This is a genomic window from Kitasatospora sp. NPDC101235, from assembly GCF_044767505.1.
GTDB lineage: Bacteria > Actinomycetota > Actinomycetes > Streptomycetales > Streptomycetaceae > Kitasatospora.
In genome coordinates, this window is the sequence record NZ_JBIWNZ010000008.1 from 53,882 (window position 1) to 108,269 (window position 54,388).

57 protein-coding genes and 1 pseudogene (2 of these 58 cut by a window edge) are annotated in these 54,388 nt (G+C 74.8%); 25 read left to right on the plus strand and 33 right to left on the minus strand.

The genetic code is table 11. The annotated features are described in order from the left end of the window. From ACIRRH_RS15730 to ACIRRH_RS15750, 5 genes are all read right to left on the minus strand, one after another. A protein-coding gene (locus ACIRRH_RS15730) for a polysaccharide deacetylase family protein (protein WP_403066960.1) crosses the window boundary here: on the minus strand, positions 1–244 show its start. Its footprint begins 575 nt before the window's first position; only the first 244 of its 819 coding nucleotides appear in the window; its start codon is at positions 242–244; its stop codon lies off the left edge, out of view. Between the two features lie 7 nt (positions 245–251). Continuing rightward, positions 252–1,097 carry an SDR family NAD(P)-dependent oxidoreductase gene (locus ACIRRH_RS15735; protein ID WP_403066962.1) on the minus strand — a complete coding sequence of 282 codons (846 nt, stop codon included), beginning with the start codon at positions 1,095–1,097 and terminating at the stop codon, positions 252–254. A 50-nt stretch (positions 1,098–1,147) separates the two neighbouring features. Further along, positions 1,148–2,062, minus strand: a complete 915-nt coding sequence (locus tag ACIRRH_RS15740; protein ID WP_403066964.1) for a hypothetical protein — start codon at positions 2,060–2,062, stop codon at positions 1,148–1,150. A 190-nt stretch (positions 2,063–2,252) separates the two neighbouring features. Next, positions 2,253–3,158 carry a class A beta-lactamase gene (gene bla, locus ACIRRH_RS15745; protein ID WP_403066966.1) on the minus strand — a complete coding sequence of 302 codons (906 nt, stop codon included), beginning with the start codon at positions 3,156–3,158 and terminating at the stop codon, positions 2,253–2,255. Positions 3,159–3,309: 151 nt separating this feature from the next. Then, entirely contained in the window at positions 3,310–4,122 is an 813-nt protein-coding gene (locus ACIRRH_RS15750; protein ID WP_403066968.1) for an SAM-dependent methyltransferase, read from the minus strand. A gap of 226 nt (positions 4,123–4,348) precedes the next feature. Between ACIRRH_RS15750 and ACIRRH_RS15755 the strand changes: the two genes are divergently transcribed. Continuing rightward, the gene (locus ACIRRH_RS15755) at positions 4,349–4,999 is read left to right on the plus strand and encodes an RNA polymerase sigma factor (protein WP_403066970.1); all 651 of its coding nucleotides are present in this window, start codon (positions 4,349–4,351) and stop codon (positions 4,997–4,999) included. Continuing rightward, positions 4,996–5,727 carry a hypothetical protein gene (locus ACIRRH_RS15760; RefSeq protein WP_403066972.1) on the plus strand — a complete coding sequence of 244 codons (732 nt, stop codon included), beginning with the start codon at positions 4,996–4,998 and terminating at the stop codon, positions 5,725–5,727. Before ACIRRH_RS15755 ends, ACIRRH_RS15760 begins: the two co-directional genes overlap by 4 nt. Before the next feature lie 107 nt (positions 5,728–5,834). Here ACIRRH_RS15760 and ACIRRH_RS15765 read toward each other — a convergent pair whose 3' ends face one another. The 4 genes from ACIRRH_RS15765 to ACIRRH_RS15780 form a co-directional block, all read right to left on the minus strand. Further along, positions 5,835–6,512, minus strand: coding sequence for a 4'-phosphopantetheinyl transferase family protein (locus ACIRRH_RS15765; RefSeq protein ID WP_403066974.1), 678 nt, complete (start codon positions 6,510–6,512; stop codon positions 5,835–5,837). Continuing rightward, positions 6,509–7,300 carry a hypothetical protein gene (locus ACIRRH_RS15770; RefSeq protein WP_403066976.1) on the minus strand — a complete coding sequence of 264 codons (792 nt, stop codon included), beginning with the start codon at positions 7,298–7,300 and terminating at the stop codon, positions 6,509–6,511. The genes ACIRRH_RS15765 and ACIRRH_RS15770 overlap by 4 nt, the downstream gene beginning before the upstream one ends. 4 nt (positions 7,301–7,304) lie before the next feature. Then, complete coding sequence (locus ACIRRH_RS15775; RefSeq protein ID WP_380700059.1) at positions 7,305–7,595, minus strand: phosphopantetheine-binding protein; 291 nt, start codon at positions 7,593–7,595, stop codon at positions 7,305–7,307. 126 nt (positions 7,596–7,721) lie between these two features. After that, positions 7,722–8,654 carry a 3-oxoacyl-[acyl-carrier-protein] synthase III C-terminal domain-containing protein gene (locus tag ACIRRH_RS15780; RefSeq protein WP_403066979.1) on the minus strand — a complete coding sequence of 311 codons (933 nt, stop codon included), beginning with the start codon at positions 8,652–8,654 and terminating at the stop codon, positions 7,722–7,724. A 350-nt stretch (positions 8,655–9,004) separates the two neighbouring features. On the opposite strand from ACIRRH_RS15780, the gene ACIRRH_RS15785 reads away from it, so the two are divergent. From ACIRRH_RS15785 to ACIRRH_RS15805, 5 genes are all read left to right on the plus strand, one after another. Beyond that, positions 9,005–9,460 (plus strand): hypothetical protein, encoded by a 456-nt coding sequence (locus ACIRRH_RS15785; RefSeq protein ID WP_403066981.1) that lies wholly within the window; start codon positions 9,005–9,007, stop codon positions 9,458–9,460. Continuing rightward, the gene (locus ACIRRH_RS15790) at positions 9,457–10,734 is read left to right on the plus strand and encodes a beta-ketoacyl-[acyl-carrier-protein] synthase family protein (protein WP_403066983.1); all 1,278 of its coding nucleotides are present in this window, start codon (positions 9,457–9,459) and stop codon (positions 10,732–10,734) included. Before ACIRRH_RS15785 ends, ACIRRH_RS15790 begins: the two co-directional genes overlap by 4 nt. A gap of 84 nt (positions 10,735–10,818) precedes the next feature. Beyond that, on the plus strand, positions 10,819–12,663 hold the full coding sequence (hppD, locus tag ACIRRH_RS15795; protein WP_403066984.1) for a 4-hydroxyphenylpyruvate dioxygenase: 1,845 nt from the start codon (positions 10,819–10,821) through the stop codon (positions 12,661–12,663). After that, on the plus strand, positions 12,569–13,288 hold the full coding sequence (locus ACIRRH_RS15800; protein ID WP_403066986.1) for a thiamine pyrophosphate-dependent enzyme: 720 nt from the start codon (positions 12,569–12,571) through the stop codon (positions 13,286–13,288). The genes hppD and ACIRRH_RS15800 overlap by 95 nt, the downstream gene beginning before the upstream one ends. After that, positions 13,285–14,253, plus strand: coding sequence for an alpha-ketoacid dehydrogenase subunit beta (locus ACIRRH_RS15805; RefSeq protein WP_403066988.1), 969 nt, complete (start codon positions 13,285–13,287; stop codon positions 14,251–14,253). Before ACIRRH_RS15800 ends, ACIRRH_RS15805 begins: the two co-directional genes overlap by 4 nt. A 38-nt stretch (positions 14,254–14,291) precedes the next feature. On the opposite strand, the gene ACIRRH_RS15810 is transcribed toward ACIRRH_RS15805, so the two are convergent. After that, positions 14,292–14,417: a hypothetical protein gene (locus tag ACIRRH_RS15810; protein WP_403066990.1), complete on the minus strand. Its 126-nt coding sequence runs from the start codon at positions 14,415–14,417 to the stop codon at positions 14,292–14,294. A 48-nt stretch (positions 14,418–14,465) separates the two neighbouring features. Then, on the minus strand, positions 14,466–15,641 hold the full coding sequence (locus ACIRRH_RS15815; protein ID WP_403066992.1) for an acyltransferase: 1,176 nt from the start codon (positions 15,639–15,641) through the stop codon (positions 14,466–14,468). A 158-nt stretch (positions 15,642–15,799) separates the two neighbouring features. On the opposite strand from ACIRRH_RS15815, the gene ACIRRH_RS15820 reads away from it, so the two are divergent. The 3 genes and pseudogenes from ACIRRH_RS15820 to ACIRRH_RS15830 all read left to right on the plus strand — a co-directional run bounded on the left by ACIRRH_RS15820 (position 15,800) and on the right by ACIRRH_RS15830 (position 17,120). Continuing rightward, positions 15,800–15,943, plus strand: a complete 144-nt coding sequence (locus tag ACIRRH_RS15820; RefSeq protein WP_403066994.1) for a hypothetical protein — start codon at positions 15,800–15,802, stop codon at positions 15,941–15,943. Then, positions 15,940–16,336: pseudogene (locus tag ACIRRH_RS15825) on the plus strand (ABC transporter permease); the annotation flags it as partial. The gene ACIRRH_RS15820 and the pseudogene ACIRRH_RS15825, both read left to right, overlap by 4 nt. Positions 16,337–16,745: 409 nt before the next feature. Then, positions 16,746–17,120 (plus strand): DUF1304 domain-containing protein, encoded by a 375-nt coding sequence (locus tag ACIRRH_RS15830; RefSeq protein WP_403066996.1) that lies wholly within the window; start codon positions 16,746–16,748, stop codon positions 17,118–17,120. Positions 17,121–17,183: 63 nt separating this feature from the next. Here ACIRRH_RS15830 and ACIRRH_RS15835 read toward each other — a convergent pair whose 3' ends face one another. After that, the gene (locus ACIRRH_RS15835) at positions 17,184–18,542 is read right to left on the minus strand and encodes a streptophobe family protein (RefSeq protein WP_403066998.1); all 1,359 of its coding nucleotides are present in this window, start codon (positions 18,540–18,542) and stop codon (positions 17,184–17,186) included. A gap of 481 nt (positions 18,543–19,023) precedes the next feature. Here ACIRRH_RS15835 and ACIRRH_RS15840 point away from each other — a divergent pair, with 481 nt between their 5' ends. After that, entirely contained in the window at positions 19,024–19,872 is an 849-nt protein-coding gene (locus ACIRRH_RS15840) for a DUF6777 domain-containing protein (protein ID WP_403067000.1), read from the plus strand. A gap of 60 nt (positions 19,873–19,932) precedes the next feature. Here ACIRRH_RS15840 and ACIRRH_RS15845 read toward each other — a convergent pair whose 3' ends face one another. Further along, positions 19,933–20,376, minus strand: a complete 444-nt coding sequence (locus tag ACIRRH_RS15845) for a winged helix-turn-helix transcriptional regulator (protein WP_403067002.1) — start codon at positions 20,374–20,376, stop codon at positions 19,933–19,935. A 135-nt stretch (positions 20,377–20,511) separates the two neighbouring features. Between ACIRRH_RS15845 and ACIRRH_RS15850 the strand changes: the two genes are divergently transcribed. Then, complete coding sequence (locus tag ACIRRH_RS15850) at positions 20,512–21,750, plus strand: MFS transporter (RefSeq protein ID WP_403067004.1); 1,239 nt, start codon at positions 20,512–20,514, stop codon at positions 21,748–21,750. A 52-nt stretch (positions 21,751–21,802) separates the two neighbouring features. Here the strand turns inward: ACIRRH_RS15850 and ACIRRH_RS15855 are convergent, their stop codons facing one another. Further along, entirely contained in the window at positions 21,803–22,237 is a 435-nt protein-coding gene (locus ACIRRH_RS15855; protein ID WP_403067006.1) for a DUF4259 domain-containing protein, read from the minus strand. Between the two features lie 120 nt (positions 22,238–22,357). Here ACIRRH_RS15855 and ACIRRH_RS15860 point away from each other — a divergent pair, with 120 nt between their 5' ends. Both ACIRRH_RS15860 and ACIRRH_RS15865 read left to right on the plus strand, forming a co-directional pair. Beyond that, entirely contained in the window at positions 22,358–23,167 is an 810-nt protein-coding gene (locus ACIRRH_RS15860; protein ID WP_403067008.1) for a nucleotidyltransferase domain-containing protein, read from the plus strand. Further along, positions 23,164–23,502, plus strand: a complete 339-nt coding sequence (locus tag ACIRRH_RS15865) for a hypothetical protein (protein WP_403067010.1) — start codon at positions 23,164–23,166, stop codon at positions 23,500–23,502. Before ACIRRH_RS15860 ends, ACIRRH_RS15865 begins: the two co-directional genes overlap by 4 nt. Before the next feature lie 37 nt (positions 23,503–23,539). Here the strand turns inward: ACIRRH_RS15865 and ACIRRH_RS15870 are convergent, their stop codons facing one another. Further along, positions 23,540–25,225, minus strand: coding sequence for an LCP family protein (locus ACIRRH_RS15870; protein WP_403067012.1), 1,686 nt, complete (start codon positions 25,223–25,225; stop codon positions 23,540–23,542). Continuing rightward, on the minus strand, positions 25,218–25,841 hold the full coding sequence (locus ACIRRH_RS15875) for a DUF6542 domain-containing protein (protein ID WP_403067014.1): 624 nt from the start codon (positions 25,839–25,841) through the stop codon (positions 25,218–25,220). Before ACIRRH_RS15875 ends, ACIRRH_RS15870 begins: the two co-directional genes overlap by 8 nt. A 256-nt stretch (positions 25,842–26,097) precedes the next feature. On the opposite strand from ACIRRH_RS15875, the gene ACIRRH_RS15880 reads away from it, so the two are divergent. Continuing rightward, positions 26,098–26,304: an antitoxin gene (locus ACIRRH_RS15880; protein ID WP_363387466.1), complete on the plus strand. Its 207-nt coding sequence runs from the start codon at positions 26,098–26,100 to the stop codon at positions 26,302–26,304. Between the two features lie 71 nt (positions 26,305–26,375). After that, positions 26,376–27,074 carry a transglycosylase SLT domain-containing protein gene (locus ACIRRH_RS15885; RefSeq protein ID WP_403067016.1) on the plus strand — a complete coding sequence of 233 codons (699 nt, stop codon included), beginning with the start codon at positions 26,376–26,378 and terminating at the stop codon, positions 27,072–27,074. Between the two features lie 12 nt (positions 27,075–27,086). Here ACIRRH_RS15885 and galE read toward each other — a convergent pair whose 3' ends face one another. From galE to ACIRRH_RS15905, 4 genes are all read right to left on the minus strand, one after another. Continuing rightward, positions 27,087–28,103 carry a UDP-glucose 4-epimerase GalE gene (gene galE / locus ACIRRH_RS15890; protein ID WP_403067018.1) on the minus strand — a complete coding sequence of 339 codons (1,017 nt, stop codon included), beginning with the start codon at positions 28,101–28,103 and terminating at the stop codon, positions 27,087–27,089. Positions 28,104–28,232: 129 nt separating this feature from the next. Then, positions 28,233–28,868: a hypothetical protein gene (locus ACIRRH_RS15895; RefSeq protein WP_403067020.1), complete on the minus strand. Its 636-nt coding sequence runs from the start codon at positions 28,866–28,868 to the stop codon at positions 28,233–28,235. 835 nt (positions 28,869–29,703) lie between these two features. Next, a complete protein-coding gene (locus tag ACIRRH_RS15900) occupies positions 29,704–30,165 on the minus strand; it encodes a hypothetical protein (RefSeq protein WP_403067022.1) in 462 nt (153 codons plus the stop codon). 86 nt (positions 30,166–30,251) lie between these two features. Then, on the minus strand, positions 30,252–30,983 hold the full coding sequence (locus ACIRRH_RS15905; protein ID WP_403067024.1) for a sigma 54 modulation/S30EA ribosomal C-terminal domain-containing protein: 732 nt from the start codon (positions 30,981–30,983) through the stop codon (positions 30,252–30,254). Between the two features lie 340 nt (positions 30,984–31,323). Between ACIRRH_RS15905 and ACIRRH_RS15910 the strand changes: the two genes are divergently transcribed. Further along, positions 31,324–33,825, plus strand: a complete 2,502-nt coding sequence (locus ACIRRH_RS15910) for a cytochrome P450 (RefSeq protein WP_403067026.1) — start codon at positions 31,324–31,326, stop codon at positions 33,823–33,825. Positions 33,826–33,844: 19 nt separating this feature from the next. Here ACIRRH_RS15910 and ACIRRH_RS15915 read toward each other — a convergent pair whose 3' ends face one another. The 5 genes from ACIRRH_RS15915 to ACIRRH_RS15935 form a co-directional block, all read right to left on the minus strand. Further along, complete coding sequence (locus tag ACIRRH_RS15915) at positions 33,845–33,991, minus strand: DUF6126 family protein (RefSeq protein ID WP_363387484.1); 147 nt, start codon at positions 33,989–33,991, stop codon at positions 33,845–33,847. A 43-nt stretch (positions 33,992–34,034) separates the two neighbouring features. Further along, a complete protein-coding gene (locus ACIRRH_RS15920) occupies positions 34,035–34,376 on the minus strand; it encodes an ArsR/SmtB family transcription factor (protein ID WP_403067029.1) in 342 nt (113 codons plus the stop codon). 250 nt (positions 34,377–34,626) lie between these two features. Then, on the minus strand, positions 34,627–35,094 hold the full coding sequence (locus ACIRRH_RS15925) for a hypothetical protein (protein ID WP_403067031.1): 468 nt from the start codon (positions 35,092–35,094) through the stop codon (positions 34,627–34,629). 296 nt (positions 35,095–35,390) lie between these two features. Continuing rightward, on the minus strand, positions 35,391–36,539 hold the full coding sequence (locus tag ACIRRH_RS15930; RefSeq protein WP_403067033.1) for a glycoside hydrolase family 3 N-terminal domain-containing protein: 1,149 nt from the start codon (positions 36,537–36,539) through the stop codon (positions 35,391–35,393). Between the two features lie 208 nt (positions 36,540–36,747). Beyond that, positions 36,748–38,235: a PLP-dependent aminotransferase family protein gene (locus tag ACIRRH_RS15935; protein ID WP_403067035.1), complete on the minus strand. Its 1,488-nt coding sequence runs from the start codon at positions 38,233–38,235 to the stop codon at positions 36,748–36,750. Between the two features lie 29 nt (positions 38,236–38,264). Here ACIRRH_RS15935 and ACIRRH_RS15940 point away from each other — a divergent pair, with 29 nt between their 5' ends. Beyond that, on the plus strand, positions 38,265–39,119 hold the full coding sequence (locus tag ACIRRH_RS15940) for a methyltransferase domain-containing protein (RefSeq protein ID WP_403067037.1): 855 nt from the start codon (positions 38,265–38,267) through the stop codon (positions 39,117–39,119). A 123-nt stretch (positions 39,120–39,242) separates the two neighbouring features. Here ACIRRH_RS15940 and ACIRRH_RS15945 read toward each other — a convergent pair whose 3' ends face one another. After that, a complete protein-coding gene (locus ACIRRH_RS15945; RefSeq protein ID WP_403067039.1) occupies positions 39,243–39,731 on the minus strand; it encodes a MarR family winged helix-turn-helix transcriptional regulator in 489 nt (162 codons plus the stop codon). Positions 39,732–39,841: 110 nt separating this feature from the next. Here ACIRRH_RS15945 and ACIRRH_RS15950 point away from each other — a divergent pair, with 110 nt between their 5' ends. The 3 genes from ACIRRH_RS15950 (at position 39,842) to ACIRRH_RS15960 (ending at position 43,164) form a co-directional block, all read left to right on the plus strand. Beyond that, positions 39,842–40,765, plus strand: coding sequence for an EamA family transporter (locus ACIRRH_RS15950; RefSeq protein WP_403067041.1), 924 nt, complete (start codon positions 39,842–39,844; stop codon positions 40,763–40,765). 41 nt (positions 40,766–40,806) lie between these two features. Next, a complete protein-coding gene (locus ACIRRH_RS15955) occupies positions 40,807–41,448 on the plus strand; it encodes an NAD(P)-dependent oxidoreductase (RefSeq protein ID WP_403067043.1) in 642 nt (213 codons plus the stop codon). 111 nt (positions 41,449–41,559) lie between these two features. After that, a complete protein-coding gene (locus tag ACIRRH_RS15960; RefSeq protein ID WP_403067045.1) occupies positions 41,560–43,164 on the plus strand; it encodes an alpha/beta hydrolase in 1,605 nt (534 codons plus the stop codon). Positions 43,165–43,176: 12 nt separating this feature from the next. On the opposite strand, the gene ACIRRH_RS15965 is transcribed toward ACIRRH_RS15960, so the two are convergent. Continuing rightward, the gene (locus ACIRRH_RS15965; RefSeq protein ID WP_403067047.1) at positions 43,177–43,485 is read right to left on the minus strand and encodes a hypothetical protein; all 309 of its coding nucleotides are present in this window, start codon (positions 43,483–43,485) and stop codon (positions 43,177–43,179) included. Between the two features lie 18 nt (positions 43,486–43,503). Then, positions 43,504–43,887 (minus strand): hypothetical protein, encoded by a 384-nt coding sequence (locus ACIRRH_RS15970; RefSeq protein ID WP_403067049.1) that lies wholly within the window; start codon positions 43,885–43,887, stop codon positions 43,504–43,506. Positions 43,888–44,403: 516 nt separating this feature from the next. On the opposite strand from ACIRRH_RS15970, the gene ACIRRH_RS15975 reads away from it, so the two are divergent. Then, on the plus strand, positions 44,404–45,825 hold the full coding sequence (locus ACIRRH_RS15975) for a lytic transglycosylase domain-containing protein (protein WP_403067051.1): 1,422 nt from the start codon (positions 44,404–44,406) through the stop codon (positions 45,823–45,825). Between the two features lie 69 nt (positions 45,826–45,894). Here the strand turns inward: ACIRRH_RS15975 and ACIRRH_RS15980 are convergent, their stop codons facing one another. Beyond that, positions 45,895–46,404: a GbsR/MarR family transcriptional regulator gene (locus ACIRRH_RS15980; protein ID WP_403067053.1), complete on the minus strand. Its 510-nt coding sequence runs from the start codon at positions 46,402–46,404 to the stop codon at positions 45,895–45,897. 94 nt (positions 46,405–46,498) lie between these two features. Here ACIRRH_RS15980 and ACIRRH_RS15985 point away from each other — a divergent pair, with 94 nt between their 5' ends. Both ACIRRH_RS15985 and ACIRRH_RS15990 read left to right on the plus strand, forming a co-directional pair. Further along, positions 46,499–47,425: an ABC transporter ATP-binding protein gene (locus tag ACIRRH_RS15985; protein ID WP_403067055.1), complete on the plus strand. Its 927-nt coding sequence runs from the start codon at positions 46,499–46,501 to the stop codon at positions 47,423–47,425. Next, on the plus strand, positions 47,422–49,080 hold the full coding sequence (locus ACIRRH_RS15990) for an ABC transporter permease (protein ID WP_403067057.1): 1,659 nt from the start codon (positions 47,422–47,424) through the stop codon (positions 49,078–49,080). Before ACIRRH_RS15985 ends, ACIRRH_RS15990 begins: the two co-directional genes overlap by 4 nt. A gap of 28 nt (positions 49,081–49,108) precedes the next feature. Here the strand turns inward: ACIRRH_RS15990 and ACIRRH_RS15995 are convergent, their stop codons facing one another. After that, complete coding sequence (locus ACIRRH_RS15995) at positions 49,109–49,696, minus strand: TerD family protein (protein WP_224284496.1); 588 nt, start codon at positions 49,694–49,696, stop codon at positions 49,109–49,111. Between the two features lie 329 nt (positions 49,697–50,025). On the opposite strand from ACIRRH_RS15995, the gene ACIRRH_RS16000 reads away from it, so the two are divergent. Then, a complete protein-coding gene (locus ACIRRH_RS16000; protein WP_403067059.1) occupies positions 50,026–52,260 on the plus strand; it encodes a hypothetical protein in 2,235 nt (744 codons plus the stop codon). Here the strand turns inward: ACIRRH_RS16000 and ACIRRH_RS16005 are convergent. The 3 genes in view from ACIRRH_RS16005 to ACIRRH_RS16015 are tightly spaced (at most 52 nt apart) and all read right to left on the minus strand, a layout consistent with a single transcriptional unit that may run on beyond the window. Further along, positions 52,247–53,389, minus strand: coding sequence for a hypothetical protein (locus ACIRRH_RS16005; protein WP_403067061.1), 1,143 nt, complete (start codon positions 53,387–53,389; stop codon positions 52,247–52,249). The two genes, ACIRRH_RS16000 and ACIRRH_RS16005, sit on opposite strands and share 14 nt — an antisense overlap. A 52-nt stretch (positions 53,390–53,441) precedes the next feature. Further along, on the minus strand, positions 53,442–54,089 hold the full coding sequence (locus tag ACIRRH_RS16010) for a hypothetical protein (RefSeq protein ID WP_403067063.1): 648 nt from the start codon (positions 54,087–54,089) through the stop codon (positions 53,442–53,444). Continuing rightward, positions 54,086–54,388, minus strand: the final stretch of a protein-coding gene (locus tag ACIRRH_RS16015; RefSeq protein ID WP_403067065.1) for a class I SAM-dependent methyltransferase. It continues 372 nt past the right edge of the window; only the last 303 of its 675 coding nucleotides appear in the window; its start codon lies off the right edge, out of view; the stop codon is at positions 54,086–54,088. The genes ACIRRH_RS16010 and ACIRRH_RS16015 overlap by 4 nt, the downstream gene beginning before the upstream one ends.

Consider the following 54,388-nt stretch of genomic DNA (forward strand, 5'->3'; position numbering starts at 1 on the left):
GCGGATCGGGGCCGTCGTCGAAGGTCAGGGCGACGTGGCCCGGCGCGGTGCCGTGGCCGGCGGTGCGGCGGGCCAGGGTGCGGCGCAGTGGCGGCAGGCGGACGGCAGCCGGGGCGAGGTGCAGGACCTCGACGCCGGCCGCGACGGCGAGGGCCGTGGCGGCGATCGTCCCCGGGCGCGGGACGGCGGTGCCCGGCCGACGCACGGCGGTGGGGCTCACCCGGTGTGCGGCCGCGGCGCTCAACCGGTGCTCACCCGAAGCGCGAGGCCATCCGGCGGAACACGCCCGGGGCCGCGCCGTGGATGCGGGCCGGGAAGCCGAGCCAGTGCGGAACGTAGAGCCGGTCGCGCTCGGTGGTGATGGTGGCGACCACGATGTCCGCGACCCGCTCCGCCGAGACCGGGCGCGGCCGCTCGCGCTGGTACGGGGTGCCGCGCCGGTCGAAGAACGGGGTGTCCACCGCTCCCGGGAGCACCAGGCGCACCCCCACCCCCGTGCCGCGCAGCTCGTACCAGAGGCTCTCCGCGAACATCGTCAGCCCGCCCTTGGTGGCGGAGTACCCCGCTTCGTCGCGCACGCCGACCTGTCCGGCCATCGAGCCGATCAGCACGATCCGGCCGTGGCGGCGCTCCAGCATGCCGGGCAGCAGCAGGCGGACCAGGCGCAGCGGGGCGGCGAGGTTGACCTCGATCATCCGGTCCAGGGTGTCGGAGGGCATCTGCGCGTACGCGCCGCGCCAGCCCAGGCCGGCGCTCGCGATCAGGGTGTCCACCCGGCCGGCCTCGGCCACGGCGGCCTCGGCGAGGCGGGCCGGACCGTCCGGCCTACTCAGGTCCTCGGGCAGGGCTCGGCCGCCGGTGCGGCCGGCGAGTTCGTCGAGGCGGGTGCGGTCGGTGCCGGAGAGCAGGGTGTGCCAGCCGGCGTCGGCCAGGCGGGTGGCGGTGGCGTGGCCGATCCCGGAGGAGGCGCCGGTGATCAGCGCGACGGGGCGCTCCGTAGGGCGCGTCGGCCCCGTGGGGGCCTTGGGGACCGCGCCCCCCTCCACGGGGTCCTTCGGGTCCGACCGCCGGGGTCGGGAGTCGGGCTCCTCCGCCATCGGGCACCTGCCGCTCTGTGGCCGTGTCGCCGTCCGTTTTGTCCGGCAAGTCACCTTCGCATGGCGGAGCCGTCCGGGCTACCGGGACGGACGGAGGGCTCCGCGCCGGCGTCCCGGCGCGGAGCGGACAGCTCGGCGGACTCGCCCTCCAGCTCGCCGAAGCGAGACAGTACGAAGGTGCCGCCCACCGCCACCGCGAAGCCCGTCAGCGCGCACCACTCGAACCCGGGGCGCGCGGCGTCCCCGAGCGCCACCACGCCGACCAGCGCCGGGCCGAAGGTCTCGGTCACCGTCCCGGCGGCGGTCGCGGCCGTCACCGTGCCGCGCTGCAGGGCCAGGGCGTAGGCGAGGTAGCCGCCGAGACCGCCGACGGCGAGGGCGTAGGCGGCCGGGTCGGTGAGGACGGGGACCAGGCCGGAGGCATCCAGGACCCGCACGGCCAGGCTGGTCACGCCGAAGCCGACCCCGGCCAGCAGCCCCAGGCCGGCCGCGGCCACCGTGCCCTGCCGACGCGCCAGGACCACGGTGGCGAGCACCATGACGGCAGTGGTGGCGAGCAGCGCCCAGTGGAAGGCGGGAGCGGCGTGGTCGCGGCCCTCCTGGCCGGAGCCGAGCGCCAGCATGGTCAGGCCGACGACCACGGCGAGGATGCCCGCGAGGTCGCCCCGGCGCAGCCGCGCGCCCAGCAGCCAGACGGCGGCCACGGCGGTGACGGCCAGGCTGGAGTTGGTGACGGCCTGGGCGAGGAAGAGCGGGAGGGTGCGCAGGGCGACGATGCTCAGCGCGAAGCCGGCGATGTCCAGCAGCGTGCCGAGGATGAACTGCCAGGACCGCACCAGCGCGGCCAGCAGGCCCGCCCGCACCCGGTCGGCGCGCGGGGCCGACCGTGCCCCGCGCGCCTGGAAGACCGCCCCGAAGCCGAAGCAGACGGTCGCGGCCGACGCGGTGGTGAGTCCCAGCAGCATGCCTCTCCCAGCCTCGCGGGGCAGCATCCATCCACCACCAGTCTGTGCCCGGCGGGACGGGGCCGCACGGGTGGGGCGAAGGGGGTGAGGGGCATCAGTGGGACGGCTCTGCGGGCCCGGCGTCCCGCACCGTCGGATGCGGGCCGCCGGGGAGCCGGGCCCGGGCAGCGGGAGCCCGGTACGACCGGTGCTAGCCGAGCGCGCCCGCGAGCAGCGTGGCCGTACGGGCGACCAGGGGTTCGTCCATCGGGGCCGCCTCCGCCGGCTTGGTGGTCAGCACGGCGAGGAGGACGGGGGCGCCGCCTCGGGTCCAGGCGATGCCCACGTCGTTGGTGGTGCCGTGGCGGCCGGTGCCGGTCTTGTCGGCGAGGGCCCAGTCCGCCGGGAGGCCCGCGCGGAAGCGCCGGACACTGGTGGTGTTGGCCCGCAGCCAGGCGGTGAGCTGGTCCCGCTTGGCCGGCGGCAGGGCGCTGCCGAGCGCGAGGCGGCCGTAGGTGCGGGCGATGGCCTGCGGGGTGGTGATGTCGGTGCGACGGTCCGGTTCGGCGCTGTTGAGTTCGGGCTCCCAGCGGTCCAGGCGGGTGACGCGGTCGCCGATCGAGCGGGCGAAGCGGGTGACGGCAGTCGGTCCGCCGAGTTCGCGGAGCAGCAGGTTGGCCGCGGTGTTGTCGCTGTACTCGATGGTGGCGGCGCAGAGCTCGGCGACGGTCATGCCGTTCGCCAGGTTCTCCTCCTTGCCCGTGATCGGCGCGCCGGGGCCACCACCGACGACGCCTCCGGCCCGCGTGATGTCCTCGGCGGTGTACCGGATCCGCTTGGCGAGGAACTCGCCGTCGCGGTCGAGGTCCCGCAGGACGGCGGCGACGGCGACGGTCTTGAAGACCGAGCAGATCGGGAACAGCTCGTCCGCGCGGTACCGGACGGTCCGGCCGGTGGTCAGGTTGCGGCCGTAGACGCCGAGGCGGGCGGAGTGCTCCTGTTCCAGGGCGGCGAGGGCCTGGTGGAGGCCGGCCCCGGCGGCCGGGTCGTTCGCCGTCGCCGCGAGGGCCGGGCCGCCGGTCGCGGCGGTGACGGCGACGGCTGCTCCGAGGCCCATGCCGAGGACGGCTCGGCGGCTGTGTCGGGCTTGCGAAGGCTGCGGGTGCATGCTCCCCCTCTGATCGGATGTCGCGGCGCGAGCCACTTTCTCGATCAGGACGCCACAGGTGTGCCGATGGTTCGTCAGCTGTGCGAATCGGCCCGGGAGTTCACGGCCGGATGGCCACCGCCGCGTACGCCGAGGCCTTCGAGGGGTCGACGGAGACCTCACCGGGCGCAGGCCGCCACTGCGGGGTGGGGACGACGCCCGGGTCGAGCAGGGTCCAGCCGGCGAAGAAGCGGGCGATCTCCGACCGGGTGCGGGCCTGGGCGGCGGTGCCGGCGGAGGAGTAGACGCGGACCAGGTTGGCGATGTCCTCGGGCGCGAACTCGGGGGTGCCATGGGTCATCACCAGGGCGCTGCCGGGGGCGAGGGCGGACTTGAGCTGCTCGACCAGCCCGTACGCGCCGCGGGCGTCGGGGACGAAGTGGAGCAGGGCGTTGAGGGAGAGCGCGACGGGCCGGGCGAGGTCGATGGTCCCGCGCAGGCCGGGGGCGGCGAGCAGCCGGGCCGGGTCGGTGACGTCGGCCTCGACGTAGGCGGTGCGGCCCTCGGGGGTGCCGGTGAGCAGGGCCTGGGCGTGTGCGAGCACGATCGGGTCGTTGTCGGCGTAGACCACCCGGGCGCCGGGCCGGATGGTCTGGGCTATCTCGTGCAGGTTGGGCGAGGTGGGGATGCCGGTGCCGATGTCGAGGAACTGGTCGAAGCCGGCCTCGGCGAGCACCCGGGTCGAGCGGTGCATGAAGGAGCGGTTGACCCGGGCGCCGGTGCGCAACCAGGGCGCCACGGCGAGGGCGTGCCCGGCGGCCTCGCGGTCGGCGGCGAAGTTGGTGAAGCCACCGAGGAAGTAGTCGTACATCCGGGCCGAGTGCGGCACGTTCAGCCGCAGGTCCACCCCGTCGTAGAGGCCCACCGCGCTCACCCTTCGCTCCGCTCCTGATCGATCGTTTGCTGCCCACGACGGGCGGGAGCCAATCGCGAGTCGAACGGCACCCGACGGTGCCCACCGACGACCGCAACCCATGAGATGACAATCTGTATTCGGATTGCAGCCTGGAGTGACCGGCCTGATGGAATGAGGATGGACGCAGACAGCCCGACCCTCGGGTGGCCCGGCGAGCAGCCGACGGCCACGGAAAGCAGGCTCGATGACGATCGACAGGGGTGCCCACGTGCGCGGGCACCGGGGCGGGGCGGCCGTGGCGTGCACCGGCGGGACGGGGCCGCAGTGGTCGGCCGGCCCGGAGTCCGGTCTCCGTTCCGAGTTCGGCCTCCGCCTGGACCTCACCTATGCCGCCTTCTGCGAGACGCATGAACCCGCCTGGCACGCCCTCGCGTTGACCCGGATAGGCAACCAGTCCGATGCGGCGCTGGTGGTCGGGGCGGTGAAGTCCGACCTGGCCCGCTGCTGGCCACAGGTACTGCGGTTCGAGGAACCGGCAGCGTACGCCTGGCGGTTGGCCAACCGGCACGTCTCCGACTGGGTGGCCGGCGAGGAAGCGGTCGAGGTGGAGGCGGTCACCTTCGCGGCGGTGATCGGCGCCTTCAAGCAGGTGGCGAAGGGGCTGCTGCACAGCGAGGCGGACGAGGTGCGGCTGTACGCGGCGATCCTCGAACTGCCGGAGCGCCAGCGGGACGTGGTGATCCTGCGGTACCTGCTCGGCCTGCACGTCAAGGTGATCGCGGCGTACCTGGGGCGGCCGGTGGCAACGGTTCACTCCAACCTCCGGCACGCCCGGGACCGGCTGGCCCGCCGGCTCGGGGTGGGCGAACTCCCGGACGGCGGAGCTGATCTGTGACGGCGAGACCGGACGAAGGCGCCTCGGCCGGAGCGGGTCCGGCCGACGGCGGGCGCACGGTGTTCCGCGTCCCGCGGCCCGAACGCGCCCATGCGGAGCGGATCGCCGCCGTACGCCAGGCCCGACTCACCGCCGCACCCGCCCACCTGCCGTCGGAGCACGAGCAGGCCGCCTTCGAACTCGGCCTGGTGGTGGCCCTGGTACTGGGGGCGCCGGACGCCTCGCGCGGGCTCGACCTGCTGGTGAACGCCCGCCGGATCGAGCCGGAGGGGGCCGAGGTGTTCGGCGCGCTGCTCTACGCCACCGGCAAGGAGGAGGGCGCCGAGTTCTGGTGGCGCTTCGCGGCCGGATCGGGCAGCGGGACGGCCGCGTACTGCCTGCACCTGCACCACCTGATGCTCGGCGAGACCGACGACGCCGACTACTGGCGGGCCTGGTCGGACCAGCTGGCGGCGGCCGAACGACCGCCCGGGCCAAGGGCATTGCGGATGAACCAACCGCTTCTGCCGGACGACGTGCGGCGGGACACCATCTCCCGGGTGCACCGGGGGCTGGCCCCGCAGCTGCCCCCGGCACTGGTCGCGGTGATCGACCGGCTGCCGGTGCAGGACGGCGACGAGGAGGAGGTGCCGAGCCCGTGGGGACTCACCTCGGGGGCGACCTCCGCCTGTTCCTGGGACGACCTTCCGTGGGGAGCGGTGGACGGTCACGACGACCCGTGGGGGTGATTGCCGCACGGGCTGCCGTGATCATCCCTTCAGGTGAGCACGGAGAGCCGGGCGAGGACGACCGGCTCGCGCCCGCTCCCGGACGGCCGCGAGATCGACGAAGGGCCTCAATTCACCTTCCACACACGCGAGTTGACATGCACCGGCGACTCCCCGAGGGCTGCGACGGCAGCCCGGAACGGCCCTGCGACGGGGACGTCGCAGAGCCGCAGCGGGCCGGTGCCGAGTCGGCCCGGGTCGGCCACCAGCACCGGCGAGGGGCCGGCCACGGGCACGCCGAAGGACTGCGCGAGCCGCCCGCCGTACGCCTTGACGCAGGCCTCGCGGCGGCACCACAGCATGGTGAACCGCGCCGCCCGCTCGGCCGGTTCGGCGGGCTCGGCGACGAACCGCGCCTCCTCGAACGGGAACCAGCGGGCGGCCATCCGCTCGGCCGTCCGGGGATCGTGGAGCCGCTCGACGTCGACACCGACCGCCCGCCCCTCGGCGAGGGCCAGCACCGCGAGCGCGTCCGAGGCCGACCAGCTGACCCGCAGCCCGCCGGCGTCCGCCGGCTCGGGCTTGCCGTACGGCCCGTACCGCCAGACCAGCTCGGCCGGGCACACGCCGAGCCGGGCGGCGACCAGCTGCCGGACGGCGCCGCGCACCACGGTGAAGCGCTCACGCAGCCCGGGATCCGCCCGCGCCGCCCGGGCACGTTCGTCCGGGTCGAGCAGCCGCCACAACTCGGCTGCCGAAGCGGCTGGTCGACGCGTATCGATCAGCCAGAGGTCGATCGCCGTCACGGCAGGGTCAGCGTGCTGAGCACGCCGAGCCGACGGTCGTACCCGGCCAACAGCGCGGGCCGACCGTCCGCCCGCCACTGCGGAAGGTGTTCCGCCAGCTCCGCCCAGAGCCCGGTGAACGGCTGGGCCGGCGGGGGCTCCTCCGTGCCCGGGTCGAAGCCGGGGCCGAGCAGCAGCGCCGCCTCGGGCCCGAGCTCCGCGGCCTCGGCCCGGACGGCTTCCTCCGGGGAGGCCGCGCCCCGGGTCTGCCGGACGGCCAGACCGGCGCCGGGAGCCTCCTCGCAGACCAGCACCACCACCGCGTGCCGCTCCGGCAGCGGCACCGGCCCGGGCGGGTCGTAGTGCAGCGCGGTCTGTTCGGCGAGCACCACCAGGGCCCGGCGGCAGGTGCCGGTGCGCTGGTGTGCGGCGGCCAGCCGCAGGGCGGTGAAGGCCGCCGCGCCACCCTGGTCGCAGACCGCGAAGGCGAGCGGGCTTCCCGGGACGGACCGGCTGAGCGCCAGCGAGGACGGCGCGCCGGGCCGGACGTCCGGGGTGTCGAAGGCCAGGATCAGCAGGTCCGCCGGCTCGTCCTCGGCGAGCGCCTCGCGCAGCAGCCCGGCGGCCAGCTCCTCGTAGGAGTGGCCGACGCCCTCGCCCAGCAGGTCCTCGCGCAGCGGCAGGCCGTAGGGGCGGACGAGGTCGGAGACGAAGGCCCGCAGGTCCGGGTCGAGCGAGGTCTCCGACCGGCCGTCGGAACGGCGGGCCAGTGCCCCGGTGATCCGCAGGCCGGTGGGGCCGGGGGCCACCCGGTCAGTCCTCGGGGATAACGTGCCCGGCGACGTAGTCGGCCAGCCTGGTGACCGACCGCAGGTCGTCCTCGGTGATCTGCTCGACGTCCACCTGGATGTCGAGGGACTCCTCCAGCTCCAGGATCAGCTCGATGGTGCCGGCCGAGGTGAGGCCGAGATCGTCGAAGAGGCAGGCGTCCTGCGGGATCTCGGGCAGTTCGCGCTTGAGGACGCGAGGCAGGAGCTCGCCGATGCCGTGCAGGATGCGCTCGCGCAGTTCGGGGTCGGTGGTCTGGACCACAGCTTCTGACATGGGTGTCCCGTCCCGTCGTACGTGGGATGTGTGCTCCGGGACTTGCGGGCGGCCCGGGGCTCTGGGGTGGTGTGGGGATCCGGCGTCGCTGTGCGGACCGCGGCTGCCGGTGGAACCGGCGGGCCGTCAGTACCGCATCGCCATCGCGGAGAAGGTGGCTCCGACACCGGCGGCGGCGATCAGGTAGTGGTCGCCGCGGCGGATCAGCCCCCGCGTGGTGGCGGTGTGGAGATTGATGAGGCTGTCCGAGGCGAAACTGTGCCCGACCGACCGCACGTTGTCCAGCACGACTTTCTCGACCGGGTAGCCGATCCGGCGCGCGATCATCCGCCAGGACGCCTGGTTGACGTTGTGCGGCAGGATCGCGACCAGGTCGGAGAGGTCCAGACCGGCCTGGTCCAGGGCGGCCTCGATCGCCTCCACCATCACGTTCGGGTACTCCCGCTGGTAGCGGGCGAGCAGGTCCGGGTCCTCGGCCAGCCGGCCGTCGAACTCCGGGCGCTGGCGCACCACGAAGGAGAGCATCCGGTGGCGCTCGCCACCGGCACTGACCAGGCAGGCGGCCGCACCCTCGGCGAAGATGCCGGTCTCGGGCACCACCTGGGCGTCCTTGGTGAAGGTCTTCTCGCCGGTCAGCACCAGTGCGAGCGCTGCCGGGTCGGGTTCGTCCGCGAGCAGCCGGCCGGCCAGGTCGATGGCCAGCAGGCCCACCGCGCAGGCGTGGTGGGTCACCGTGAAGGCGTTGGCGTGCGCCAGTCCACGGGCGTCGAGCAGGTCGTGCAACGGGTTGAGCGGGTGGGGCACCGCCACCGGCATGCTGCGGGCGTGGATCACGAAGCGGATGTCGCGTTCGCGTCCGCGCAGCTCCGGCAGGTTGTCCAGGGCGGCGTCGAGCAGGTCGGGCAGCGTCCCGGCCGGGTCCAGACGCAGCTGGTCCAGGCCGTGGAAGCGGCGGAAGAGACTGAGTTGACGTGGGGTCAGGCCGATGCGCTCGCCCACCGCCTCGATGGGCACGGCGCGTGGGGGGAGGTGAACGGCCACTGCCTCCAGTGCGGTCACGCGGGCTAGTATTCCGACGCCCGCCGGGTCGCACAAGTGATCTCGGGCCCTCCTCCGTCGCCGCCGTTCTCCGGAAGCCGTCAACTGCGCTCCGGTGCGGCCGCGTTCACCCCCGTGCCGTCGAGCAGGTGGGAGATCTCTCATGCCGAATCCTGAACCGACCTATCCCGCAGCCTCGTTGAACCCGGAACTGGTCGGCCTGCTGGTCGAGGTGGCCGGCGCGCCGCCCGGCTGGGCGCGGCACGTCACCCCGGACGCCCGACTGGACGGCGACCTGCTGCTGGACGAGGGCGAACTCGCCGACGCTCGGCCCCGGCGAGGTCGGCGAACTCGCCACCGCCTCACCCACGTTGGCGATCGGCTACTGGAACGACTCGGCCACCACCTTCCGCACCCGGCTGCGCGGCCGCTTCCTCACCGGGGACCTGATGTACCGGGACGAGGAGGGCTACTACTACCACGTGGACCGGGCCGTCGACTCGGTCGAACTCGGGGGCGGCAAGCGGCTGTTCACCGCGATGTCGGAGGAGCGGGTGCTGGCCGCCTGCCCGGACGTGCTGGACTGCACGGTGGTCGCGGTACGGGACGGCGACCGCGTGGTCACCGACGTACTGCTGCTCCTCGCCGCGGACGCCGACGGGGCCGCGGACCGCACCGAGGCGGTCGTCGCCGCCCTGGACGAGGCCGCCGCCGCGACCGTCCGCAAGGTGCTGGTGGTCTCCCCCGACGACATCCCGCTCGGCCCGACCGGCAAGGTCCGCAAGGTCCTGCTGCGGCAGACCCACCTCGCGGCGGTGGGCGCGTGAGCGAGCGTAGTGGGCACATCGGCCCGCGCCCCGGCGCCGTCGTCACCGGCATCGGCCTGGTCTCCCCGCTCGGCCGCAAGCCCGCCGAGGTGTTCGAGGCGCTCACCGCCGGCCGCTCCGGCCTGCGCGCCGTCCCCGAGGGCCATGCCGCGCACGGCTGGCTGCCCGCCGCCGGGATCGCCCCCGCCGTGGACGGCCGGGAGGTGCTGCCGCCCACCGAGACCCGCTGCGTGGACCGCTTCGTGCTGCTCGCCCTGGCGGCCGCGGACGACGCGCTCGCCGACGCCGGCCTGGCGGTCGGCCGGGACGCCGACCCGCACCGCACCGCCGTGGTGCTGGCGACCGGCGGCGGCGGACTGGAGACCTTCGAGCAGCAGTCGCACCGCCGGCTGGAGCGCGGCCGCCCCGGCGTCAGCCCGTACCTGCTGCCCGGCATGCTCTCCAACATGGCCGCCGCCCGGATCGCCATCAAGCACGGCATCCGGGGCTACAGCTCCGCCGTGGTGACGGCCTGCGCGGCCGGTGCCCAGGCGATCGCCGAGGGGCTGCGGCTGATCCGGGCCGGCGACGCCGACGTGGTGGTGTGCGGCGGCACCGAGTCCTCGCTGCACCCGACCATCGCCGCCGCCTTCACCAACGCCCGCGCCCTGGCCCAGGGCTGGGACGATCCCGAGCAGGCCAGCCGGCCCTTCGACAGCCGCCGCAACGGCTTCGTACTGGGCGAGGGCAGCGCCGTCCTGGTCCTGGAGCGGACCGAGCACGCCGAGGCGCGCGGCGCCGCCGGGTACGCCGACGTCCTCGGCTGGGGGGCCTCCACCGACGCCCACCACCCGACCACGCCCCGCCCCGACGGCACCGGAGCCGCCGACGCGATGCGCGCCGCACTCGCCAACGCGGGCCTGGCCCCCGGCGACATCGACTACGTGAACGCCCACGGCACCGGCACCAAGCTCGGTGACGTGGCCGAGACCGCCGCCCTGAACGCCGTCTTCGGCACACACCCGCCCGCGGTCAGCTCCACCAAGGGCGCCACCGGCCACCTCCTCGGCGCCGCGGGCGCGTTGGAGGTGGTGGTGACCGCCCTGGCGGTGGCGCGGGGGACGCTGCCGCCGACGCTCAACCTGACCGACCCCGACCCGGCCTGCGACCTGGACCACGTCCGGGGCGCCGCCCGGACCGCTCCGGTGCGCGCCGCGCTGAGCAACGCCTTCGCCTTCGGCGGCCACAACCTCAGCCTGATCCTCGGCCCGGCCTCCACCCGGGCCGCCCGATAGCGCCCGCTCGACAGCCGCCGCCCACCGCCGCGCGGCGGCAGCGCGCCGATCCTCGATCCGCCATCCCTCCGGGGGGAGATCCTGTTGTCCATCCAGACCATCACCCACGTCGAGTTCCACTGCGCGGACGCCGACAAGACCGCGGCCGGACTCCGCGCCGACCACGGCTTCACCCTCGACACCCCGGCCACCGCACCGGACGGCGTCCGCACCGTCGCGCTGCGCCAGGGCACCATCCGACTCCAGCTGACCTCCGCCGCCGACCCGGAGCACCCGGTGGCCGAGTACGTCGCCCGGCACGGGGACGGCGTCGCCGTCCTGGCGCTCGGCTGCGCCGACCCGGCGGCCGCACTGGAGCGGGCCGAACGGCACGGCGCCCGGGTGCTCGACCGGGCCGGCGCCCTGATCGAGGGCTTCGGCGACACCGCCCTGCGCCTGGTACCGCTGCCGTGTGGCGGGCCCACCCCGGAGCCCCGGCTGCTGGACGACCTCGACCACGTCGCGATCTGCCTGCCCGCCGGCACGCTCGCGGACGCCGTGCGGTTCTGCGAGGACGCGCTGGGCTTCCGCACGATCTTCGAGGAGTACATCGAGGTCGGCGAGCAGGCGATGGACTCCAAGGTGGTGCAGAGCGCTTCCGGCGGCGCCACCTTCACCCTGATCGAGCCCGACACCGCCCGCCGCCCCGGCCAGATCGACGAGTTCCTCGCCGCCCACGGCGGGGCCGGTGTCCAGCACCTCGCCTTCAGCACCCGCGACATCGCCGGCGCCGTCCGGGCCGCCCGGGAGCGCGGCGTGGAGTTCCTGACCACCCCGGACGCCTACTTCGACGCCCTGGCCGAGCGCCTCGGCGAGACGGCCATCCCGGTGGCGACCCTGCGCGAGCTGCACGTCCTGGTCGACCAGGACCACGGCGGCCAGCTGTTCCAGATCTTCGCCCGCTCGACGCACCCCCGGCGCACCTGTTTCCTCGAACTGATCGAGCGGCAGGGAGCGGGCACCTTCGGCACCGCGAACATCAAGGCCCTCTACGAGGCCGTCGAACGGCACAGCCCCACCGGCATCGACCGCTCCACCGCCGCCAGCCGGCCCGCCCCCGCACATCCGAAGAAGGCCCACCCGGTGCCCGCAGCCCCCGAGTTCCGGCTCACCGAGGCCGAGCGTGCCCTGCTGCCCACCCCGGAAGAGGTGGCGCACTACCGTGAACACGGCTGGTACCTCTCCCGCAAGCTCTTCAGCGACGAGGAACTGGACACCCTCCAGGCCGCCACCGAGCTGTACTACGCCGGCCACCGCGACCGCGAGCTGCCCGTCCGGCCGCCCCGGCTGGCCTCCTGGCGGCCCTCGGACGGGCCGGTCCAGCGGCACAACGACTACGTGCACCACGAGAGCGACGCGATCGGCGCGATCCTTCGCAAGCCTCTGATCGGCGCGGTCGCCGCGCTGCTCGCCGGAGCCGGGGAGGTCCGGATCTTCCAGTCGACGCTCATCCACAAGCCCCCGGTGCCCGAGGAGCCCAGCAACCAGGTGCCGTGGCACTTCGACAAGCACTACTGGCAGACCTGCACCTCGGACGAGATGCTCACCGCCTTCATCCCGTTCCACGACTGCCGCGAGGAGAACGGCACCATCACCATGGTCGACAGCAGCCACCGCTGGCGGGAACTGCCCTCCGGCGAGGACTCCACCCGGCACTTCGCCGACCGCGACCGCTCCGAGCTGGAGGACATCCTGGCCGCCAACGCCGCCCACAACGGACAGCAGGTGCACAAGGTCCCGATGCTGATCCCGCGCGGCCACGTACTTCTCGCTGGGCATCCTCGGCGCCAACGGCATGGTCGGCGCCGGCGCCCCGATCGCGGTCGGCGCCGCCTGGGCGGCCCAGGCCGCGTCGGCCACCTCAGCCGCCTCGGCCGTCTCGTCGCCTGAACGGACGGCGGCGGACGGCTCCGTCGCCGGGCGGGCGCCGGCCGGCCGCACCCCGGTCGCGGTGGCCTTCTTCGGCGACGGCGCGCTCAACCAGGGCGTCCTGCTGGAGTCGCTCAACCTCGCCGCGATGTGGCGCCTGCCGGTGCTGTTCGTCTGCGAGGACAACGGCTACGCCACCACCCTGCCCGCCGCCACCGCCGTCGCAGGCAGCGCCACCGGCCGGGCGGCCGCCTTCGGCATCCCCGCCGAGGAGGTGGACGGCATGGACACCGAGGCCGTCCGCACCGCCGCGCTGCGCGCCGTCGAGCGGGCCCGCAGCGGCGGCGGCCCCGGCTTCCTGGCCTGCCGCACCTACCGCTACGAGGGCCACCACACCATGGAGCGCCGGATGAAGCTGCGCTACCGCTCCGCCGAGGAGATCGGCGCCTGGCGCGAGCGCGACCCGCTCCCCCGGGCCGCCGCCCTGATCGACCCGGCGACGGTCGCCGGGCTGGACCGGTCGGTGGCCGAACAGCTCGCCGCCGCGCAGGAGTTCGCGCTCGCCTCGGAGCACCCGGACCCGGCGGGCGCGCTGGACCACCTGTACGCCGACGGGCTGCGGCCCCGGGCAGGAGTGACACCGTGACCAGGCTCTCGTACACCAGGGCGCTCAACCGGGCACTGGCCGACGAACTCGCCGCCGATCCGGCGGTCTGCGTCTTCGGCGAGGACATCGGCGCCGGTCTGGCCGGGCCGACGCTCGGCCTGCTGGACCGCTTCGGGCCGGGGCGGATCGTCGACACCCCGCTGTCCGAGCAGGCCTTCACCTCGATGGCGGTCGGCGCCGCACTGGCCGGCCGGCGTCCGGTGCTGGAGTTCCAGATCCCGTCCCTGCTGTTCCTGGTCTTCGAGCAACTCGTCAACCAGGCGCACAAGTTCTCGCTGATGACCGGCGGTCAGGCCGCCGTCCCGCTGACCTGCCTGGTGCCGGGCTCGGGCTCCCGGGACGGCTGGGCCGGGCAGCACTCCGACCACCCGTACAGCCTGTTCGCGCACGCCGGGGTGAAGACGGCGGTGCCCGCCACCCCGACCGACGCCTACGGGCTGCTGCGCTCGGCGATCCGCGACCCGGACCCGGTCGTGGTGTTCGCACCCGCCGCCGCGATGCCCGTGCGCGAGACCGTCACCTGGGACCTCGTCCCCGTCCCGCTCGGCCGGGCCCGGATCCACCGGCCGGGCACCGACGTCACCGTGGTCGCCCTCGGGCACCTGGTGCACGACGCCCTCGCGGTCGCCGAGGAGCTGGCGCCGGACCTCTCGGTGGAGGTCCTCGACCCGCGCACGGTGCACCCCTTCGACTGGCCGGCGCTCGCCGAGTCGCTGGAGCGCACCGGCCGGCTGGTCGTCCTGGACGATTCCAACCGCAGCTGCGGCTTCGGCGCCGAGGTGCTGGCCACCGCCGCCGAGGAGATGCGCCTGGTCGCCCCGCCCCGCCGGATCACCCGCCCGGACGGCGCCGTCCTGCCCTTCGCCCCGGCCCTCGACCGTGCCGTCCAGCCCGGCCGCGAGCAGCTACGGCACGCGCTGGACCTCGTGATGAAGCACCGCTGACCACCGTGGGCACCCGGCTCCGCCGTGCGCACGACGGCTCAGATCACCTTGGGCAGCACCTCGGCCGACCCGGGCGGCTGGTCCTCGGCCCGCTGGAACCGGTGCAGCGCCACCCGGCCCTCCGCGCCACGCACCCGGGCGGCGAGCCGGGCCGGCAGCACCACGGTGGCCAGCCGGCCCTCGCCACGGAACCCCTCGACCGTCCAACTGACCTAGGGGAGCGGATAGTTGGCTGCCGGACTGAAGAGCACCGGGCGATGCCCCTGGAAGCTCACCGCGTAGGCACCGAAACCGCTCCAGTTGGAGAAGCTGAACCGGCGCGCCCCCGGATCGAAGCCCAGCGGCACGCAGTCGCGCAGCCGTGAGCGGCCGAGGGTGGCCAGGAACCACAGGTTGGCGCGGAAGTTGAGGTGCGCGGTCGGGAACTCCTCGACTGCCGTGCGCAGCGCGCCCGCCAGCACCGCCGGACCGTCCTCGGGCCGGTGCGGCACATGGACCTCGCTCAGCAGGTTGCCCACCAGGGCGGGCGACAGGCCCAGCCAGCGGCGAGCGTTGACCGGCACGGTCAGCATCCGCTCGGCGTCGTCCCTGTCCAACTCCCGGAGGGTGCTGAGGAGGTGGGCGCAGAGCACGTCCCCGGAGGACAGCCGCCGTCCGGTCGCCGCACCGAACTCCTCGCGCATGCGGGTCAACTCGGCGTCGGTGAAGGCGATCTGGACGATCCGGTTGGCACGCGGCCCGGCCGCCACCTCGCGGGCCAGCAGCTCCGCCTCCTCCGCCGACGGCACCCGGAAGCCGGGCCGGCCGCAGTCCTCGGCGGGGAGCACCTCGGTCAGCAACTCGTCCTGGTCGTCCACGAGCTCGGCCTCCGGCAGCGGATCGCCCCCGACCGCAGCGGACCAGATCCGCAGCAGCAGCATGAAGCTGTGCAGGTCACCGATCGCATGGTGCCAGGAGCAGCCGAGCACCGTGCCGCCGTCGGCCGTCCCAGTCACCCGCACGGTGAGCAACGGGAGGCCGCCGGTGCGCGCGGCGGGGGCGTCCAACGGGGTGACCAGTTCGGAGCCGGGCGCCGTCACCCGGCCCATCGCCCCGGCGAGCGCGCCCTCCACTCCGTAGACGTCGAACGGCACTCCGGTGTCGTCGCAGACCGCCTCCAGGACGCCCTCGACGGTGCGCAGCCGTCCGGCGAAGACCGGCACCCGCTCCAGCGCGCGGGCCAGGCCGGCGGAGAGCCGGTCGTCGTCCAGCGGGTGCTCGAAGCAGAGCACGACCGAGACGGCGAGGTCGGCGAGCATGGTGTCCATCAGTCCGCACCGCAGCACCCGGCCGGTGGCGTGCCCGGCCCGGACGGTCCGGGATCGTCGCAACTGCGGCCAGACGCTCATGGGTTCCGTTCCGAAGCACTCGACGACCTCCGGCTCCGCGCGATCCACGGGCACGCCGAACGATAGTGGTGCACGGAGGCAGTGGTCCAGTCCAATCCCGCGCTCCGGAACGGCTCTTCGGCCGCCGCCGCGACCACGGCGGCGATAGAATGCGCAGCATGGGAGAGCGCCGCGGCGCACCCACCGCGCCGCCCCTCGTACTGGTCACCGACAGCGACTCGCCGCTGATCGACCCGGCCCGGACCTACCACCTCGGCCGTGACCCGACCGGCGAGGTCGTCCTGGATGACCCCCGGGTCTGATCATCGCGGTCGCGCTGCTCGCCTTCTCGGCGATGATGCTCGGCCTGGTGGTCTCGGCGCTGGTGGACAAGGAGGAGGCCACCATGCCGCTGCTGGCGCTCCTCTTCGGTGGTGCAGATCGTGTTCAGAGGCCTGATGCTCAAGCTGCACGGTGTCCCGGCGCTGGAGCAGTTCGCCTGGCTGGTCCCGTCCCGCTGGGGCCTGTCGGCGATGGCGCGCACCGTCGAGCTGCACGGCATCTTCCCGAACGCGATCACCGCCGACCCGATGTTCCGCCACCAGCGCTCCGGCTGGCTGATGGGCATGGCGCTGCTGCCCGGGCTCTCGCTGCTGTACGGCCTGGTGGTGCTGGCGCTGCTGCGGCGGCACGAGCCGAACATCATGCGGCGGTGACCTCCGCCCCGGGTCCGCTGCGCGGGGCCCGGCCGGGCCGCCGCCGGTAGAGTGGGAAGCGACCTGTGGTGCGAGACGTGCCGCGCGCGACGGGGATCCGCGCGGCGGAGGAAATGTAGCCGCCCATGGACGAGTTCGCGTTCCGCCCCACCCACGTCGCCCCACCGGACGGGATGTCCTCCTGGGCGACACCCGACCCGGCCCGCAAGAGGTCGCCGAACTGCGCGCGGCGGGCGCCGCCGAGCCGGAGCCGTGGCGCGCGGACGGGCCTCCCACCCGGGTCGTCCCGGCGCTCGCCCCGGCGATCGCCCCCCGACCTGCCAGCGGTGCCGGAGCCGTCCGCGTGCGCCGCACCGGTCGTCCGCCCGCCGCCCTCGCCCTCGCCCTCGCCAGGAGGGAGCCGTCCGCCATGAACGCCGTGAGCCAGGTCTTCGCCGTGGTCGCCGCGGGGATCCACCTGATCGTCTGGCCCCTGGAGAGCTTCCTCTACGGGCACCCGCGGGTGCGGCGCCTGCTGACCGGCGGCACGGCGGACGCCCCGGAGGTCCGGCTGTGGCGCGTCAACGTGGGCTTCTACAACCTGTTCCTGGCGCTCGGCCTGGTCACCGGCCTGGTCCTGCTGCACAGCGGGCACCCGGGGGCCGGACGGGCCGTGGTGCTCTACGTCGCCGCGTTCATGGTCGCGGGCGGGACCACCCTGTTCGTCTCGGAACCGAAGCTGTGGCGCGGCGCACTCGGTCAGGCCGTCCCGGCGGCCGTCATCCTTCTGGCCGAGGCCTTCTGACGTTCCGGCCACCGATTGTCCCGAGCCCGGCCGCGCCGGCCCATACCCCGCCCCGCCCGCGCCTCACCCCTCGTCGGCGCCCCGCGCCCCGCCAGCCGGCGCCTCGCCGCGGTGCCGCACGCGGGTGGCGAGCAGGGCGCCGAGCGCGCCGGTCAGCAGCCCCCAGCCGGCCGCGAGCGGCACCGCCGTCCAGAGCACCGGGCGCAGGGTGAGGCTGCCGCCGCCCAGCCCGGCCAGCGGGTTGTTGCCGCCGAGCACGGCACCCAGCAGGTCGGCCAGCCCGCCCTGGCCGAGGCCGACGCCGAGCACGGAGAGCCCGTAGTCGGCGTCCACCCGGGTCCACAGGCCCATCAGCAGCACGGTGACGGCGGTGGCGAGCGCGAACCGGACGGCGTGCTGCCAGAGCCGGACGGTGCGCGGCGAGCGGCGGGCCGCCAGGAAGGCGGCCGCGAGCAGCAGGACGGCAGCCAGCGGCAGCAGCCACCAGATGCGCGCGTCCTGCTCAGCGAGGGTGCCGAGGTCGATGGTCGCCTCCCCGCCCCCGGGGGTGCGCAGCACGGCACTGAGCGGTTCGGGGACGGGCAGGCCGAGCGCGCCGACCAGCCGTCCGTGCCACTCGGCGCCGAGCCCGACGCCGAAGGCCGGCCAGGCCAGGTTGGGCAGCGCGAGCAGCACCACGGCCAGGGTGTGCCGGGCGTTGCCGTGCACGATCGCGGTCAGCACCCCGGCCGCCGCACCGACCGCCAGGTACGCCAGCAGGACCAGCCAGAGCGCGAACGCGGCCGGGCGGACCGCGAGTTGGTAGCGCACCAGAGCGGGCGGCAGCGGGGCCCGCCGGGACACCGCGAAGGTGACCGCGAGTACCAGGAGAAACCAGGCCAGCCCGATGCCCACGGTGGTCGGGCCGTCCGCGTGGAAGCCGACCTCCGGGGTGAGCCCGAGCACGCCGCCGATCGTCTGCGCCAGGTCGCCGCCGAGCGGGACGACGAAGGTGTGCTGGGCGCCGAGGGTGAGCAGCACCAGGGCGAGCAGCCAGAGCAGCACTGTCCGGCCGATCCTTCCGAGCAGTTCACCGCCGCCCACGACCGCACGGAAGCCCAGCCGGCGCAGGAACACCTCCGCCATCACGACCGCGCCGGCCACCGAGACGCCCAGCGGCATGGCGCTGATCCCGGCCCCGACGGCCGCGAAGTCTCCCGCGCCGCCGTCCAGTCGGACGGTGCCGCCGACGGCGAGCGCGAGTGTCGCGGCCAGCACGGCGGGGAAGCCCCCGTCCGGGAGGTCGTCGGCGCCGGACAGCCAGAGGCCGAGCGCGGCCACCGCCGCCATCGCGACCAACCCGGCCAGCACGACGGCGAGCGCGTCCAGCCAGCCGCGGACGGCGCCGGGCGGGCCCGCGGCCCGGGTGGTGGGCTGCTGCATGCCGTCTCCTCGTCGCTCGCGGGGTGCTCGGGACCCGGCCGGGCCCGGGATCGCTCGGCACCCGGTCGGTTCCCGGCCGGCCCGTGGTGGTTTCCGGTGGGGTTTCCAGGGTGGCCGACGGCCGGTGGGCACGCTCGGCGACGCCCCGGGCACCTGCTGTTGCGGCGAACGGGGCGGCGGGAGAGAAAGGGAAGCAAGTGGCCGGAGCTTCCCGGGTCGGCCGTGGCCGGCCGGCCGCCTGCGAAACGGAGCCTCGATGACCGCCCAACCGCCTCCGTCCGGCCCGCCCACCGAGCCTCCGCACGGTCCGCCGTCCGGGCCACTCGCCGGTCCGTCGGCCGGCGGGGGTGCGAGCGGGCCGGGCGGACCATCCGGACCGGGCGGTACCGGCGGGCCCGGTGGGCCGTCTTCCGGCGGGCCCGGGCGCGGGGCCCGCCGGCCGTGGTGGCGCTCCGGGAAGGGGCTGGCCCTGGCGGCGGGCATGGTGGCGGTGGCCGTGGTGGCCGCCGTGCTGATCGCCGGCCACCAGGGCGGCCACAACCCGGGTGTGCCGGCCGTGAACGAGGTCGCCCTGCAGGCCCCGGCCGATCCGGGGCCGGACCCGTTCACCCCGTCGGTGGAGACCCGGGGGGTGAGCGCCCCCGCCCCCGTCACCCCGACGGCGCAGCAGCCGGGCGGCGCCTCATCCTGGAGCGGTTCGCCGGCCCTGTTCCACAGCGTCGAGGGCGACTCCGCCGGGCTGTACGCCGGGACGATGGGCAAGCCGAGCTGCGACACCGAGCGCCTGATCGGGATGGTCTCGACCGGGGACACCGGGCGCGCCTGGGCCTCCGCCGCCGGCATAGCGCAGGCCGAGATCCCCCGCTATCTGCGCTCGCTGACCTCCGCCTACCTGCGGGTGGACACCCGGGTGACCAACCACAGCCACAAGAGCGGCGCGGTGGTCGACTACCAGTCCGTACTCCAGGCGGGCACCGCCGTCCTGGTGGACGACCGGGGCGTGCCCCGGGTGCGCTGCTCCTGCGGCAACCCGCTGAAGCCGCCGTTGCTGGTGACCAAGGCCAAGTACACCGGGACGGCCTGGCCCGGCTTCCAGCCGACCGCACTGATCGTGGTGGCGCCGTCACCGCAGCCGGTGACCCAGATCACCCTGGTGGACATCGAGACCGGCGGGTGGTTCTCCCGGCCGATCGGGCGGGCCGAGATCACGGACCAGCACGTCGAACCGCCGACGGGGCCGCCGGCGCCCGGCATCCCGCCGCCGAGCCCCTGGCAGCCGTCCACGCCCTCCGGCTCGACGACGGGCTCGGAACCCGCCGCCCGGAGCTGACCCGACGCGCCCCGACCCGGTTGCCACCGGCCACCACCCGGCCGGTGGCAGCGGCACGCCTCAGGGCAGCAGCACCCTCGCGTCCTCGGGCCCGAGCACCCGGCCGTCCGCCGAGCGCACCTCGACCGTCGCGACGGGCGCGCCGGACTCGCGGTCCACCAGGCGCGCCCGGGGCTCGCCCTCCTCGAAGAACCACTGGTCGCCCCACTGCCGCAGCGCCGTGATCACCGGGAACAGCGCACGGCCCTTCTCGGTGAGCACGTACTCCTGGTACGGGCTGCCGTCGGCGGCCGGCGCGAGGTCGAACACCCCGTTGGCGACCAGGTTGGCCAGGCGGGCCGACAGGATGTTCTTGGCCAGGCCGAGGTTCTTCTGGAACTGCCCGAAGCGGCGCAGCCCGTCGAAGGCGTCACGGACGATCAGCAGCGTCCAGCCGTCACCGACGACGTCGAGCGGACGGGCGACCGGGCAGGCCGATTCCTCGTGCGTGATGCGTTTCGGCACTTCCTCCACCTCTCAGCGCTCACCGGTCGGCGCCCAGCGTACCGATCAGGACGCGGTTGCTTGTTGAAACCAGGATATGCCATGGTGCGGTGGTAGCACTTTGAAACCACCGTGCCCTTCGAGGGAGTCCCGCCCATGACCTCTCCCGCCCGCGCATCCGCCTCCACCGCGACCGCCACCGACACGGCCGGCGCCCCCACCGGGGCACCACCGCGCGGCCTGTCACCCGCCGCCGCCTGGTTGCTCTCCGTCGCCTGCGGCCTCGCCGTGGCCAACGTCTACTACTCGCAACCACTGCTCGACCTGATCGCCCGGGACCACGGCATCGACCCGGCGACCATCGGCCTGGTCGGCACCCTCACCCAGACGGGCTACGCCCTGGGCCTCCTGCTGCTCGTGCCGCTCGGCGACCACGTCAACCGCCGCACCCTGATCACCTCCCAGCTCGGCCTGTCCGTCCTCGCCCTCCTCGCCGTCGCACTCGCCCCCTCCGCTCCGCTGCTGCTCCTCGCGATGGCCGCCGTCGGCGTCCTCGCGGTCGTCGCCCAGGTGGTCGTCGCCTACTCCGCCCAACTCGCCGCCCCGGGCGACCAGGGCCGGGTGGTCGGCACCGTGACCAGTGGCATCGTGGTCGGCATCCTGCTCGCCCGCACCGTCGCCGGAACCATCGGCGACCTGGCCGGCTGGCGTGCCGTCTACGTCGCCTCCGCCGTCGCGACCGCCGCCATGGCCGTCGCCGTCGCGGCCGCCGTCCCGTCCGAACGGCACCGGGCGGCCGAACGGATCGGTTACCCCCGCCTGGTCGGCTCGGTCTTCGCGCTCTTCGCCCAGGAGCGCGTGCTCCGGGTCCGGGCCGTCCTCGCGCTGCTCAGCTTCACCTCCGTCACCGTGCTGCTCACCCCGATGGTGCTCCCGCTCGCCGCGCCTCCCTTCGACCTCAGCCACACCCAGATCGGGCTCTTCGGTCTCGCCGGTGCCGCCGGAGCCCTCGGCGCCGGGTACGCCGGCCGCCAGGCCGACCGCGGTCGGGCCGAACGCACCGCCGGGATCGGCCTGCTGGCCATGCTGGTCGGCTGGCTCCCGGCCGCACTGCTCCCGCACTCGGTCTGGTGGCTGGTGCTCGCCATGGTGGTGATCGACTACGGCCTGCAGTCCGTCCACGTCGCCAACCAGCACCTCCTCTACCAGGTCCGCCCCGAGGCGCAGAGCCGCCTGACCGCCGGCTACATGCTGCTCTACTCCGCCGGGTGCGGCGCGGGCGCGATCCTGTCCACCGTCGTCTACGACCACGGCGGCTGGACGGCCGTCTGCCTGCTCGGCGCCGCCACCAGCCTGACCGCACTCGGCTACTGGTGGACGGCGGCCCGCCGCTGACGGCCGCTCGACGCCAGGCCGTTCCGCCCCCGGCGGCTCGACCCCAGGCCGCTCAGCTCCCGGCCACCGGCGCGTCCGCCGGCGACGCCACGGCGAGAACCTCCCGCAGCGCCCGTATGCCCTCGCGCCAGGCCGGACCGCTCTCCGTCTCGTCCCACAGCTCCGCGAGCTCCGACTCCTGCGCCACCACCCGGTCCAGCGCCGCCACCGCGAGCGGGCGCAACTCGACGGCGAGCGGCGGCAGCGGCTCCTTCGGACCGTACGCGCTGGTCACCGCCGCCCCGCCCGGGCACTGCGCCGCCACCAGCGCGGCGGCGGCGACCGCCTCCACCGCCTCGTCGGAGTCCAGGAACTCCTCCGCACGGACGGCGCACCGCAGCGCGGAGCGGAGCAGTGCCTCCCGCTCGCCCGGCGCCGCGTCGTCCAGACCGCCGCTGAAGTCCGCCGCCGAGTCGCTGTCGAAGTGTCCGATGTCCCAGGTGCCCATGCCGATCCCCTCACGCCGGTCGTGTTCGTGTGCGACGGATGCTTGCACACGCGACTGACAATCCGCCGGGCCGACGGATATTCGCTGGTCAGCACGGTGACGGTAGGGCAGAGTGCGGCCATGACCACCACTCAGGGACTGGACCGCGACGGCTGCATCGCCCGGGAGGGCTCGCTCGACCGCGTGCCGCCGGCGTTCGCGCCGGTGGTCGCCGCCGCCCGCGAGCGGATCGCCACGGCCTTCGGCCCCGACCGGCTGCACAGCGCCTACCTCTACGGCAGCGTCCCGCGCGGCACCGCGACCCCGGGCGTCTCCGACCTCGACCTGCTGCTCGCCCTGCACCACGAGCCCACCGCCGCGGACCGGGCGGCGGCCGACGCCCTCGAAGCGGCGCTCGACACCGAGTTCGCCCAGGTGGACGGCGTCGGCGTGCTGCTCTTCGGCACCGGCACACTGCTCAGCGAGCTGGAGCGGCACGACCTGGGCTGGTTCGTCGCCTGCCTCTGCACCCCGCTGCTCGGCGAGGACCTCGCCGCCCGGCTCCCCCGCTACCGCCCCACCTCGCTGCTGGCCCGGGAGACCAACGGCGACCTCGCCCTGGCCCTGCCCAGGTGGCGCGCACGCGCGGCCGCCGCGGGTACGGACGCCGAACTGCGCGCCCTCGTCCGGGGCGTCGCCCGCCGCCTGGTCCGCACCGGCTTCACCCTGGTCATGCCCCGCTGGGGCGGCTGGACCAGCGACCTCGCCGCCTCCGCCGAGGCCTTCGCCGGCTACTACCCGCAGCGCGCCGACCAGATGCGCCTCGCCGCCGGCGTCGCCCGCACCCCCACCGCCGACCGGGCCACCCTGGCCGTGCTCGTCGACGGCCTGGGCCCCTGGCTCGCCGCCGAGTACGCCGCCGTCCACGGCGTGAAGGCGCCCCGCCCGTGACGGCGCCGGAGCACCACCCACCGCTGGTCCGCGAGGTCTTCCCGGACCTGCTCGGCGAGCTGGTCGACCTCCTGGAACGCGAGGGCGAGCACGAACTGGCCGTCGCCGCCCGGGACCTCCGGCTGGTCGCGCGGTGCCGCTGCGGTGACGGCTTCTGCCAGGGTTTCCGGACGGAGCCGCATCCGGACGGTCAGCCGTTCGGCCCGGGCCATCGGTGCGTACCGCTCTCACCGGCCGACGGCATGCTCGCCCTGGACGTCGTGGACAGGCGGATCGTGTACGTCGAGGTCCTCGACCGGGAGCCCCTCCGGGACGCCCGCCCCGGCCCGGACTGACGGCGCGGCGGGACCGACCGCCCCACCTCCGGGGATCTCAGTCCACGCAGGGAATCCCGCCCGCCTTCACCGCCGGCCCCTGCATCGGCAGCCCTCCCGCCGGGTCGGCGGAGGGATCGGCCGCCGTGGCGGCGGCCGAAGGCACGGCGGCCGACGACACGGCGGCTGACGGCACGGCGGCCGACGACACGGCGGCTGACGGCACGGCGGCTGACGGCACGGCCGTCGGGCTCGGGGACCGGGAGACGGCGAGGGTGAGCAGGATGCGGCCCGCGGGGACCGTCGTCGAGAAGAACGCGTTCACCCCGTAGCGGGCGGCGAGCTGCTGCGCGTCCGCCTTGGCCCCGGACCCGTACGCGACCGTGGTGGCCCTGGTCCTGGCCGGGGCGTCGCCGAACCGGCCCGCCTGGTAGCCGAGTTCGGCCAGCGCCGTGGACTCGTTGGCCGCCGCGCCCGCCCCCGCGGCCGCGTTGACGTCGACCACCGCCCTGGCCGCCACGCTCGGGGTGGCGGAGGGCGACGGAGTCGGTTCGCCCGGCGCGTCCCCCGGCGTGGCGGCCGGAACGGCCACCACCGGCTCGTGGTTGAAGAGCTGCCGGACGATCTTCCTGATCAGGTCCGGGTTGACGGTGTTGACCTGCTGCCCGCCGACCGTCTTGAACCCGCTGATCGGCAGGGTGTTGAACTCCACGTTGCCGCCGGTCAGGTTGGGCGTCTGCTGGGCGAAGTCGAGGATGTTCCACTCGTTGTCGATCACCACGTCCTTCTTCACCACCGCGAACAGCTTCTGCATCTGCCCGAAGTCGTTCAGGATGCCCTGCTGCTTGAGCTTGTACTCGACGGAGGAGAGGAACGCCTGCTGCCGGTGCGTGCGGTCGAGGTCGCCGTTGGTGAGGTGGTGGCGCTGGCGGACGAAGGAGAGCGCCTGCGCGGCGTTCAGGGAGTTGATCCCGGCCGGGAGCCTGAGGCCGGTGCCACCGCCCTCGTGGGTGGCGGTCCGGGCGGTGATCGGATCGTCCACCGGGTGGTTGAGGCAGACCTGGATCGGCTCCACCGCCTTGGCGATGTCGTAGAAGCCGATCAGGTTCACCTCCACGAAGTGGTCGATCGGGATGTCCAGGAGGCTCTGCACGGTCTGGATGGTGGCCGAGCGGCCGGCCTCGCGGCTCTGCCGTTCCAGCTCCGCCCTGGAGAGCCCCTTGCCCGCGAGTTTCTGCTCGGCGGCCACCTTGGCGATGCCGTACGCCTCCTTGATCTTGTGCATCTTCCCGTCCGCACCGACGGTCTGCACGTAGTCGTCGCGCGGCACGGAGAGCGCGGAGACCCTGCCGCCGCCGGCCGGGATGTGCAGCACGATCAGGGCGTTGGTGTTGTACCCGCCGATCTCGCTGGAGCCGGCGTGCAGTTCGGCCTCCACGAACTGTTTGGGCAGGGCGTTGCCGTCCATGTCCTTGCGGCTGTCCAGGCCGATCAGCAGCAGGTTGACGGACTTGTCGAGGTGCGGCGGGGCGTTCTTCCTGGCCTCGCTCAGCGCGGTGGACTTGATCATGCCGTCGTCCAGGCTGCGGTACTCGTACCAGGTGAAGCCGCTGGCGCAGAGCACGGTGGCCGAGACGGTGCAGGCCAGGGTGCGCCCGGCGACGGTCAGCGGGGCGGCGCCGTGGCGCGGGACGGGGCCGCGCCGACCGCGGCCGCCGGTACGGCTGTTGCCGCGCTCAGCCACGGCGGCTCCTTCCGGCCGGGGCAGGCGTCCTGCCGGTTCGTCGGCGCTCCGGCACCGCCCGGCGGCGGGCCGCCACGGCGCGGACCGCGACCACCGCGAGCGCCACCGCCACGGCCGCGGCCATCACCGGGAACGCCCCGACCACCCAGCGCAGCACGCCGGTGCCGAGGTTCTTGCCCTGGTAGTTCCCGGGGTGCGCCAGGTACTCGACGCCCGAGGCGGTGAGCAGCACCACGACCGGGGCGGCCGTCACCACCCACCACCGGCCCGCCCGGCTGCACAGCACCGCCGCGGCCGCCGTTCCGAGCACCGAGCCCACCGCGAAGAGGAGGCCGACGCCCGGCCCGTCGAGTTCGTCCGCGACCGCCCCGAGCAGTGGCAGCCCGACCGCCGAGAGCGCGGCCGCCGCCCCGCAGCGCCGGCGCGCCTGCTGGCGACGGCGGGCGGCGCCGGGGCGCGGCGCCCGGACCTGCCGGGGCACCCCGGTGCCCGTGACCTTCCCGGGTGCGTCCGCGGCTCCCGCGCCGACCGGCCGGGAGCGCTGGGCGGGCAGGGCACGGTCCTCGGTGCGCGGTCCCGCGTCCTGGTACGGCGTTCTCGCCCGCTGACCGGCCATGCGCACTTCCCTCGATCGTTGCGGCTGCGGCGGCGCGATCGCACCGCCGCGCGTGCCGGGACGCCATCGGTCCTGGTGGGGATCCAGTCTCTACATCGCTGTAGAAGATGGTCCGGAGCATACAAACCCATTTCAGCAAAGTCATCCGCCGCCACCCGGCAGCGACGGACCGTCCGGTGGCCCGTCGTTAGGATGGTCATGATCCCCGCCACGTCGGCACACCATCAGGAACGCATCAGAGGAGCAGAGCGTCACCATGTTTGAGAGTCTGAAGAACATCGCGGACAAGGCCACCGACCTCGCCCGCGAGCACGGCGACGTGATCGGGCAGGGCCTGGACAAGGTCGGCGACGCGATCGACGACCGCACGGACGGCAAGTACAGCGGGCAGATCGACACCGGGGTCGAGAAGGCGAAGGACTTCCTGCGCAACCTCGACGGCGACCGGAAGCCCACCGAGTAACCTGCCGCAGGGCACGATCAGTCGCACGGCGGTCGAACGAGCGCACGGGCGAACGGGGAGGGGCGGCAGCGGTGAGCGAGGAGAAGAAGGGGTCCGGCCTGGGGCGCTGGCTGGTCATCGGTGTCGTGGTGGTGGCCGGACTGGGTCTCGTCCGCGGCACCGGACACGACGGAACGGCCTCCACCGACCCCTCCCCGACCACCGCCGCCCCCTCCGGCCCCTCCTCGGGCGCCGCGCCGTCGGCCGGTTCCTCCGCGCAACCGTCGAAGCCCTCGAAGCCCTCGGGCCCGTACGAGCCGGCCGACTACGCGGCGCCGGTGCGCCAGTACGCCGCCGAGGCCGGCGTCAACCCGCAGCTGCTGATGGCCATCCTCTACAACGAGTCGTACAAGCCGCACGACCCCGAGCTCGAACGGGCCTGGCAGCGCAACAAGCCGGACGCCTCGTTCGGCATCGCCAACATGCACCGGGCCGCCTTCGACGACACCAAGCCCGGCCGCCCCTTCGCCTCCCGACAGTGGGAGGAGCTCCCGGACGACCGGAACCTGGCCGTCCAGGCGGCCGCCTGGCACCTGCACGACCTCGCCGCGCAACTGCCCGCGCGCCCGAGCGTGTCGCTCAGTCGGGACGAACTGGTCGCCCTCGGCTACAACGCGGGCGCGGGCAACATGCTGGCCTTCGCCCGGGGCGTCAAGATCGGTTCCCAGGCGCAGTCCTACCTCGACCGGCTGCGCGACAACTGGTCGAAGTCCGGCGAGGCCGTCAAGTAGCGATCCCGGCGGTCAGCTGACGCCGAGCCGGGCGGACCAGATCCTCCGCCAGGCCAGCGCGTCGGCGACCCCCTCGGCCAGGCCGCGCCGCGGCTGCCAGCCGAGCAGGTCCCGTGCGGTGTCCACGACGGCGTAGCAGCCGATCACGTCCCCGGGCCGCGGCCCCGCCTCCCGCACCTGGAGACTGGTGCCGACGGCCTGTTCGAAGGCGGCGATCAGCTCCCGCACGGTGGTCCCGTCGCCGGTGCCGACGTTGATCACACGGTAGCGGTCGGCCACGCCCGGGGCGATCACCTCGTCGAACCGGAGCAGCGCCGCGACGTGCGCCTCGGCGAGGTCCTGGACGTGGACGTAGTCGCGGATGCCGGAGCCGTCGCGGGTGGCCCAGTCGGTGCCGGTCACGGTGAACGGGGTGCCGGTGGTGTGCGCCTCGATCAGCTTGCCGAGGGCGTGGGTGGGGTGGAGGTCCTGGAGGCCGGTGCGCAGCTGCGGGTCGGCGCCGATCGGGTTGAAGTAGCGCAGGGCGATGACGCGCTGCCGCCCGGCGTCCTCGCCCCGGGTCCAGTCCTGGAGGACCTGCTCCATCATCTGCTTGGTGCGCGCGTACGGGCTGCCAGCGTCGACCGGGCTGCTCTCGTCCACCCGGGCGTCCGGGGTGGGGGCGTAGATCGAGGCGGAGCTGCTGAAGACGACCCGGGTGCAGCCGTGGCGCTGGAGGGCGTCCAGGAGCTCGACGGTCTTGGCCACGTTCTCCCGGTAGTAGTACAGCGGCTTGGCCACCGACTCGGGTACGACGATCTTCGCGGCGCAGTGGACGGTGGCGTCGATGTCGGGATGCTCGGCGAAGATCCGGTCGAGCAGGGCGGCGTCAGCGATGTCGCCCCGGTAGAAGATCCGGTCCGCGACGAACTCGGCCCGCCCCCGGGAGAGGTCGTCCAGCACGACCGGGGTGATCCCCCGGTCGAGCAGGGCGGAGGCCACGGTGCTGCCGATGAATCCCGCACCACCGGTGATCAGGACCTTCTTCATACGCGGATGCTCCCTTGCGATCGTCCGGGCGCCCGGTGGCGCTCGGTGACCGGAAGAGACGTCGGCCCGCACCCGGCCGGTTCCGCGACCGGGTCGTCCCCGCGAACCGGGCGGGCGGTACCGGGCGGCTCAGCCGCGGTGGCGGCGCATCCAGAGCCCGGTGGCGACCAGGACGACGGCCGCGCAGGCGGTGCCGATGGCCGCCCAGGTGGTGGCGTCGGAGGTGGTCGCGTGGACGGGGCCGGGCGCGGCCTCCCGGGCGGAGACGGGGGCGGCGGTGGTCCCCGCCGCGGGGCGGGTCTCCCGGAGCGGGGCAGGGGTCACCTCGGCGGACCGCGGAGCGGTTTCGGACAGCGCCGGGCCTCCCGTCCCCGGGGACGCCGGGTCGGTGACCACGACGGTGTCGACGTCGAGCTCGCGCTCCCCGTGCCCGGGGCCGGGGAAGGCACAGTCCACCGTCACCCGCCAGTGCCCGACGGGCAGGATCTCCCGGGTGGTGTACGTCCCCGGGTGGCCGGGGGCGGTGACCAGGCGCCAGGGGCCGACGGTGCGGCCGTCCGAGGCCGTCGCCGAGAGCGTGCCGGCGAACTCACCGGTCACCGGGTCGTGGTCGTCCTCCCAGGTGGCGAGGGTGCTGACGCGGCCGTTCTGCTGGCCGGTGACGTCCAGGTGGACGCTGTCACCGTGGGCGACGGCGGGTGAGGCGGCGGACAGCAGGGCCGCGGCGGCGAGGGCGAGGGCGGCGAGGTGGGGGCGGGTTCGCATGCGGGAGGGTCCTCGGGGCGGTGTGGGGGCAGGGACGCGGGGAACGGCCGGCGCCGGGAACGACCGCCCCTGGGTGGGCGGCGGCCGTTCCCGGCGCGACGGACCTCCGGGCCTGCGGGTGTTGGGGCCCGCGGGCGTCGGCGGCTCGGGTCGAAGGTTCGGCCGGCGTACGGGCCGACCGGTTTCACGGACTCACAGGAACAGCCTTACCCCGAACGGCTCACCGGACCTTCATCGGCGACCGGTTCCGGCAAGGCCCGCCGGTCGGCTGCTGCGGCTCCGGCAGCCGACCGCCGTGGGCGGCGGGCCGGCCGGGCGCCCCGGGACCGGCGGCGGTGCCGGTCCGCCGCTGTCCCCCACCCCATCGCCCCGGACCGCCCCGGTCGGCGAGCCCGTGCTCCCGCCCGGAACGCTCCCGCGGGTGAGCCTGCGACGCCTGCCGCGATGCCCCATCGCGTCCCTCTCCTCGTACGACGACCCGCGGCCCGTGGCATGAGGGGCTCGGGCCTTCCGACACTCCGGAGAGCGGAAGGGGCGACCAGGAATAACAGAAACCTCTTGCGGAATTCCCGGGACGGTTCGACCTGACGGTGGCCGGGGGCACCGGAACGGCCCGGGCACGGCGGAGCCGGGAAGCGCACTCGGGGGGTGTGCGCTCCCCGGCAGGGGTGGTGGCGGCCACCCGGCCGGAGTCCCGGGGCGTGTGACTCCATCGGCCGTGACGGAATGCTAGACCCGCCGACGGATGCTGACCAGTGCCCTGACCAGGAGATTTTCCGCCCCGGACATGCCATTGCCCCTTGGCATGTGACGTATCGTCAGAAACGGCGGAGGATCAGGCCGCGACTCTCACCGGCTCCACTCCGAAGGCCGCCGCGCCCGCCCCGGGCCGCACCGCCGTCACGGAGCCGGCGCCACAGCCCCCGTGCAACCGGGCCAGCCCGGCCACGAGGGCGACCCGGTCCCCGGCGAGCCAGAGCCGCAGGGCCGCCGAGAGCGCGGCGCTGGCCGGGCCGACCGCGGGACCGCCGGTCCGCACGAGCCGCTCGCCGAGCAGCGGCAGCAGGTCCGCGACCGGGGCGGGCAGCCACAGGGTGAGCGCGAAGGGCGCCGGTCTGGCCAGAACGCGCAGCAGCGGCAGGACGCACGCGTCGTCGTGCAGCGCGGGGATGACCTCCAGCAGCCCGTCCACCGCCACGCCGGAGACGTCGCCGCCGTACCCGCGTGCGAGGTCACGCAGCAGCGCGCGCTCGGCGGCGGTGATCCGGACGGTCAGCATGACCTCGTCGCAGTCCATGGTCCCGGCCCCTTGTCGTGGAGATGTCGTGGTGTGGTCGTCTCGCCGTGGTGTCAGTCCCGTGCCGACAGGGTTCCTGCCCCGATTCAGCCGTCCGATACCGGCGCTATCAGGCCGTAGTGGCCGTCGAAGCGGCGGTAGAGCACCCGCGCCCGGCCGTCACCGGGGTCGGTGTAGTCGACGAACGGGCGGCCGGTGATCCAGAGCAGGCGGGCCGCCTCGGCAAGGTCGAGCGTCGGCACCGCGCCGGTGCCGACGGTACACAGCTCCACCGTGCCGCTCGGCGAGCAGCGGTGGACCAGGCTGTCGCGCCCGGTCGCGGCGTCCGCGAAGAGGTGGAACCGCCGGTCGAGGGCGAGCAGTTCGAGCGCGGCCTGCTCGGGGGTGCGGCGGGCGAGCACGACCGCCTTGTGCCGGGCGATCCGCCGCTGGGCGAGCGGACGGTCGGCGAACTGCGGGCGGTAGGCGCTCTCGTAGGCGACGGCGAAGCCGATGTCGCCCTGCTCGCGCAGTCGGCCGGCCCGGCCGGCCAGCGTGCCGAGCACCAGGTCGACGGACTCCCGCGCGGTGCCGGTCGCGAGCTGAACCCGGACCGGGCCGACGTCCGCCAGCTCGACGTCCGCCTGGGCCAGTGCGGGCCGGGTCACCGACCGGTCGCGCGAGCGGGTCAGCCGCAGTCGCAGCGCGTGGGCGTCGGGTCCGAGTACCGTGGCGGTGTCCAGCGCCCGGGCCCGGGCGTACTCGGCGTCCTCCCGCGGCAGCTCGCCGCGGATCTCCACCCGGACGTCGAGGGCCGGCCGGTGGCGCAGACGGGTCATCAGGTGCCTCCTTCTTCGCAACCATGCTGTCCCTCGCACGCCCGTGCGGCGAGGGTCCAAAGACCCTGCCTGCGAGCAGGCCCCGGATCACCCGGACGGGCGCATCCGTGCAGGTCAACACCGATCTTCGAGCACTCACGAAAGGGTCGATCCGATCGGCCGTTGGAGTGATCCCCGCACATTCGGCGCAACGCTCGGGAAACCGGCGCGTTTGCCAAACGTGCGCCCTCCCGCCGGGGGCGCGCGCGGGGCCCGCGCTGGGCGGTCCCCCGCCTCCCGGCCGGCCCACCGCTGCCACCCGGCATCGCCCGCACCGGCCACTCTGGTGAGAGGTAGTGTCATGTCCCTGCTGACCGAAACGCGGAAGCTGATCGTCCCCCCGAGAACCACGCCCGGTCCGTCCCCACTGGCCCGCGCCGCCGTCCCCCCGCTGGCCCCCGGCGCCCTGCCCGGCCTCGGGCACGCCGGCGCCCTGCTGCGCGACCCGCTCGGCTTCCTCGGTTCCCTCGCCCGCCACGGCGGGGTGGTCCGCATCCGGCTGGGACCGCGCACCGTCTGTGTGGTCACCGACGCCCGGCTGGTCCACACCCTGCTCGTCGCGCTGGCCCACGACTGCCCGCGCGGCGCCGTCCAGGACACCCTCAGGACGGCCTTCGGCGACGGCCTGCTGATGTCCGAGGGCCAGGCCCACCGTGACCGCCGCCGGACCGTCCAGCCCGCCTTCGGTCCGGACCGGATGGGCGAGTACCTGGCCGTGATGCAGCAGGTCACCGAGGAGCGGGCCGGACGCTGGCGCCCCGGCCAAGTCCTCGACGTGGCCAAGGAGATGAACCACCTGGCGCTGGAGATCGTCACCCGCTCGCTGTTCGACGCCCGGCTCAGCGAGGACGCCACCGTCGCCTTCCACCGGGCGCTGCCGGACCTGGTGAAGGGCCAGATCGTCCAGTCCCTCTACCCGAACCCGGCGCTCGCCCGGCTGCCGCTGCCCGTCAACCGGCGCTTCGGCGACGCCGTGCGGGTCCTCAACCGGGTGGTCGACGAGGCCGTCGACGGCCGCGCTGCGACCGCGACCGCCGAGGAGGGCCGGCGCACCCTGCCCGCCCTGCTGCGCGCCGCGACCGACCCGGCCACCGGGTGCCCGCTCACCGAGGCGGACGTGCGGTCCGAGGCGATCACCATGTTCGGCGCGGGCACCGAGACCGTCTCCACCACGCTCACCTGGCTGCTGGACGAGCTGCTGCGCCACCCCGAGGTGGAGGCCCGGATCCTCGCCGAGCTGGACGAGCACCTGCCCGCGGGCACCGTCCCCACCCCCGAGGCGCTGGCCCGGCTCACCTACACCCGCAGCGTCACCCAGGAGGTGGTGCGGCTGCACGCGCCGAACGCCTTCCTGATGCGCACTGCCCAGGTGCCGGTCGAGCTCGGCCCGTACCGCATTCCGGCCGGCACCGAGCTGCTGTACAGCCTCACCGCGCTGCATCGCGACCCGGTGCGCTACCCGGAGCCGATGAGCTTCCGGCCCGAACGCTGGCAGGACGGCGGCGGCACCGGGCGGCCGTCCTTCCTGCCGTTCGGGGCGGGCAAGCACAAGTGCATCGGCGAGGCCTTCGCGTGGGCGGAACTGACCGTCGCGGCCGCGACGATCCTGCGCCGCTGGCGGCCGGTGGCGGTGCCGGGCGCCCGGGCCCGCGAGGTGGTGTGGACGACGGTCCAGGCGCAGGGCCTGCGGGTGCGGCTCGCTCCGCGCGGCGCGCGCTCCCCGCGCGGCGGCGCCGCGGCGGCCTCCCGCGAGGGCGATGCCACCTCCTCACCGGAGGGCACAGCGCCCTTCTCGCCCGCTGAGCCACCGCCGGGCCGGTGCCCGTTCACCGGCGCCACCCACGCGACCGCCCCCGCGGCGCCCATGGCCACCACCGCTCCGGCCGGCCCCCGCCCGCCCCGTGACCTGCGCCTCGCCGCCGACCGGCACGCCGACTGGGCGCTCCGCCGCGGCCTGCTCACCCCGGCGGAGCTGCCCCGCTACCGCGCCTACGCGCTGCACGAGCTGATCGGCCACGCCTTCCCCCGCGCCCGGGGCGCCGAACTCGACCTCCTGGTGGACGTGCTGGGCTGGTTCACCATCCTGGACGACTGCTTCGACGGTTCGCCCGGCCGCCACCCCGCCGAGGCCCGCGCCCTGGTCGACCCGCTGATCGCGGTCCTCGACGGAGCCCGCGGCACGAACCCCTCCGAAAGCCGACTCCTGCTCTCCTGGCGGGAGTTGTGGAAGCGGCAGACGGCGTCGATGTCCCCCGAGTGGCGCGCCCGGGCGGCCCGGGAGTGGCGGGCCTGCCTGGCCACCTTCCCCGCCGAGGCCGACCACCGCGCGCGCGGCGCCGTGCCCGCCCTCGGCCTGACCGACACCATGCGGCTGCGCCGCCACGGCAGCTGCCTCTACCCGTTCATGAACATACTGGAACGGGTCCACGGCGCCGACGCCCCGGCCGCGCTGCACGCGGAGCCCGCGCTGCACCGGCTGCGCGCCAACACCGCCGACGCCGCCACACTGATCAACGACCTCTACTCACTGAAGCGCGAGGAGCGGCAGGCCGGGGCCGCGTTCAACACCGTTCTCACCCTCCAGCGGGCCCACGGCTGCACCCGCGGCCGGGCGGTCCACGCGGTGCGCACCCGGGTGGTGCGGCTGCGGCAGGAGAGCGAGGAGCTGCGCCGCGAACTGCTGCACCGCCACCCGGCCGGGCGCTGGTACCTGGACGGCACCCGGGAGCTGGTCGCCGGCGTGCAGGCCTGGACCAGCACCAGCGACCGCTACCTGGTGCCGGACCGCGGGCCGCGTCGGTGAGCCGCCCGTCCCCGCCGCGCTACTTCCGCCCGCCGAGCGCGAACAGCAGCAGCACGAAACCGGCGAACAGGTGCGTGGCGAAGATGTAGATGCCCGCGCGGATCAGCATCGCCTTGCGACGCCGCTTCTCCTCGCTCGTACCGTCGTCGCTCGTGCTGTCGCTCATGGTGGTGCTTCTCCTCGGATCGGGCGGACGGGCCGGGCGCGGCTCAGCGGGACCGACTGCCGGAGGCGCGCAGCTCGGTGAGCAGCGCGCCCTGGTCGGTGATCAGCTCGGTCAGGATCCGTCGGGCCGCGCGCAGCAGCTCGGCGACGTCCGGGGTGCTGAGCGCGTACACCACGGTGTTGCCCTCGCGCGTCGCCGTGACCAGCTGGGTGCGGCGCAGCACCGCGAGCTGCTGGGAGAGGTTGGACGGCTCGACCTCGATCTCCGCCAGCAGCTCGCGCACCGGCCGGGGGCCGTCCTGGAGCAGCTCCAGGACCCGGATCCGCACGGGGTGGCCGAGGGTGCGGAAGAACTCCGCCTTGGCCTGGTACAGCGGTACCGGCATCGTCCGCTCTCTCCCTCTGGTCCGGCTCGATGGTCGTCCGGCCGGGCGGGGATCGATGCCGCGGCCGGTAGGCATCATCGCGACAGATGAAGATTTCTTCAAGTCGTCACAGTGCGTCGCCACGGTGCGCCGAAACCCGGCATGCCCCGGCCGGGCGATCCGCCGTGCGGTCGCACCCCGGCCGGGGCATGCGGGCGCCGGGCCCGGGATGCTGCCAACTCCCGGGCCCGGCAGTCACGATGACGTGTCGTCAGCAGGCTACAGGCACATCCACCGTGGCCGGCACCTGGCCGCTCCAGAACCCCTCGACGTCGAAGGACACGTGCACGGTCGACCCGCACGGCACGGTGGCCGAGATGCCGTCGACCCGAACCGTGGACACCTGGAACACGGTGCGGCCGTTCACCGTACCGAGCGAGGCCCCACCGGCCACGTTGGCCGACAGGTGGGTCACCAGCTCCTTCGGCGCCGGCGGCCACGGGGTGCCCGGGGACGGCGGGCCGGCCAGGCCGATCTTCCCGTAGATCGCGACGCTGTCACCGGTCACGTCGGCGCAGGCATAGGTGGCCAGGCCGGCCTGGAGGCTGGAGTACCCGCAGGTGGTGACAGTGGTGGCGGTGGTGGCGGCGGCCGGGGCCGCGGCGAACGCGGGGACGGGGGCCGAGAGCAGGGCGGCGGCGCCGACAGCGCCGGCGGCGATCCGGGTGATCCGGTTCATGGGTTCCTCCTTGAAGGGAACGAGGACGGACAGGGACAGGTGGTGTGGCACATATGACATTTCATAGGCACGACAGGAACTTTGCCATGCGATTCCGATGCGCTGACCCCGATTTGCCCTTCGAACCGAACCCTCGTCCGAAACCAGAGCCTCAATGGCGCAATCACCCTCGAAGAGCCGAACGGATGCACCTTCTCAGGCAACGCCCGAGTTGAGCCCGGGTGAACCGCACCCGAACCGCCGCCCGGGCGGGACCGCGGCGCCCGCTGCCGGACGGCGCCGCGGTCCGCCGCGGCTCAGCCCAGTGAGCCCCGCAGGGCGTCGACCCGGGCCACCGCGTCGGCGAAGGCGTGCCGCTCCAGGCGGCCGTCGTCCAGGGCGGCGGCCAGCGCCTCGGTGGCGTCCTCGGCCTGCTGCGGATCACGGGCGGAGCAGAGCAGCAGGTCCATCCCCGCCTGGGCGGCGGCCAGCGCGCGGTCGCCGGCACCGCCGTACGGGGCGAGCGCCTCGGCCTCCAGGGCGTCGGTGACGGTCACGCCCTGGAAGCCGAGCCGGCCGCGCAGCTCGCCCTGGACGACCGTGGGCGAGAACCCGGCCGGGCGGTCCGGGTCCAGCGCCGGGTAGACCGCCCAGGAGGTCATCACCAGGCGCACGCCCGCCGCGATGGCGGCCCGGTACGGGGCCTCACCACGGGCGCGGAGCTGTGACAGCGGGACGTTCAGGGTGACCGGGCGCTCGTCGGTGTTCTCACTCCGGGGCGCGGCGCCGAGACCGGGGAAGTGCTTGGCGGTCGCGGCCACGCCGAGACCCTGTTGGGCGGTGAGGAAGGCGCTGCCCAGCTGCGCCACCGTGGCAGGGTCCTGGCTGTAGGAGCGTTCGGGGTGGTCGATGAAGTTGTCCGGCTTGTCGTAGACGTCGAGCACCGGGGCGAGGTTGAGGTTCAGCCCGGCGTCGGCGAGGGTCCGGGCGGCGCCGGCCCCGGAGTCCGTCGCCGCGGCGACCGGGTCCGCCGCCAATCCGACGCGACGGGCGGAGAGTTCGGGCGCACCGGGCAGCCGGCGGACCTTGCCGCCCTCCTGGTCGGTCATCAGCAGCAGGGTGCGCGGCTGCGGCGCCTCGGCCGCGGCCTGCTTCAACTCGGCGACCGCCTCGGCGAGTTGATCCGGGCTGGTGACGTTCTCGCCGAACAGGATCACCCCGGCTGCCCGCCCCTCCCGGAGCGTCCGGAGCACCCCGGCCGGCGGCGTCGGGCCGGAGTACGACAGGACGATGCGCCGCCCGGCGAGCACCCGGGAGTCCTCCTGCTCCTGACCGGCCATCGCCGCGCTCCTCTCGCTCGGGGCACCGTGCGGCGGGGCGGGCGAGCCGAGCGGCACCGGCCCGAGCACGGCCCCCATGACGGCCAGCACCACCCCGAGCTGGGCGACACTTCGGAACGGGGCCATCACGCCTCCCGGGTCGGCATTTGACTTCGGCATGTCAACGTACCCAGGGGCGTGACGCGGCATTCCCCCCTGCACCGGATTCATCCGGCATTCCAGCTTTTGCACCACAGAAGGTGACGGCGGTCGCACTCCGGGCCGGCCTCGACCGCGACGCGCGGGCCCGGCATCCGCCACCGGCGAAGCGCGCCGGGTGGACCCGGCGCACGCCTCAGGGCGAACGGCGGACCAGGCGGCCCAGGACGGCCAGGCCCTCGGCGATCTCCGCCACCGAGCCCGCCGCGTAGCCGAGGACCAGCCCGGGCGGGTACGGGAGCCGGGCGTGCCAGGACAACGGCTGCACCTTGACCCCCTCGGCCAGTGCGGCGGCGGCCAACTCGGTGTCGGTGCGGCCGGGTTCCTCCGGAAGCGTCAGCATCAGGTGGAGGCCCGCCGCCGCACCGTGCACGGTGGCTCCCGGCAGGTGGGCGCGGATGGCGGCGATCATGGCGTCCCGGCGCCGGCGGTGTCGGCGGCGCAGCAGCCGCAGGTGGCGGTCGAGGTCGCCGGACTCCAGCAGCCGGGCGAGGACCAGCTGGGGCAGCACCGGGTTGCCGAGGTCGGCGAAACGCTTGGCGTCCAGGACGGCGTCCCGCAGCCGGGCCGGGACCAGCAGCCAGCCGGTGCGCAGAGCGGGGGCGAGCAGCTTGGAGATGCTGCCCGCGTAACAGACCCGGTCCGGCAGGGCGGCCCGCAGGGCCGGGACGGGCGGGCGGTCGTAGCGGTGCTCGGCGTCGTAGTCGTCCTCGATGACCAGGCCGCCCTCGCCCGCCCAGCGCAGCAGCTCGCGCCGTCGGTCGCCGCCGAGGACGACGCCGGTCGGGTACTGGTGGGCGGGGGTGAGCAGGACGGCCGGGGCACCGGTGGCGCGCAGCGCGTCGACCCGGATGCCCTCGCCGTCGACCGGGACGGGCGGGGTGGCGGCGAGCCAGTGGGCGAGGTGCTGCCGGGCGCCGAGTGAGCCCGGGTCCTCGACCGCGACCTCGTTGATGCCCGCCCGGCCGAGGGCACGGCCGAGCAGGGCCAGGGCCTGGGCCGTGCCGGCGACGATCAGCACCTCGTCCGGGTCGGCGCGGATGCCCCGGTTGCGGGCCAGCCAGTGGGCGACGGCCCGGCGCAGGGCCGGGGTGCCGCGCACGTCGCCGTAGCCGAGGTCGGATGCGGCGAGGCCGTCGAGGACGGCCCGCTCGGCGCGCAGCCAGGCGGCGCGGGGGAAGGCCGCGAGGTCGGGCACCCCGGGGGTGAGGTCGATCCGGGCGGGGGTGGCGCGCAGCAGGTCGAAGACCTCGGGTTCGGGGTCGTCCCGGAACAGCGCGGGTGCCGGGCGGGGCGGTTCCGTCACAGGCGCCTCCCCCGGTACGGCGGGGGCCGCGACCACGACCGTGCCGCCCCGCCCGCGGCCGGCGACCTGTCCCTCCTCGGCGAGGCGCTGGTAGGCGTCGGTCACCACCCCGCGGGAGACCCCGAGTTCGGCCGCGAGCACCCGGCTGGCGGGCAGCCGGCTGCCGGCCGGGAGCCGCCCGTCGGCGACCGCCTCGCGCAGCCGGCGGGCGAGCCAGTCGGTGAGGCCGCCGGACGGGGCGTCGGCGGTGTCGAGCTGGAGGAAGTCGGCGCCGGTCTCTTTGGACCGGTCGGATGCCTCGGCTTTGGACCTGTTCACCGGACCATAGTGGCGGCGAGGGTGGGGCCATGACCACGGAGACGACGGCGCCCGCGGATGCGGCAGCACCGGGGCACCACCACGACTACGTCCACGGCTACTCGGAGACCGAGGCCCAGCGCCTCGGCGACCAGGCCGACACCCTCGCCGAACTGCTGCACGCGGGCACGGCGTACCCGGCGGGCAGCCGGGTTCTGGAGGCCGGCTGCGGGGTGGGCGCGCAGACCGTGCACCTGCTGGCCGCCAGCCCGGGCGTGCGGCTGACGGCGGCGGACCTCTCGGCGCAGTCGCTGGCGCAGGCCCGGGCCCGGGTGGCCGCGCAGGCGCCCACTGCGGACGTCACCTGGCACCACGGCGACCTGCACCGGCTGCCGTTCCCTGACGGCTCGTTCGACCACGTCTTCCTGTGCTTCGTGCTGGAGCACCTGCCCGACCCGACGGCCGGGCTGGCGGCGCTGCGCCGGGTGCTGCGGCCGGGCGGGACGATCACGGTGATCGAGGGCGACCACGGCTCGGCGTTCTTCCACCCGGAGAGCCCGGCGGCCCGCCGCACCATCGACCACCTGGTCCGGCTGCAGGCCCGGGCGGGCGGCGACGGCCTGCTCGGCCGCCGCCTCCACCCGCTGCTGACCTCGGCCGGCTTCGCGCGGGTGTCGGTCCGCCCGCGCACGGTCTTTGCGGACGACGCCCGCCCGGCCCTGGTGGAGGGCTTCACCCGGCGGACCTTCGTCGCCATGGTCGAGTCCGTCCGGGCGGAGGCGCTGGCCGCCGGGCTGACCACCCCGGAGGCGTTCGACCGGGGTATCGCGGAGCTGCGCCGCGCGGCGGAACCGGGCGGGACCTTCCACTACACGTTCTTCAAGGCGGTGGCGGTCAGGCCGTAGCGCGGACCGGCCGGGACGGGCACCTGCCGGGGCGGAGCCCGCGGGCGGGGTCGTGGACGGGGGTCACGATCGCGTCCGCGGGAGCCGCCGCCCGGGCCGGACACGGGGCGGATGCGGGCCCGACTACTCCCCGAGGTCTGCCAGCAGGGCGCGCATCGCCTCGACGAGCGCGGTCCGCTGCGCCTCGTCGAGGCCCGCCAGCATGCGGTGCTCGGTGGCGAGGTGGTCGGGCAGCGCCCGGTCGATCAGGGCGTGGCCCTCGGGGGTGAGGGCGACCTCGCGGCTGCGGCCGTCCTGGTCGCTGCGGGTGCGGGTGACCAGGCCGCGGGCCTCCAGCCGGTCCAGGCGCTGGGTGATGGCACCGGAGGTGACCATCGCGGACTGCATCAGGCCGGTGGGGGTGAGGCGGTAGGGCGGGCCGCTGCGCTTGAGGGTGGCGAGGACGTCGAACGAGGCGGCGTCCAGCCCGTGCTCGGCGAAGGTGCGGTTGAGCGCCGCGTCCACCAGCCGGTAGAGGCGCTTGAGCCGGCCGAACACCTCCATCGGGGAGACGTCCAGGTCGGGGCGCTCGGCACCCCATTGCGCGACGACGCGGTCCACATGATCTGCCACGGGTTCAGGGTAGCGATCCCGCTCGGATTCCTTAGCGGTGAGGTAACCGTGAGCCACATCACTCACCCGACGCGGTGAAGAATGTCTTAGCGCTGAGATACATTGCCTTAGTGCTAAGAAATCGCCTCGCCCTCGTCCTGGTGACGGCCCTCGCCCCGGCGGTCTGGGGCACGACCTACCTGGCCACCACCGAACTCCTGCCGCCCGGCCGCCCGCTGCTCGCCGCCGTCCTGCGCTGCCTGCCCGCCGGGCTGCTCCTGATCGCCCTCACCCGCCGCCTGCCGCAGGGCAGTTGGTGGTGGCGCTCACTCGTCCTCGGCGCGCTCAACATCGGGGTTTTCCAGGCCCTGCTCTTCATCGCCGCCTACCGTCTGCCCGGCGGCATCGCGGCCACCGTCGGCGCCGTCCAGCCGCTGATCACCGCCGGGCTCTCGGCCCTGGTCCTCGGCGACCGGCTCACCCTGCGCACCGTGCTGTCCGGCATCGCGGGCGTCGCGGGCGTCAGCCTGCTGGTGCTGCGGGCCGACGCCGAACCGGACACGATCGGGGTGGTCGCCGCGCTCGGCGGCGCCGTGGTGATGGCCGCCGGCATCGTCCTCTCCAAGCGCTGGGTCTCCCCCGCTCCGATGCTCGCCACCACCGGCTGGCAGCTCACCGCCGGCGGACTGCTGCTGGTGCCGGTCACGCTGCTCACCGAGGGTGCGCCGCCGTCCCACTACACCCTCCCCAACGTGCTCGGCTACGCCTACCTCTGCCTGATCGGCGCGGCCGTCACCTACGCGCTCTGGTTCCGGGGCCTGCGGGAGCTGTCGCCGACCTCGGTCTCCTTCCTCGCCCTGCTCAGCCCGGTGGTCGCCACCCTGCTCGGCTGGCTGGCGCTCGGCCAGGACCTCAGCCCGCTCCAGGCGCTCGGAGCGCTGGTCGTGCTCGGCTCGCTGCTCGCCGCCCAGACCCAACGACCGCGCACCGCACCGCGTTCGGCACCCTCGGCCGAACCGACGGCCGCCCCGCGGTCCGTCCGCGAGAACGCCTGACCCCGTCCCCCGGCCGTCCCCACCACCTTCAGGGAGTACCCATGCGCATCACCGTGTTCGGCGCCACCGGCAACGTCGGCAGCCGGGTCGTGGCCGAGGCCCTGGCCCGCGGCCACCAGGTCACCGCCGTCGTACGGGACCCGGCGAAGCCGCACGGCCTGCCGTCCGCCGCCACCCTGGTCGTCGGCGATGCCCGCAACGCCGAGGACGTCGCCCGGATCGCGCCCGGACAGGACGTGGTGGTCACCGCCACCCGTCCGGTGCCCGGCAGCGAGCACGAGCTGGCCATCGCCACCAAGGGCCTGCTCACCGGAATCGCCGGCACCGGCGTGCGGCTGCTGGCCGTCGGCGGCGCGGGCAGCCTCCTCGTCCCGGGCGGCGGCGGGACCACCCTGGTCGACAGCCCCGGCTTCCCCGAGGAGATCCGGCCGATCGCCCTGGCCTGCAACGAGCAGCTCGACCTCTACCGCGCCACCGGCCCGGACGTCGACTGGACGTACCTGAGCCCTGCCGCGGTGCTGGAGCCCGGCACGCGCACCGGTCGGTTCCGGATCGGCCACGACGACCTGCTGGTCGACACCGAGGGCAACTCGGCGATCTCCATGGAGGACCTCGCCGTCGCGCTCCTCGACGAGGCCGAGCAGCCCGTCCACCGCCGGGCGCGTTTCACCGCCGCCTACTGAACGCCCGGGCCACCCGGCGCCCCCGCCCCGGCGGGGGTGTACCCAGCACCACCCCGAAGACGGCAGCGGGGGTGATCGATCATCAGACCGGGCTCGGACAGGATCGCTTCCGTGACCAAGACCGAAGCCCAGAGCAGCACCGCCCGCACCACCTCGGCCCAGCGGACCTCGGCCGGCGCGGCCGGGCGCGCCCCCCGAGCCCGCCGCGCCGCCCTGGCCGTCGCCGCCGCCGTCCTGGCAGGCCTGGCCGTGCCCGCCACCGCCGATGCCGCCACCGGCCGCGACCCGGGCGACGCCGACCCGGCGCCCGCCCGCTACACCCACCAGACCCTGAACTGGCAGCCCTGCGCCCGACAGCCCGCCCTGGACTGCGCCACCATGACCGCCCCGCGCGACTGGCACCACCCCGGTGTCGGGGCCGACCTGACCATCGCCGTCTCCCGGCACCGGGCCACCGACCCGGCCAAGCGCCGGGGCACCCTGCTGATGGCCGCCGGCGGCCCCGGCGGCACCGGCCTGCTGCGCCCGGCCGATCTGGCCGCCGGCGCCCCCGCGGTCGGCGCCGCGTACGACATCGTCGGCTTCGACCAGCGCGGGGTCGGCGAGAGCACCAGGGCGGTCTGTCAGACCCCCGAGGAGTTCAAGGAGTTCCTGGCCGGCGACTACCGCGACCAGTCCCCTGCCGCGATCGACCGCGTCATCGCCAACGCCAGGAAACTCGCCGCCGGTTGCCAGGAGCGCAGTGGCGACCTGATCCCGTACCTGACCACCGAGCAGACCGCGCACGACATCGACCTGTTCCGCGGCCTGCTCGGCGAGCGCAAGCTCAGCTACTACGGCCCGTCCTACGCCTCGATGATCGGCGCCTACTACGGGACGCTGTTCCCGCACCGGGTCGAGCGGATGGTGCTGGACAGCAACATCGGCTTCGACGGCACCTGGGAGACGTTCGAGCTGGGCCAGCCGATGAGCTTCCAGCGCCGTTTCGACGAGGACTTCGTGCCCTGGCTCGCGGCCCGGGACGCCACCTACCACTGGGGCTCGACGCCGGAGCAGGTGCAGGCGCACTGGGAGCAGCGGCGCGCCGCGCTGCACGACTCCCCCATCGTCGAGGGCTCGGTGACGATCGGCCCGAACCAGCTGGACAGCCTCGCCATGTCGGCGATCTACCGGGCGTCCGGCTTCCCCGCCCTGGCCCGGATCCTGGCCACCGTCGACGACTGGCAGGGCGCCGACCCCGCCGTCCGGGCGGCGGCCGCGAAGGCCTTCAACAGCTACCTCAGCCCGGAGTTCCTCGCCGACTACTTCGCGGTGACCTGTAACGACACCCCGTGGACCAGGGACCTGGACACCTGGATCGAGCGGGGGGCCGAGAACACCGCCCGCCGGCCGCTGGCCGGCGCCCGGACGCTCGCCTTCAGCGCGGTCTGCGCCGCATGGCCCGTCGCCCCCGCGCCCAGGGTCAAGGTGACCGGCGCCCACCTGCCGACCACACTGATGCTCAACTCGGTGCACGATCCGGCGACCTACTACGAGGCCGCGCTCGGCGCCCACCGCGCGCTGCGCGGCTCCAGGCTGGTCACCGTCACCGGGAACGGCGACCACGGCCAGTACCCCACCTCCAACACCTGCGTCAACGGGGTGGTCGAGCGCTACCTGCTGGAGGACACCGCGCCCGACCGCGACCTCACCTGCCCCTCCCCGCAGGCCGGTTGAGCGGCCGGGTGCTCAGCTCCGGGGCCGCGCCCGCAGCCTGGCCCGGAGCCAGGCGAAGCCGACCGCCAGCCCGGCGAAGCCGCCGACGGCGAGCTTGATCCCGGCCTTGGCGACGATCCAGCCGATCCACGGCACGGACCACCCCAGCCAGTGGAACACGGCCAGCAGCACCGCGGCACCGAAGACCGCCGCGAGCACCGTGACCACGACGGCGGCGGCCCGCGAGAGCTCCTGCGGGCCGTCGGTGTGGTCCCCCGCGGCCGTGCCGCTCGGGCCGGTGGTCGGGCCGTTCACCGTCTCGTTCGTACCCCCCTCAACCATGGGGATGATGATACGACTTCAGCGGCAGGCGTGATGGGTGTCCCCGAGGTACTCGCCGGTCTCGCCGTCGGGGAAGCTGACAGCCATGGTGACGCGGTACTCGTGGACGTCCTCCCGGTGCCCCGGAACCCGCGCCCAGGCCAGCGAGTGCACCTCGGCCTCGGGCGCCTGGCGGCACCAGGCGGCGGCCTCCTCCAGGGTGCGGGCGGCCGACCGACCGGTGCACACCACGGCGGTGTACGCGGCGACCGCGACGTCCGCACCGGCGCGGCAGTCGCGCGACGCCGACCGGACGGCCGCGGCGGCCCGGGTGAGGTCCCGGGCCAGGTCGTCCACCACCCGAGGGGGAGCCGGCAGGACGACCGCTCCCTCGGCGACGGTCTCCGGCAGGTTCGCGCTCACGGTCCGGACCTCCATCCGCATCATCACGCGGCACAGCATGCCGGGCAGTGATTCCTGGCATGCCCACTTTCACCAGAACGTCACCCGTCCAGGGCCGAGTGGGGCCGCACCCTGGCGTCCCGGCGTCCGTCCTGGTAGGGGGCACCGAGTCCGGCGTCCGACGTTCCGGCAGGTCAGGAGGGTCGACGGCGGGCGGCGCCGGGGGGCTCGAAACGCCGCGCACGCACCACCCCCGCGCTCCGAACCGCCGGTCCGGCGCCTGGGAGCGCCGGTCCCGGCACAGTTGGTCTCTCGGTCAACTTTCCGTATCGGAAGCGGAGTTGCCGCCGGGCGGCGGCCGGGGAGGGGCACGCGACAAACCTCCCGGGACGGCACGGGCCCGGCCGCACCCCCGCTGAGGTGCCGAGTTAACCCCTCGGAGGGCTCCGGTCCGCCTCCCGGTCACCCTGTCCCTGTCAGATCGTCGTGATACTAATCGTCCCGGCGGCGGGCCCTGTCCTCAGCTGGACGGGCACTATGACGACAACTCAACCGTTCCGGGAGGGTCCGGGCGGCGACGGGGAGGGGCAGCGGATGACGGTGCGGATCGGCAAGGCCAGGGGCGGGCGGAAGCTCCGGATCGGCAAGCGGCTCACGGGCACGGCGGCAGCCTTCGCCGCGCTGGCCGCGCTGACCGGATCTCAGGTGACGGGCATCGGGCTCGCCCCGGTCGCAGCCGCCGACGCCGGTCCGACGAACGGCTCGGCCGGCCAGGGCGCCGGCCGCACCCTGCCCGGCGGCCCCTCGACGGACATCCCCGGCACCTTCGGCACCGGCGTCCCGGCCGACGGCGGCGGCACCGTCCAGCTCCCGCAGCCCCCCGGCACGCTGCCCGGCCCGCCCTCGGCCGGCCCGTTCACGGCCACCGGGCCCGCGTTGCCCGCCACCGTGTTCGCCGCCTACCGTCAGGCCGAGGCCTCGCTGGCACAGCGCTCGCCGGGTTGCCACCTGCCCTGGCAACTGCTCGCCGCGATCGGCCAGGTCGAGTCCGGTCAGGCCAACGGCGGCCAGGTGGACACCGCGGGCACGACCCTGACCCCGATCCTCGGCCCGGCCCTGGACGGCAACGGCTTCGCCGCGATACCCGACACCGACGGCGGCCGCTTCGACGGCGACGCCCGCTGGGACCGCGCTGTCGGGCCGATGCAGTTCATCCCGTCCACCTGGGCCTCCTGGGGCGTGGACGCCAACGGCGACGGCAAGGCCGACCCGAACAACGTCTTCGACGCCGCCGAGGCCGCCGGCCGCTACCTGTGCGCGGGCGGCCGCGACCTCGCCGACCCGGCGCAGCTCGACCGGGCGGTGCTCAGCTACAACAACTCGGGCGAGTACCTGCGGACGGTGCGCAACTGGATGGCGCACTTCGGCAGCGGCACGGTGACGACCGTCCCGAACCGGCCCGGGTCCCCGGTCCCGCCCACGCCGTACCTCCCGGTCCTCCCGACCGACGGTGCGGGCACGGGGGCCGGCAGCACGCCCACCACGGAGCCGCAGCCCACCACTGCGGTCACGCCGGCTCCGGAGCAGTCGCCGAGCGCCCAGCCGACGACGACCCCGAGCGCCACCGCCACGCCCACGCCCGGCGGTTCGACCTCGCCCTCCGCGACGCCGACGACCACCCCGAGCGGCGGCACCTCCCCGACGGCGACCCCGACCGGCACGCCCACGGGCACCCCGACGGGTACGCCCACCACCTGCCCGGACCCGACGGCCACGCCCACCGGCACGCCCACCCCGACGGGCAGCCCGTCCCCGACCGCCACGCCCACCGGCACCCCGACGGCAACGCCCCTCCCGGGCTGCCCCACCCCCGTCCCGACCGCGACGGACACCCCTGGCAGCGCGCCCGGCACCACCCCCAGCGCCGCGTTCTCGCCGTCGGCCGCCCCGACGAAGTGACCCGAGGGGCGCGGTTCCTCCCGGGGAACCGCGCCCGCTCGCCGACTGACTCCCCGTCGGGCCGGCCCGCTACTGCGCCTGGGCCGCGCGGTGCTCGCGCCAGCGGCCCAGCATCCCGTGCAGCTCGTCGATCATGAACTCGAAGAAGGCGGCGCTCTCGGCCAGCCGCTCCCCCGCCACGGTGCCGGCGCCGACGGTGGCCTCGCCGTCGCGCAGCACCCGGATCCAGCGGAGCATGAACTCGTCGCGCCGGGTCAGCGACTCGAACCAGACGTCATCGAGCACCCGGTAACGGTCGCGCCGGGAGCCGGGCTCGCGCTCCTTGGCGACCAGACCGATCTGGATCAGGTAGCGCATCGCGCCGGAGACGGCGGCCGGGCTGATCCGCAGGCGCTCGGAGAGCTCGGCGGAGGTGAGCACCCCGCTCTCCTCCGCCATCAGGCAGGAGAAGATCCGGGACGGCATCCGGCCCATGCCCGCGACCACCAGCTCCGCCGCGAAGCGCTCGACGAAGTCCGACACCGCCGTGTCGCCGCTCCCCTGCTCCGGGTTCCCGGCCCCCTTCGTCCCCTGCACCACCCTGCACCCCTTTCCGATGACCGCTCGTCGCTGATCGAACTTTAACGGCTTCTCAATCTTCACGTTTTTCTGAATCTACGGTAGCTTCACAAGCATGACCAAGGCCATCACCCTGTCCGGCCTGCGCAAGACCTTCGGCCGGACCACCGCGCTGGACGGCCTCGACCTGACCGTCGAGACCGGCGAGGTCCACGGCTTCCTCGGGCCCAACGGGTCCGGGAAGTCCACGACGATCCGCGTCCTGCTCGGCCTGCTGCGCGCCGACGGCGGCAGCGCCCGGATGCTCGGCCAGGACCCGTGGCACGACGCCGTCGAGCTGCACCGCCGCCTCGCCTACGTGCCGGGCGACGTCGAACTCTGGCCCAACCTCACCGGCGGCGAGGCCATCGACCTGCACTCCCGGCTGCGCGGCCGGCTCGACCGCCGCCGCCGGGACGAGCTGATCGAGCGCTTCGACCTCGACCCCACCAAGAAGGGCCGCAGCTACTCCAAGGGCAACCGGCAGAAGGTCGCCATCGTCGCCGCGCTCGCCTCCGACGCCGAGCTGCTGCTGCTCGACGAACCGACCTCCGGCCTGGACCCGCTGATGGAGGTGGTCTTCCAGGACGTCGTGCGCCAGGCCAAGCACGAGGGCCGCACCGTCCTGCTCTCCAGCCACATCCTGGACGAGGTGGAGAAACTGGGCGACCGGGTCAGCATCATCCGGCACGGCAAGGTGGTGCAGAGCGGCACCCTCGGCGAGCTGCGCCACCTCACCCGCACCACCGTCGAGGCGGAGACCCTGCGCCCGGTCGCCGGGCTGGACACCCTGACCGGCGTGCACGGTCTGCGCACCGAGGGCAACCGGGTCCACTTCGCCGTGGACGGCGCCCGACTCGACGCCGCCGTACGGGCCCTGAGCGCGGCCGGGCTGCGCAGCCTGGTCAGCCACCCGCCCACCCTGGAGGAGCTCATGCTGCGCCACTACGGCGACGAGCTGGCCGCCAACGGGCACCACGTCGAGGGCGAGGCCCTGCGATGACCGCCACCGCCGCCGGACCGGTCGCCGGCCGCACGGCCGCACCCCGCCGCCCGGCGATCCGCACCACCCTGGCCGGCACCGCCGTGCTGCTGCGCTTCGCCCTGCGCCGCGACCGGTTCCGGCTGTCCGCCTGGGTGCTCGGCCTCTGGCTGGTCACCGTGGCCACCGCCAACAGCGTCCACACCGTCTACCCGACCGCCGCCGACCGCGCCTCCATCGCACACGGCTCGGACAACCCGGCGGTGCTCGCCATGAGCGGCCCGGCCCACTACCTGGCCGACTACACCTGGGGCGCCATGCTCGGCCACCGGATGCTCGGCCTGCTGGCCGTGCTGGCCGGCCTCATGAGCATCCTGACCGTCACCCGGCACTCCCGGGCCGAGGAGGAGAACGGCCGCGCCGAACTGGTCCGCTCCGCGGCCGTCGGCCGGCACGCCCCGCTCGCCGCCGCCCTGGCCACCGCCGCCGTCGCCGACCTCGTACTCGGCCTGCTGCTCGCGGCCGCCCTGCCCGCGCTCGGCATCCCCGGCCTCAGCGCCGCCGGATCGGCGCTGTACGGCGCCGCGGCCGCCCTCGCCGGGCTGCTGTTCGCCGCGGTGGCCGCCGTCACCGTCCAGCTCAGCGCGCACGCCCGGACCGCCTCCGGGCTGGCCCTCACCGTGCTCGGCGCCGCCTACGCGCTGCGCGCCGCCGGGGACGCCGGATCGGGCGCCCTGTCCTGGGCCTCCCCGATCGGCTGGCTCCAGCGCAGCTACCCGTTCGTGGACGACCGCTGGTGGCCGCTGCTGCCCGCGCTCGCCCTGACCGCCGCGACCGGCGCCGCCGGGTTCGCGCTCAGCAGCCGCCGGGACCACGGCGCGGGCCTGCGCGCCGCCCGCCCCGGCCCGGCCGACGGCAGCCCGGCCCTGGGCACCCCGCTCGGCCTCGCGCTGCGCCTGCACCGCGGCCTGCTCGCCGGCTTCTCGGCCGCCCTGCTCGTGCTGGGCGCGATGTACGGTTCGCTGCTCGGCAACGCCGACTCGCTGCTCAAGGACGTCGGGCAGATCCGGGAGGCGCTGGCGCGGCTCGGCGGGCACACCCTCGCCGACTCCTACGTCGCGCTGACCATGCTGGTGGTCGCGGTGGTCGGCGGCGTCCACGCGGTGCTGGCCACGCTGCGCCCGCGCGCCGAGGAGAGCGCCGGACGGGCGGTACCGGTGCTGGCCACCGGCGTGTCGCGGTCCGCCTGGCTGGGCGGGCACCTGGCGGCGGCCCTGCTGGGCTCCACCGCCGTGCTGCTCGCGGCCGGCGTCGGCTTCGGCCTGGCCGGGGCGGCGTCCAGCGGCGACGGGGGCGCGTTCCTACGGCTGACCGGCGCGGCGCTGGCCTTCGCGCCCGCCCAGTGGGTGACCGTGGGTTTCGCCGCGGCGGTGTACGGCTGGCTGCCCCGGGCCACGCCACTGGCCTGGCTGGTACCCGCGTACGCCTTCGTGATCGGCTACCTGGGCCCGCTGCTCGACCTCCCCGCGGGCCTGGGCCGGCTCTCCCCGTACGGCCAGGTGCCCCGGCTCCCCGCGGCCGCGATGGACTGGACGCCGCTCGCCGTGCTCACCCTGGTCGCGGCCGCCCTGATCGCCCTGGCCCTGGCCGGGTTCCGGCGCCGCGACGTCGACTGACGCCGGGCGCCGGGCCCGCGCCGGACGGTCAGAGGTGCTTGACCAGCTCCGGCATCAGGTCCTGGAAGGTCCGCCCGCCGGCCGGCTGGCCGATCGCCGTCATCTGCCAACCGGTCGCCGTGCGCTGCACCTTGGCCATGATCTGCGCGGTGTACGGGCCACCGCCGGTGAGCGTGTAGCGGGCCAGCTCGGTGCCGGTGGTCTCGTCCACGAGCCGGCAGAAGGCCGCCTCGACCTCCTGGAAGGTCTGACCGGTGAAGGAGTTGACGGTGAAGACGATCTGGTCGACCTCGGCGGAGACGGTGGTCAGGTCGACCGTGATCGACTCGTCGTCGGTCGCGTCGCCCGCGCCGCCGACCAGGTTGTCCCCGCTGTGCCGGACCGAGCCGTCGTTGCTGTTGAGGTGCTGGAAGAAGACCACGTCCACCGGCCGTCCCTGGGCGAACAGCACCGCCGAGGCGTCCAGGTCGATCTCCCGGCCTGCGGCGAGCAGCTTGGCGAGGAAGCCCTTGCGCTCCGCCGCCTTCCAGCCGAGGCCCATCCGAACCAGGCTCAGTTGCCCGCCCCCCGGCTTCTCCAGGCTGATCTTCTGCCCCTTGGCCAGCGAAACGCTCATCGCGTCCTCCTCGTTCTGCCACCGCCCGTGCCGCGAATCTACAGCACTGTAGAGAATTTATGATCATCGACGGTGTCCTGCCAGCACCTGTACCCCGTACTCCCCCGGACCTCACCCCGACAACGGTCCGCACACTGAGGGAACCGGCGCTCCGACGTCTGGCGTAGCCGCGGACCGCAGCCGGATGACCGGGGCGGCGCACGGTCTAGGGTCGGCCCGAGGCGGCGCCCGGCTGCAACGGCGCGCCGTCCGTGCACCGATCGCAGTGCTCACGACCGTTCCCGGGCCGTGCCGAAGCGCGTCGGCCCACTCACGCTGGGGGGACCACCATGCCCGAGCAGCACGAAGGAACCGAACAGCACGCAACACCGGAACGACCGGGGGGATCGCGCCTCGGCCGCCGGCGGCTGCTCCGGGCCGGCCTCGGCGCGGGCGGCGCGCTGGCCACCGTCCGACTGCTGCCCGGCGGCACGGCCTGGGCGGCCGCCGCGCCGGACACCGACCACGGCACCGCCCAGTACGACGGCACCTGGCCCGCCACCACGCGGGCCGCCGCCCTGCGCACCGCCAACTCCGCCCAGACCTGGCCGGACTGGGCCCGCTACGCCCGCGTCGCCGACGGCACCTTCAACGAGCCCGCCGACATGCAGAGCGCCGTGGACGCCCTCAAGGCGCAGGAGGTCAGCGTCATCGAGCTGGACACCCTGCTCTCCGACTGGCTCACCGACGCCCAGTTCGCCGCCCACATGGCCGAGGTGAAGACGTTCACCGGCCTGGCCCACGCCGCCGGCCTCAAGGTCGTCATGTACTACCCGTCCCTGGAGCTGATCTCCCCCGGCGGTGAGAAGGGCCGCTCCTTCTACAAGAACGACCAGGGCAAGAACTGGGTCCAGCGCGACCTCGCCGGCAAGCCCAACGTGTTCTACGGCAGCGTGGTGGTCTGGGTCGACCCGGGCGACGAGAGCGTCTGGCTCAGCCCCAACTCGCCCTGGCGGGACTACTACCTCAAGCGGATCAGAGGCGTGGCCGCGACCGGCGTGGACGGCATCTGGCCGGACGTCCCGATCTACTTCGACGGCGTGCTCTCCTGGTGCGACGCCTCCACCTGGGGCGCCGCCGCGTTCAAGGCCGACACCGGCCTCGACCTGCCCAAGGCCGCGAACTTCGCCGACCCGGTCTTCCGCCGCTACGTCGAGTGGCGCCACCGCAACCTGCTCCGGTTCCAGCTGGACATCGCCGACGCGGGCCGTTCGGTCAACCCCGACCTGGTCACCTTCGTCGAGACCGTGTCGATGGACTACCGCTACGCCACCTCGATCGGCCTGGACGGCGGCTACCTGCGCCAGGCCCCCGGCGCCGTCAGCCAGGTCTGGGAGGTGGACATCCTCGGCAACTACGACGGCATGCGGCACGCCACCGCCTCCGACTGGGTCTGCCTGATCTCCATGTACAAGTACGCCCGCGCCGCCAGCGGCACCAAGCCGGCCTGGGCGTTCTCCTACGGCTGGCAGGCCGACGACGCCTCGCTGGTGATGTCCCAGCTGATCGCGGCCGGCTGCAACCCGTACGAGGTGAAGACCCCGTTCAAGAACGACACCGTGGACGCCGCGATGCGCACCCGGATGTACCGCTTCGTGCGCACCAACCAGACGAAGCTCTACGACCCGGTCTCGATCGCGGAGGTCGGCGTCTACCACTCCGCGCCGTCCCGGGACTACGTGGCCCCGGGCGAGGGCAACGGGATGTACGTCAACGCCACGGCCCCGGCCGGGATCACCGACTGGTGGGGCGGCGACGACCCGCAGATGAGCTGCGCCTCGATCCCCTGGCTCGGCGAGTTCCGCGGCACCGTCAAGGCGTTGGTGTACGCCCACGTCCCGTTCGACACGGTGCCCAGCCCCGGCCTGACCGCCGACGACCTGGCCCGGTTCAAGGTCCTGCTGCTGCCCAACCTCCAGGCGGTCTCGGACGCCGAGGCGGCGCTGCTGCGCGGCTTCGTCGCGGCCGGCGGGACGATCGTGATCACCGGCCCGGCACCCACCGCGCTGGACGAACTGGGCGGCCAGCGCAGCGAGTTCGCGCTCTCCGACGTGCTCGGCCTGCGCAGGGCCGACCCGCTGCCCGCCACCAGGCAGAACTCCTACGGCAGCGGCAGCTGTTGGTACGTCAAGGCGCTGCCCGGGCTGAGCTACCTGACCAAGACCGACCAGGCCTCGGCGGACCAGCTGCTCACCGCCGTCCGGCAGTCCGCCCCGCCGGCGGTCACCCTGGCCGGGGACCGCCGGATCTTCCTGGACGCCCGGCGGCTCGGCGCGGACACCGTCGTCCACCTGGTGAACTTCACCAACTTCGGCGACACCCCGGCGGCGTTCCGCAGCACGCCCGCCAACTGCACGCTCTCCTACGCCCTCCCGGCCGGGGCGAGCGTCACCGCCGTCACCGCCGCCGGCCCGGACGGCACCGACCCGGCACCCAAGGCCGTCCCGTACACCGTCACCGGCGGGACGGTCAGCGTGCCGCTGACCGTCGCGCAGTACTCGGTGGTGACGATCACCGTCGGCTAGCGACGGCCTCGCGGGGCACCGGGATGCGCCAGAGGGCGGCGGGGTTGGCCTCGCCGCCCGGGGCGGACTCGAAGGCGATCCACTGCCCGTCCGGGGACCAGCTCGGCGCACCGTCGTAGGCGGTGTCGTCGCGGGTCACCCGGACGGGAGGGGCACCCGGGGTGCCGCCGTCCGCCGGGACCACGAAGACCTGGGCCTTCGGCAGGTCGCCCAGGTTGGAGGAGAAGACCAGGAAACGGCCGTCCGGGGACCAGCTCGGATCGGTGTGCTCGCCCGGCGCTTCGGTGACCCGCCGCAGTCCGCCGCCGTCCGCGTTCACCGTCCACAGCGACCAGTCCTCGCGGCCCGCGCTCCGCCGCTGGAAGACGATCCGGTCGCCCTTCGGGGACCAGTTCGGCTGCCGGTTGTCGGTGCCGGTGCCCCGGCCGTCCACCAGCAGGACGGGCGCACCACCGCTGCGGCGAACCTTCCAGAGCGAGCCCTGCCCGGCGGTGTCGTCCTGCACGGCGGCGCGCTCCGGCTCCCGGCTCTGCTGGAAGACGATCCACTCGCCGTCCGGGGAGAAGCTGGGCTCGCTGTAGCCGCTGTCGTCGGTGTGGCTGGTCACCCGCTCGGGGGCGCCACCCGGCCCCATCAGCCAGACCTCGTCGTGCCCGGACTCCCGGTCGGTGGCGAAGGCGAAGGCGTCGGCGGCGGCGTTCCAGCTGGTGCCGGGGAGGTTGACGGCCGCCTTGTCGGGATCCTCCAGCACCTTGCGCGGCGCGCCGCCGTCCAGCGGCAGGATGCCGAGGGCGGCGGGGCCCTTGTTGTAGCCCTCGCTGAACTCGGTCAGCAGCACCGAGCGGCCGTCCGGGGCGAAGGCCGGGTTCTGCGCGCTGTGGCCGCCCCCGGCGCGGTAGAGCAGCTGGGCGCCGTCGGCGCGGCGCTCGGCACCGGCCTGGGTGGCGTCGGCCGACGGCGCACCGGTCACGGCCGGGCCGGTCGGCGACGGGCCGGTCGGGGACGGGCCGCTCGGCCAGGGCCCCGGCCGCTCCTCGGCGGCGGAGCCGGAACCGGAGCCCGGACCGCCGCATCCGGCCAGCAGCAGCGCGACGACGACCGGCGCCGTCGAGAGCATGCGAATCCTCATGCCCCACAACGCTAGTTGACGGACCGTCACGTGTTGTACGCCGCCAGGCGGATCAGCCGTCGCCGTCCAGCAGGTGCTGCTGCACCTCGTGGAAGGTCCAGGCCCCGCCGGCCGGCCGGGAGAAGACCCAGACCAGGTCGAACCGGTCCGGCCAGGCGGCGGGCACACCGCTGTCGGCCGCACCGAGCGCCTCGACGATGCGCGGGATCCGCGAGTGCTCCCAACAGATCAGCACCGGCTGCGCCCCGGCCAGTGCGGAGCCGGCCAGCGCCGACTCCTGGGACTCCGCGTACGCGGTGTCCACGGTCAGCCCGAGCCGCCCGGCCAGCGGGGTCACGGTCTGGCGCATCCTGTGCGCGCCGGCCAGCGGGCCCCGGTCGGCGGCGGCGAGGATCCGGGCCGGGGTGCGCAGGCCGGGCGCGGGCGGCACGAACAGCGTGGGCAGCGCGTTCGCCCGGGCCCAGCCGGCCTCGGTGAGCGACTTGTCGTCCGGCCGACCGCTCTCGTCCAGCCCCGGATGGCCGCCGTCGGGCTTCTCGCCGTGCCGGATCACCATCACGAAGGCCTCACGGCCCGGGTCGCCCGGTTCGGCCGTCGCGGCGGTCCGCTCCGGCCTCCCGGCCGAGCAGCCCGCCAGCCCCAGCGGGGAGGCGGCCGCCAGTGCGCCGAGCACGGCCCGCCGGCCGGGCCGGCCCGTCACCCGGCGCTCCGCTCCAGCCGCACCAGCGCATCCACCGCGACCCGGCCGCCCGCTGCTCCCCCACCGGCCTCACTTCCCTCGCCGCTCGCGCCACCCTTGTGCCCGGGCTCGCCGCCCACCGTGCGGTGCACCCGCTCGGCGCGGACGGTGCGCAGCCCGCGGTCGGCGAGGTCGGCCAGGACGTCCTCCGGGGTGAAGAGCACGGCCGGGTCCTGCGGGCCGCCGACGCCCTCGGTGAGGTTGCTCAGGTCGTGCCCGATGACCAGCAGGGTGCCGCCGGGGGCGAGCGCGTCGGCGGC

Bases quoted from the DNA above. Each gene is read 5' to 3' on its own strand.
- ACIRRH_RS15735 (WP_403066962.1), bottom strand. From the start codon at position 1,097: ATGGCGGAGGAGCCCGACTCCCGACCCCGGCGGTCGGACCCGAAGGAC.
- ACIRRH_RS15740 (WP_403066964.1), bottom strand. From the start codon at position 2,062: ATGCTGCTGGGACTCACCACCGCGTCGGCCGCGACCGTCTGCTTCGGC.
- bla (WP_403066966.1), bottom strand. From the start codon at position 3,158: ATGGGCCTCGGAGCAGCCGTCGCCGTCACCGCCGCGACCGGCGGCCCG.
- ACIRRH_RS15755 (WP_403066970.1), top strand. From the start codon at position 4,349: ATGACGATCGACAGGGGTGCCCACGTGCGCGGGCACCGGGGCGGGGCG.
- ACIRRH_RS15775 (WP_380700059.1), bottom strand. From the start codon at position 7,595: ATGTCAGAAGCTGTGGTCCAGACCACCGACCCCGAACTGCGCGAGCGC.
- ACIRRH_RS15800 (WP_403066986.1), top strand. From the start codon at position 12,569: ATGGTCGGCGCCGGCGCCCCGATCGCGGTCGGCGCCGCCTGGGCGGCC.
- ACIRRH_RS15815 (WP_403066992.1), bottom strand. From the start codon at position 15,641: ATGAGCGTCTGGCCGCAGTTGCGACGATCCCGGACCGTCCGGGCCGGG.
- ACIRRH_RS15820 (WP_403066994.1), top strand. From the start codon at position 15,800: ATGGGAGAGCGCCGCGGCGCACCCACCGCGCCGCCCCTCGTACTGGTC.
- ACIRRH_RS15830 (WP_403066996.1), top strand. From the start codon at position 16,746: ATGAACGCCGTGAGCCAGGTCTTCGCCGTGGTCGCCGCGGGGATCCAC.
- ACIRRH_RS15835 (WP_403066998.1), bottom strand. From the start codon at position 18,542: ATGCAGCAGCCCACCACCCGGGCCGCGGGCCCGCCCGGCGCCGTCCGC.
- ACIRRH_RS15840 (WP_403067000.1), top strand. From the start codon at position 19,024: ATGGTGGCGGTGGCCGTGGTGGCCGCCGTGCTGATCGCCGGCCACCAG.
- ACIRRH_RS15850 (WP_403067004.1), top strand. From the start codon at position 20,512: ATGACCTCTCCCGCCCGCGCATCCGCCTCCACCGCGACCGCCACCGAC.
- ACIRRH_RS15855 (WP_403067006.1), bottom strand. From the start codon at position 22,237: ATGGGCACCTGGGACATCGGACACTTCGACAGCGACTCGGCGGCGGAC.
- ACIRRH_RS15860 (WP_403067008.1), top strand. From the start codon at position 22,358: ATGACCACCACTCAGGGACTGGACCGCGACGGCTGCATCGCCCGGGAG.
- ACIRRH_RS15875 (WP_403067014.1), bottom strand. From the start codon at position 25,841: ATGGCCGGTCAGCGGGCGAGAACGCCGTACCAGGACGCGGGACCGCGC.
- ACIRRH_RS15880 (WP_363387466.1), top strand. From the start codon at position 26,098: ATGTTTGAGAGTCTGAAGAACATCGCGGACAAGGCCACCGACCTCGCC.
- galE (WP_403067018.1), bottom strand. From the start codon at position 28,103: ATGAAGAAGGTCCTGATCACCGGTGGTGCGGGATTCATCGGCAGCACC.
- ACIRRH_RS15895 (WP_403067020.1), bottom strand. From the start codon at position 28,868: ATGCGAACCCGCCCCCACCTCGCCGCCCTCGCCCTCGCCGCCGCGGCC.
- ACIRRH_RS15900 (WP_403067022.1), bottom strand. From the start codon at position 30,165: ATGGACTGCGACGAGGTCATGCTGACCGTCCGGATCACCGCCGCCGAG.
- ACIRRH_RS15905 (WP_403067024.1), bottom strand. From the start codon at position 30,983: ATGACCCGTCTGCGCCACCGGCCGGCCCTCGACGTCCGGGTGGAGATC.
- ACIRRH_RS15910 (WP_403067026.1), top strand. From the start codon at position 31,324: ATGTCCCTGCTGACCGAAACGCGGAAGCTGATCGTCCCCCCGAGAACC.
- ACIRRH_RS15915 (WP_363387484.1), bottom strand. From the start codon at position 33,991: ATGAGCGACAGCACGAGCGACGACGGTACGAGCGAGGAGAAGCGGCGT.
- ACIRRH_RS15920 (WP_403067029.1), bottom strand. From the start codon at position 34,376: ATGCCGGTACCGCTGTACCAGGCCAAGGCGGAGTTCTTCCGCACCCTC.
- ACIRRH_RS15925 (WP_403067031.1), bottom strand. From the start codon at position 35,094: ATGAACCGGATCACCCGGATCGCCGCCGGCGCTGTCGGCGCCGCCGCC.
- ACIRRH_RS15930 (WP_403067033.1), bottom strand. From the start codon at position 36,539: ATGGCCCCGTTCCGAAGTGTCGCCCAGCTCGGGGTGGTGCTGGCCGTC.
- ACIRRH_RS15940 (WP_403067037.1), top strand. From the start codon at position 38,265: ATGACCACGGAGACGACGGCGCCCGCGGATGCGGCAGCACCGGGGCAC.
- ACIRRH_RS15955 (WP_403067043.1), top strand. From the start codon at position 40,807: ATGCGCATCACCGTGTTCGGCGCCACCGGCAACGTCGGCAGCCGGGTC.
- ACIRRH_RS15965 (WP_403067047.1), bottom strand. From the start codon at position 43,485: ATGGTTGAGGGGGGTACGAACGAGACGGTGAACGGCCCGACCACCGGC.
- ACIRRH_RS15975 (WP_403067051.1), top strand. From the start codon at position 44,404: ATGACGACAACTCAACCGTTCCGGGAGGGTCCGGGCGGCGACGGGGAG.
- ACIRRH_RS15985 (WP_403067055.1), top strand. From the start codon at position 46,499: ATGACCAAGGCCATCACCCTGTCCGGCCTGCGCAAGACCTTCGGCCGG.
- ACIRRH_RS15990 (WP_403067057.1), top strand. From the start codon at position 47,422: ATGACCGCCACCGCCGCCGGACCGGTCGCCGGCCGCACGGCCGCACCC.
- ACIRRH_RS15995 (WP_224284496.1), bottom strand. From the start codon at position 49,696: ATGAGCGTTTCGCTGGCCAAGGGGCAGAAGATCAGCCTGGAGAAGCCG.
- ACIRRH_RS16000 (WP_403067059.1), top strand. From the start codon at position 50,026: ATGCCCGAGCAGCACGAAGGAACCGAACAGCACGCAACACCGGAACGA.
- ACIRRH_RS16005 (WP_403067061.1), bottom strand. From the start codon at position 53,389: ATGAGGATTCGCATGCTCTCGACGGCGCCGGTCGTCGTCGCGCTGCTG.